This window comes from Hymenobacter sp. PAMC 26628 (assembly GCF_001562275.1).
Taxonomy (GTDB): Bacteria; Bacteroidota; Bacteroidia; order Cytophagales; family Hymenobacteraceae; genus Hymenobacter.
In genome coordinates this window covers 1,650,830-1,707,685 of the sequence record NZ_CP014304.1, presented here as the reverse complement: position 1 = coordinate 1,707,685, position 56,856 = coordinate 1,650,830, and the positions used below count along the sequence as shown (strand labels likewise).

Here is a 56,856-nt window from a genome sequence, read left to right as displayed (position 1 = left end):
AGCAGGTAAGCCCCCAGTACCAGGAGGACTGCCCCGGCCGCTTTGGTTAGCGAAAAGCTGCTGCGGTGCAGGTTCAGGAAGCCCAGCTGGTCGTAGAGCAGCGCGGTGAGCAGCTGCCCGGCCACCACCAAAGCAAACAGGCTGGCCGCCCCCACCCGCTGCAACGAAAAGGCGATGGCCATCACGTACACCACGCCCAGCAAGCCGCCGGTCCAGTAGTACCACGGCAGGCTGCCCAGGGCGGCGAGGGCCGGCACGGGGGCGCGGGCGGCCAGCAACAGGGCCCCCGCCACCACGGTGCCGCCCGCGTACGAAACGAGCACGGCCCACAGCACGCTGTGCAACGCGCCCCGGAGCTGGCTGTTGACGGCCGATTGGGTAGCGAAGGCCGCCCCGGCCAGCACCAGCAACACGAAGGGCAAGTATTTCATGGGAATGCGGGAAGCGGCCAGGGAGCCAAGGGGCCCATTAGCGCGGATGGGTGCGTGAAGTTAGCCGGCGGCCGGCCGCGGCACCGGGGGCCCCGGCCCGCTACCGGCCCGCCCCGCCGAACGCCGCCCCACCCGCTGCTGTTGCCAGGGCCCCGGCCGTACCTTGCCGGTCCTTTCCAGCTGCCTTTCCGATGCCCGCCGCCGCGCCCGCCGCCCTGCCCTCCTTCGCCCCGCCCGACCACGCGCCCACGTTCCTGGCCGGCACGGCCCGCCACCTGCTGGAGCGCTACGGCGCGGGCCCCGACGACGAGCTCTCGGAGCTGGTGGTGGTGGTGCCCACGCGCCGCGCCGTGGTGTACTTAAAGAACGAGCTGGCCCTGGCCCTGCCGCCCGGCCAGGCCCTGTGGGCCCCGCGCGTGGCGGCCATGGAAGACTACATGGTGGAGCTGGCCGGCGTGCAGGTGGAGGAGCCCATTGCCCTACAGCTGCTGCTCTACGACATCCTCAAGGGCTACGACACGGGCCTGAACTTCGACCGGTTCGTGGGCTGGTCGGGCCTGCTGCTCAACGACTTCTCCAACCTCGACCAGAACCTGGCCCAGCCGCGCAAGGTGTTCGAGTACCTCAGCCAGGCCAAGGCCCTGGAGCGCTGGAACCTGGAAGCCCTGCCCGCGCGCAGCCGCCTGGCGGGCCGCGCGTTCAGCTTCTGGGACCAGCTCGAAAAGGTGTACCGCGAGCTGAAGCGCCGCATGCTGGCCCAGCACCTCGCCTACCCCGGCCTGGCCTACCGCTTGGCCGTGAAGAAGTTGCAAAAGCGCCTGGAAGCCCTGGACGCCGACCCGGGGGCCCCGGCCGTGGCCCGGCACGCGTTCGTGGGCCTGGGCAACTTGTCGAAGGCCGAGGAGAAGCTCATCCGCCTGCTCTACCGCGCCGGGCGCGCCGAGCTGCGCTTCGACGGCGACCCGTTTTACCTGGCCCCCGACTCGCCCAACCGCGCTGGCCAGCACCTGCGCCAGTACGCCAAGCGCTGGGACCTGCCGCTGGGGGCCCTGGGCGGCGGTACCGAGTGGCTGCGCGGCCAGGCCCACCACGTGCGCCTGCTGGGCGTGGCCAACCCCAGCATGCAGGGCAAGCTGGCCGGCCAGCTGCTGGCCGAGGCCCGGCGCGACTACCCCACCGCCACCGTGGCCGTGGTGCTGCCCGACGAAACCCTGCTGCTACCGGTGCTGCACGGCCTGCCGCCCGACGCCGTGCCCGCCTACAACGTGACGATGGGCCTGAGCTTCCAGGCCACGCCGCTGTTTAATTTGGTCGATTTGCTGTTCGAGGTGCACCTCACCGGCATTCGCGAGGGCAGCGCCGAAACCGGCTACGGCGTGCCCCGCTACCACCACCTGGCGGTGAGCAAGCTGCTGGCCCACCCGTTTTTGCGCCGCTACCAGCTCTGGCTCAACCAGCAGCCCGACGAGCAGTACCACGGCATCTTGGACCACGTGTGCCGCGAAATTGTGCGCCTGAACGCCGTGCTGCTGCCCGCCACGGATTTGCTGGCCCTGGGCAAGCACCAGCCGCTGCTGGAGGCCCTGTTCCAAACCTGGAACAACTGCGACGACATCCTCAAGGCCTGCTACGCGCTGATTGACTTGCTGCACCAAGTGTACGCGGCCGAAAAGCCCAGCCCCGACCACGAGCCGGCCCTCGGCGCGGAGTACCTGTACCTGTTTTACACGCTCGTCAAGCAGCTCGATTCGGCCTTCGATTGCCGCGAGCAGCGGCTGTCGGTGGCCTCGTTCCGGCGGTTTTTGTACGAGCAGATGGGCCGCACGCGCCTGCCCTTCGCCGGCGAGCCGCTGGCCGACGTGCAGGTGATGGGCCTGCTCGAAACCAGGGCCCTGGACTTCGACCACGTCATCATCCTGAGTTGCAACGAGGGCGTGCTGCCCGCGCCCAAGCGCCAGCAGTCGCTGTTTCCCCACGACGTGCTCCAGGAATTTGGCCTGCCCACTAATGTGGACGCCGAGGCCGGCACGGCCTATAACTTCTGGCGCCTGCTCCAGCGCGCCCAGCGCGTGGACCTGGTGCACGTGCTGCCCGGCGCCGAGGGTACCAAAAGCGGTGAGCGCAGCCGCTTCCTATTGCAGCTCGAAAACGACCTGCGCCCCCAAAACCCGCTGCTGACCGTGGACGACCTGACCGTGGCCGTGGCCGACACCGCCGAAGCCACCGCCAGCTACGCCGGCGACTTCGTACTGGAGAAGGACGAGGAGCTGCTGGGGGCCCTGCGCGGCGTGCTGGAGCGCAACATCTCGCCCTCGCGCCTGAACGACTTTCTGGCCTGCTCGCTGCGGTTTTACTTCTCGAAGGTGGCCCGCTTCCACGAGAACGAGGCCGTGGAGGAAACGCTGGAAGCCAGCAGCTTCGGCACGATGGTGCACGCGGCGCTGGAGAACCTGCTGCGGCCCTTCGAGCAGGACGCCCGCCCCCTCACCGAAGCCGACCTGCCCGCCCTGCTGGCCCAGGTGCCCGCCGAAGTAACCCGGGCCCTGCGCCAGGACGACACCGAGCGCTACGCCCGCCCCGACGAGGGCCTCAACCACGTGTACGGCCAGGTGGCCACCCGCCTCGTGGCGCGCTACCTCCAGGGCCTGCCCACCCGCGAGGGCCTGCCGCTGCGCCTCTTCAGCCTCGAAAAGCCGCTGGCCGCCACCGTGTTCGTGGACGTGCCCGGCGCGGGGCCCCTGGCCGTGCGCCTCTTCGGCATGGCCGACCGCGTGGACCAGCTGCCCGACGGCCGCCTGCGGGTGGTGGACTACAAAACCGGCCTAGTTGATGCCAACGAGCTAAACCTGAGCGGCTACCGCAACCGCTACTCGCCCGCCGAAGCCACCGAGCGCCTGCTCACCGAAGCCAGCAGCAGCGCCGACAAGGTGCGCCAGCTCTGGCTCTACCGCTTCATGCTGGCCAGCACCGAAAAGCGCGAAACCGCCAACACCGCCATCGCGTCGATGCGCAACCTCGACGCCGGCCTGCTCTCCGCCGATTTGTCGTTCCTGACCAGCGAGGGACAGGATTTCGTAAAAACGTCCGAGAAATTAATCGCAAAAATCGTCCTCAAAATCCTTGACCCCGCCGAGCCCATCCGTAAGACCGACGACTTTGCCAAGTGCGAGTTTTGCGATTATCGGGGCATTTGCGCCCGATGATTTATTTCGCGCAGTGTTGCGCGGTGTTAAACCGCGGTGTTTCGCCGTGCCGTTCAACGAAAACACCCCGCAACACTGCGTTCTAACACCGCGCAACACTGCGCGAAAGCTCAATCCCAAAAACTATGGACGAATTCATGCAAGCCGCCATCGACGAAGCCCGGATGGGGCGCGCGCAGGGCGGCATTCCCATTGGCTCGGTGCTGGTGCGCGACGGCCAGCTCGTGAGCCGCGGCCGCAACAAGCGCGTGCAGGAAAACAACGCCATCAAGCACGGCGAGATGGACGCCCTGATGAACGCCGGCCGCCAGCGCACCTACCGCGACACCGTGCTGTATACCACCCTGATGCCCTGCTACATGTGCGCCGGCACCATCGTGCAGTTCAAGATTCCGAAGATCGTGGTGGGCGAGTCGCGCACGTTCGGCGAGTCGAAGGAATTCCTCGAAAGCCACGGCGTAGAGGTTGTCATCCTCGACTTGCAGGAGTGCGTGGACCTGATGAACGAGTTCATTGCGGCCGAGCCCACGCTCTGGAACGAGGACATTATGGAGCTGTAGGCAGCCCGGCTGACGCACAAAACGTTGGGGCCCCGGCGGCCCGGCATACCGTGCCGGGCCGCCGGGGCCCCAACGTTTTGTGCGTCAGCCGGGCTGCTTCGAAAAGGCTGAATCAAGTAAGCTCCTCCGGAACCTACCGGCGGCGGAACCAGTATGACAAACATCATTCATCCTAGATTATATTACATGAAACGGGTATTATTAGCGGTAATCGTGGCTTTTTCGCTAGGCGCCACGGCCTGCGCCCCCACCGTGAACGTGGAGCAGCGCGCCAACGTCGATTTTAGCAAGTACCGCACCTTCGACTTTGCCGACATGAAGGTAAAGACCAACGGCGACGACAACCCGCTGCTGCACAGCCCCATCGCGCAGGACAAAATCAAGCAAGCCATTGCCGACGAGCTGATCAAGCGCGGCCTGCGCCAAGCCGACAACCGGCCCAACTTGCTCGTCACCACCCATACCTACGTGGAGCAGGCCGAGCGCACCGTGTACAACACCCAGCCCGGCTACGGCTACGCCTACCCTTACGCGGTATCGTACCGCGGTGGTTTCCTGCCCATTAACTACGGTTATTGGTACACCCCCAGGTACTACCAAACGGCTCACACCGAGCAGTACAACGAGGGCACGCTGATCATCGACTTCATCGACGCCCGCACCAATAACCTAGTCTGGCGCGGCTCCATCGCCGACCCCGTCAGCGACCCCGCCCGCCTGGGCAGCGAGTTCAGCCGCGTGGCCAAGGACATTTTGGAGAAATTCCCGGTCGCGGAAAAGAAGTCGTAGCCCGCCGTAGTGCCGCGCGGCGGGGCCCTCCCCGTGGCTGGCTTCGCGGCTGATTTTCTAAACCGCGGGGCCGTGGCCGTCCGTCGCGGGCGCGTGACTTGCGTATAGCCGGGACACGTTTCCTACCCGTTCGCCCATGCCCGAACTGCCCGTCCCGTCCCTTCCTTCCGCCCCGAGCCGTGTTGACGGCCGCCTGAAAGTGACCGGCCAGGCCCGCTACGCCGCCGAGCACCGCGTGGTGGGCTGCACCTACGGCGTGCTGGCCACCAGCGCCATTGCCCGGGGCCGCATCAAAAGCATCGACACGAAGGCGGCCGAGCGGGCCCCCGGCGTGCTGGCCGTGCTCACGTACCTGAACGCACCCAAGGTGCCGGCCTATGCCAGCGCTACGGCCAACCACAACGAACGGGTGGAGGGCCAGGAAATCAAGGTATTCTACGACGACCAAATCCACTTCAGCAACCAGCCGGTGGCGCTGGCCGTGGCCGAAACCCTAGAACAGGCCCAGTACGCCGCCGCCCTGGTGCGGGTAGCATACGAAGCCACCGCGCCCCAAACCGACCTGGGGGCCAACCTCGCCACCGGCCAAACGGCCAAGGACGAACCCGACTACCTGCGCGGCCAGGCAGGGGCCTACGCCGGGGCCCCGGTGCACATTTTCCAGGAATACCGCACGCCCATCCAGGTGCACAACCCGATGGAAACCCACGCCACGGTGGCCCTGTGGGAGGGCGAGCGGCTGACGGTGTACAACAAAACGCAGGCCCCCAAGCTGGCCCAGCAGGACTTGATGCGCATGTTCGGGCTGCCCGAGAGCCAGGTGCGGGTGCACTCGCCGTTCGTGGGCGGGGCCTTCGGGGGGGCGTCGCGCATTTGGCCGCCCGAGGTGGCGGTCATTCTGGGGGCCAAAAAGGTGGGCCGCCCGGTGCAGGTAATGCTGGGGCGCGAACAGGAGTTTAACATGGTGGGCTACCGGCCGCGCTCGGTGCAGCAGGTGGGCCTGGGGGCCCAGCACGACGGTACGCTGGTGGGCATCACGCACCTGGGCCACGGCAGCAGCTCGCGCTACGAGCTGTTCGTCGAGCGCATGCTGCACCCCACCAAGGCGGCCTACGCCTGCCCCAGCCTCGACGCGCGCTACCGCGTGGTACCCCTCGACCTGAGCACGCCCGCCTGGACGCGGGGCCCCGGCGAGGCCAGCGGCTCGTTCGCCATCGAGTCGGCAATGGACGAGCTGGCCTACGCCCTGAACATGGACCCGCTGGCCCTGCGCCTCAAGAACTTTGCCCCCGCCGACCCCGAGAAAAACATCCCGTGGAGCAGCAACCGCCTGCGCGAATGCTACGCGCAAGGCGCCGAGCGCTTCGGCTGGCAGCAGCGGCCGGCCGCCCCGCGCTCGATGCGCCAGGGGCCCTACCTGGTGGGCTGGGGCATGGCCATGGGCATTTACAAGGCCGAGCGTGCCCCCGCCACCGCCCGCGCCCAGCTGCGCGCCGACGGCACCCTGCTGGTGCAGAGCGGCACCGCCGACGTGGGCCCCGGCACCGCCACCGCCATGACGCAGGTGGCCGCCGCGGCCCTGGGAATTGCGCCGGGCCAAATTCAGTTCGAGCTGGGCGATTCGGCCTTGCCGCCCTCGGCGGGCCAGTTTGGCTCGCACACCACGGCCTCGGTGGGCACGGCGGTGCACACGGCCTGCACGGCGTTGCAGCAGCAACTTAGGGCCCTGGCGGTGCAGACGGGCCGCTCGCAATTTGGCCCGGTCAAGGCGGAAGAGTTGGTGGTGGAAAACGGGGCCCTGTACCTAGCCCGCGACCCGGGCCGCCGCGTGTCCTTCGCCGACGTGCTGCGCCTGCACGGCCTGCCGGGCCTGGAGGTGACGCAGGAAGCCAAGCCGGGCCCCGAGGCCAAGGAGAACTCGGGCAAGTCGTTCGGGGCCCACTTCGTGGAGGTGCTGGTGCACGCCCGCACCGGCGAGGTGCGCGTGGCGCGGGTGGTGTCGGCCATCGACGCGGGCCGGGTCATCAGCCCCAAAACCGCCCGCAGCCAAGTGCTGGGGGCCGTCACCTGGGGCATCAGCATGGCCCTGATGGAGCACGCCGTGCTCGACCACCGCTACGGCCGCTTCGTGAACCACAACCTGGCCGAGTACCACATGGCCACCCACGCCGACGTGCCCGACATCGACGTCATCCTCCTCGACGAGCCCGACCCGGTCCTCAACCCCATCGGGGCCAAAGGCTTGGGCGAAATCGGCCTCATCGGCTTCACCGCCGCCGTGGCCAACGCCGTGTTCCACGCCACCGGCAAGCGCATCCGCGAGCTACCGATAACGCCCGATAAACTGCTGGGCGGCGGCGTGAGCTAGTACGATATAAAACCCTGGGGGCCCTAAAAGATGCGAAAAAAGATGCGAAATACCGCGTCTTTTAGGGCCCTCAGGGTTTTGGGGAAATTATTAATCGAGTGGCTTTATGCGGCAAAAAAGGTCGTCATGCAGAGCGCAGCGAAGCATCTTTATAGCGTAACTAATCATGATTACTGCTGCGGAAAAGATGCTTCGCTGCGCTCTGCATGACGACCTTTTTTTACCATGTGTTAATCAGTTAATCAGCATTTTAAGTCGTTCCATGGCCCCGCCCTACTGCCCCCCGTTGCGCGGGTCGGGTTTGGGCTGCATCTCGTAGTCGTGCGGGGGCGTGGCGCCGGCCAGGTTCTGCACGAAATAGTCCCAGCGGCGGCGCATCATGTAGGGCGAGAGGGCCCCGTAGCCGTGGGCGGCGTTGGGGAACACCACCAAGTCGAAGCTCTTGTTGGCCTTGATTAAGGCTTCGGCCACCAGCATGGTGTTGGAGGACGGCACGTTGTCGTCCATCAGGCCGTGGGCCAGCATCAGCTTGCCCTTGAGGTTCTTGGCCAGGGGCGCGTTGGCTTGCGCGTCGTAGTTCGAGGTGCCGTCGGGGTTGGTGGTGAGCAGGCCGATGTAGCGTTCGCCCCAGTCGTCCTCGTAGTTGCGGTTCTCGTGGTTGCCCGATTCGGAGATGCCGACCTTGAAGAAATCGGGGTAGCGGAACATGGCCGCCGCCGTGGCGTAGCCGCCGCCCGAGTGCCCCCAGATGCCGGCCCGCTCCAGGTCAATGTACGGATATTTCTGCGCCAGCTGCCGCATGCCGGTCACTTGGTCAGCGAGGGTGTTGGCCTCCATGTGGCCGTAGCAGGCGTCGTGGAAACGCTTGGAGCGCAGGGGGTTGCAGCTGCCTTCGATGACGACGACCACGAAGCCCAGCTCGGCCAGCGCCTGGTTGTCGTTGCGCGCCGCGCTGAACGACCAGTTGCCCACGCCGCCGCCCTGGGGCCCCGGGTAGATGTAGTTGATGATGGGGTATTTCTTGGCCGGGTCCAGCGCGGTGGGCACGAACATCAGGCCGTAGAGGTCGTCGCGTCCGTCCTGGTCCTTCACGGTGATGGGCGTGGGCGCCTTCCAGCCGGTGGCCGTGAGGCGGGAAATGTCGGTTTTTTCCAGCGCCGCCACGAGCTTGCCGTCCGCGTCGCGCAGCACGGAGGCGCCGGGACGGTCGGGCTGCGAGTAGCTGTCCACGAAGTACCGGCCCGAAGGCGAGAGCTCCACGCGGTGGTTGCCGGCTTCGGGCGTGAGCAGCTTCAGCCCCTTGCCATCCAGCCCGACGCGGTAGAAGTGGCTGAAGTACGGGTTGCCCGGCTCGCGGCCATCGGCCACGAAGTAGAGCTGGCGCTTTTGTTCATCCACGCGCAGCAGCTGCGTCACCACGAAATTACCCTTGGTAATCAGGTTCTTGACCTGGCCGGTGGCGGCGTCGTAGCGGTAGAGGTGGCCCCAGTTGTCGCGCTCCGAGTACCAAATGGCCTCCTTGGTTTTGGGCAGGTAGCGCCAGTTGATGGCGTGCTGGCCCGACTCGAACTGCGTGGCCACGGTTTCCGTGAACACCTCGCGCACGGCGCCGGTCGCGGCGTCGGCCACCCGGAGTTTCTCCTGCTTGTGGTCGCGCGAGGTCGACACGAACGCCAGCTGCGAGCCGTCCGGGGCCCAGTCTACGTCGTCGAAGGTGCCGCTGCTGGAAATGTCGTCGGAGAGCGAGCCGCGGTGCGGGTCGGGCGGCACTTGCAGGCGCACCACTTTGGCCGGGCTCACCTCCACAATTACCCGCTCGATGGTGACGATGTCTTTGTCGCCGGGCAGCGGGTACTTCCACGTTTTCAGGGTCGGCCGGCCCACGTTGGTGGTCACCAGGTACATGTCGCTGGCCTTGCGCTGGTCCTGCTGGAAGGTGGCGATTTTGCGCGAATCGGGCGACCATTGCAGCACCGGCCGGTCGCTGTGGGTCCAGCCGGCGTTGTCGGTGGCGTAGCCATAATTGGGGGCCCCGTCGGTGGTGAGCGGGGTCGCCTGATTGGTTTTCGTGTCGCGCACCCACAGGTTGTTATCCTTGATGTAGGCGGCCAGGCGGCCGTCGGGCGACGTGATTTCGTTGGCCGCGTTGGGGCTGGCGCCGGGGCCCTCCGCGGATGCGGCCGCCGGGCGCACCTGCCCGCTGGCCGCGTCGTACTGCCAGTCTTTACCCTTCACCGAAAAGGAAATCACCTTCTCATCGGGCGAAAACGTGAGGCTGCGAAACGGCAGCCGGGCCCCCTGGTACGGCTGGCCGCTGGCGGCCGACAGCGCAGCGGCCAGCCGGGCGTGGTCGAAGGCTGGGGTGCGGGTTTTGCGGGCCGGGTCTACCAGGACGAACTCGCTGCCCTCGGCCGTCAGCACCCGGTACCAGAACCGGTCGTTGGCCAGCCAGTTGGGGTCGACGGGGCCGCGGTCTACCAGCGGCTGGGTGTTGTAGCTCAGGAAGCGCTCGGCCCGGGCGTAGTCTTGGGCCGTGAGGACGGGCAGCGACTGGGCCGAAGCCGCCGCGGCCACCGAAAAGGCCCCCGCGGTGAGGGCCAGTAAATATTTGTGCATGGAGTTGCCTAAAAGCCAGAATTATTGGGGCCGCAAGGTATTATGGAATATCGCCGCCGCGCCGCATCCACCTCCCCCAACCCAAGAATTACCCGCCATCAGCCGGCCGTTTCGCCGCCGTTGCTTAGGAGAAGAAGCGGATGGCGAGCGGGTACGCCCACACTACGCCGTCGTTGGCCTTCAGGGCCCCGATGATGGGAAACACGAACGCCAGCAGCCCCAGGAGCCCCAGCAGCGGAAAACCCACCAGCACGAAGCAGAGCCCCCCGGCGACCGCGCCGTAAATAAGAGCGCTGATGAGCCAGTTGGCCACCACTTTGCCGTGGGCGTCGATGCCGGGCAGCTCGTCTTTCTTGACTTGCCACAGGATAATGGGCAGGATGAACCCCGCGCCCGGCACCACCAGGCCCGCCAGCAGCGACAAGTGCAGAAACGTGGCCCACTGGCGGGTCTCCAATTCGGAAGGCGGCAAAGTCTGCATGGCGGCGGCGAAAGCAAGCGTTAGAAGATAACTGCGCGCGGCAAGTAAAGCATAAATATTTTGATGTTTATATGATGTAGTTATTCCCAGGCAAATCCCCCCGCTTAACCGTTCGTCGCCAGTACGTTCCATTTGCCGTGCTGCTGCTCGATTTTGGTCACCGAGGCGTAGTCGATGCGCAGCTGGAAGGCGTTGCGCAGCGGCATTTCGAGGCAGTGGCAGAGCAGCGCCCGGATGGTGCCGCCGTGGGTGAAGACCAGCACGGGGCCCTCGTCGGCGCCCGGGGCCCCGGCGGCCAGCTCGGCGAGGAAGGCGGCGGCGCGCCGTTGCAGGGCCCCGAAGGTTTCGCCGGCGGGCGGGGCCAGGGCCACGTAGTCGGCCATCCAGGGCTCGGTTTCGGCGCGCGGCAGGTCGGTCCACAGGCGGTTTTCCCAGGCCCCAAAGTGCATTTCGCGCAGGCGCTCGTCGAGCGCGTAGTTGCTGGTTACGGCATCGGCCAGGGCCCGGCAGCGGGCGGCGGGGCTGCTGAAGGCGCGGTATCCGCCGGCCGGCGCGGGCGGCAGCTTGGCCAGCAGCTGCGCGGCTTCAGCGGCAAAGGTGTCGGCCAGGGGCACGTCGTGGTGGCCGTAGCAGATGCCGGGCGCCTGCACGGCGGTGTGGCGGATGAGGTGGATGATCATACCAAATGGGCGGTCAAGACGAGGTAAATCAGGGCTTCGGCCAGCTGCTGGGTGGCGCCGAGGCAGTCGCCGGTGTAGCCGCCCAGCCACTTTTTGAACCAGCGGCCCAGCACCACTTGCAGCACCGCCAGGGGCCCCAGCACCGCCAGCAGCCCCGGCTGCCGCTGCCAGGCCGCCACCGCCAGCAGCGGCAGCAGCCCCAGCAGTGCAGCCGCGGCCAGCCGGCCAGAGGGCAGGCTTTGGGCGATGGGTTTGGCCTTGCCGTCGGCCAGGTCGGCGCGGGCGTAGGGCAAGGTGCGCACGAGGGTGGCGGCCACCAGCCGGCTCAGCGGGTGTGCCACCAGCAGCAGCACCGGCACCGACAGGGCCCCGGCGCGCGGCCCGGGGGCCCCAGCCAGCGCCGCCACTTTGGTGGCCAGCACCAGGCCCAGGCCTACCACGCCGTAAGTGCCCACGCGGCTGTCCTTCATGATGGTGAGGATGCGCTCCCGCGTCCAGCCCCCGCCGAAGCCGTCGCAGGTGTCGGCCAGCCCGTCTTCGTGAAACGCACCGGTGAGCAGCACGCCCGCGCCCGTGCTCAGCAGCACGGCCAACAGCGGCGGCCAGAGCTGCGCCGCGCCCCAGTACACGCCCGCCGCCACGCCGCCCACCAGCCAGCCGATGAGCGGAAAGTACACCGTGGCCCGGTTGAGCTGGTCGTCGGCGTGCCCCACCCAGCGCGGCACAGGCAGCCGCGTATAGAACATCACGGCCGTCAGCAGCAGGCGCAGCTGGCGGCGCGGCCAGGAATCGGGCATGAGTTAATTAAAGCGGTTTTGGTATTTATTAGAATGTCATGCAGAGCGCAGCGAAGCATCTCTCCTGCGGCAGTAATCATTAATTAGTTACGTGGAAAAGATGCTTCGCTGCGCTCTGCATGACGTTTTGCTTTTTCTAATTCGGAAGTGGATCCATTAATTACTGCCGCAGTAGAGATGCTTCGTTGCGCTCTGCATGACCGTTCTCAACTAAAGCCAGCCTACTGTTACTGAATTTAATCTGCGGCTCACTTGCCCGAATCGTCGCTCACGCCCGCGCTTTCGAACGAGGCCATTTCGTTCAGGAAATTGACGGCGGCCTGCACCAGCGGGTAGGCCAGCGCGCAGCCCGTGCCCTCGCCCAGGCGCAGGCCCAGGCGCAGCAGCGGCCGGCCGCCCAGCTCGGCCAGCAGCAAGCGGTGCCCCTGCTCGTCCGATTCGTGGCAGAACACGCAGTACGCGAGGATTTCCGGGGCCAGCCGTGCCGCTACCAGCAGCGCCGCCGAGGCAATGAAGCCGTCGATGAGCAGCAGCATCCGGTGCTCGGCGGCGCGCAGCAGGGCCCCGGCCATCTGCGCAATCTCGAAGCCGCCGAACGTAGCCAGCACCGCCCGCGGGTCGGCCGCGTTGAGGCCCGGGTGGGCCCCTACGGCTTGCGTGAGCACGGCCAGCTTGCGGGCCAGGCCGGCCGCGTCGAGACCGGTGCCGCGGCCCACGCACGCGGCCAGCGGCCGGCCCGTGAGCAGGTGCATCAACACCGCCGCCGCTGACGTGTTGCCGATGCCCATCTCCCCCACCCCCAGCACGTTGGTGCCGGCGGCGTGCCGCTCGTCGGCCAGGCGGGCGCCGCGGGCCAGGGCATCGGCGCACTGCGCGGCGGTCATGGCGGGGCCCTGGGCGAAGTTATGGGTGCCCTCGGCGATTTTCTCGTCGCGCACGAAATCGCCCAGATTGGCAAAGCTGCCGCGCACGCCGGCGTCCACGATGGTCAGGTCCAGGCCGTTATGGCGGCAGAACACGTTGATGGCCGCCCCGCCGCCGGCGAAGTTGCGCACCATCTGGTGCGTCACCTCGGGCGGGTATTGGCTCACGCCGGCCTGGGCAATGCCGTGGTCGGCGGCAAACACCAGCACGTGCGCCTGGCGCAGCTGCGGCGCCAGGGTTTGCTGCACCAGCGCTACCTGCCGGGCCAGGGCTTCGAGCTGCCCCAGGGCCCCCAGGGGCTTAGTTTTGGTGTCGATTTTGTGGGCGATGGCGGCGGCCAGGGCCCCATCGGGCGCGGTGACGTTCCAGGTCATTCGGCGGCGGGCGCTTCGGGTGTGGCAGGCGCGGCGCTGCTGCCAAAGCGCTTGTAAAGAAACAATTGCCACTTCTCTTCGGCCACGCCGGCCTTGTCCATCTCGGCACGGGCCAGGGTGAAGAACAGGTCCGATAGGCGGTTGATGTAGGCCGGGATGGCGGGGTGCACGGCGTCAGTGGCCATCAGGCTGACGAGGCGGCGCTCGCCGCGGCGCATCTGGGTGCGCACCACGTGGCAGAGGGCCGAAATCTCGTTGCCGCCCGGCAGCAAAAAGTAGTCGGAGGGCGAGGTCATCGCGCCTTCCAGCGCGTCAATCCACGCCTCGCACTCCCGGGCCCCTTCGGTGGGCAGCGGGTTGCTGTTGGCCTTTTTGGTATCGGACGGCCGCGCCAGGTGCGACATCATGTCCATCAAATCCTTCTGGATTTTGTGGAGGCTGGGTTGCCATTCGTGGTCGGGCCCCAGCTTCACGCGCAGCAGGCCCAGAGTCGAGTTGGCCTCATCGAGGTCGCCCATGCACTCCACGCGTACGTCGTCCTTCGGCACCCGCGAGCCGCCGAAAAGGCCGGTGGTGCCGGCGTCACCTTTTTTAGTGTAGATTTTCATCGGTTTGTTTGGTTTTCGTTCGTAATACGTGTGTACCGCCAAGCTATGCTTGGCCTTGCCCCAGGGGCCCCAGGGCAGCATAGGCAAGGCCAAGCACAGCTTGGCGGTACACATTTACTTTACCACCAGCGGCAGGCCCGACACCATAAAAATGGCGCGGTCGGCGCGCTGGGCAATGTGCTGGTTCAGCCAGCCTTGCAGGTCGGCGAACTTGCGACCGGCTTCGGTGGGCGCGTGCAGGCCCATCCCGATTTCGTTGGAGATGATAATCAAATTGCAATCTTGTTGCATTATTTTATCAAACTCTGTCTTTGCCTCGTGCAACGTTGTTTCAACATCATATTTCGCGTCGGTGAAGAAGTTGGTGAGCCAAAGCGTGACGCAATCTAGCACCACGGTGCGGCCCACCAAATCGAGGCGGCTCACGTACTTTTCTTCCTCCAGCGTCGTCCAGCGGGCGTCGCGGTCGGCCACGTGCCGGGCAATGCGCTGGCGGTGGTCGTCGTCCCAGGCCCGCGAGGTAGCGAGGTACACGGGGTTGGGGCTCAGCGTCAGGGCCAGCTCCTGGGCGTAGCGGCTCTTGCCCGAGCGCTGCCCGCCGGAAATATAGGTCAGCACGGGGCCCTAAAATGCAATGGTGTAGCGCCCGGCGAAGTTGCGGCCGGGCAGGTTGTAGCCACGCTTCTCGTAGTAGTTTTCATTGGTCAGGTTGTTCACCAGCAGCGAGAAGGTGTGGTGCTTGGCCACGGTGTAGCCGGCTGAAAAGTCAACGGTCATGTACTCGGGGTACTGCACTTGCGGCGAGGCCAAGTCAGTGAAATCGGTGTCTTTGCGGCGGCCCACGTAGTGGCCGGTGAGGCGGGCGGTGATGCCCTGGTAGCTATCGAAGGCCACGCCCAGGTTGCCGTTCAGCTTGGCCACGTTGAAGACGTCACGCACGGTGCGGGTGCCGCTCGCGTTGTTGGTCACGTCCTGGGCCTTGAAGATGCTGGTGCCGCCGGCGAACACGCGCAGCAGGTAACGGCCCCCAGTGATGGTGCCGAAGTCGTAGCCAGCCTCGGCCTCCAGGCCCCTGATTTGGCTGTCGTTGGCGTTCACGTAAGTGGTGCGCGAGCGCACGGTGTAGCCCTCGGCGGTGGTTTCGCCCACGGGGTTAGCGGTGCGCGTGGTGATGCGGTTCGTCACCCGGGTCGAGAAGAAGGTAGCATCGGCCGAGAAGCCCGACGTGGCCTTGCCGAAGCGCAGGCCGGCGTCGTAGGTCACGCTGCTCTCGTTTTTCAGGTCGGCGTTGCCCTGCGTGATGGCTACCTGGCGGGCGGCGTTGGGGGCGGTTTGCGAGAAGCCGGCCACGTTGTAGGCGTCGGGCGTCACGTAGCCGCGGCCCACGGTGGCGTGCACCCGCAGGCCATCGGTGAGGGCAAACTGGGCCCCCAGGCTGGGGCTGAAGAACGGGTTGGTTTTCTTGCCCGGCGTGAAGGTGGTGAGCAGGTCGGTCTGCTTCACGTTGTAGGTAATGAAGTCGTAGCGTACGCCCGGCGTCACAATTAGCTTGTCAGCCAGCAAGTTAATTTGGCCCTGGGCGTAAATGCCGGTCGTGTTCAGCTCGTAGTTGGGGCTGTAGGGCGTGCCATTGGAGCCGTTGGGGTTGAATACCTGCGCGTTGCTGGTGGCCTCGTTGTGGTCGATGCCCACCGTAATGCGCTGGCGGCCCAGCGTAATGACGTCCTTGGCCTGCAAGCCCTTCCAGAGGTACTGGCTCTGGTAGGAGCGGTAGGCGGGCACGGGGTTATCGTTGAAGTCGCTGAGCGTGTTGTTGTTATTGGTTTCCTTCGAGGTGTAGCCGCGCACAAACAGCTGGTGGTTGGCGTAGTTGCCGGTGGCGCTCAGGTCGAGATTGCCGCGCTCAATGTCCTTGCTCGACGGGCTGAGGCTGCCGTAGAAAATGTCGTTCGGCGACTGCACAGTGGGGGCCCTAAACAGCTCGCCGCGCACGTCCACGCGCCATTTTTCGCTCAACTGGTAGCCCAGCCGCAGGGCCCCGGAGTAATATTTCAGCTTGGTGAAGTCGCGGCGCTGGTTGTCGCCGCGGGTGTCGTCCACGGTTTTGGTGGTGCCGTCGGCAAAATACTGAGTGGCGCTGCCAGCATCCAGGGCGCGGCGCAAAATACCGTTGCCGCCCAGCTTGTAGTCCTGGTCGCGGTTAAAAAAGCCAGCCGACAGGTCAAAATCGAGCTTTTTAGTGAGGTTGCCGCCCGTAGTGCCGCCAAACTTAGCCGTGCGGTAGCTGCCGTACTCGGCGAAAATCGAGCTGCGGATGGCCCCGCGCGACTGCCGGGTAATCACGTTCACGACGCCGCCCATGGCCTGGGGGCCGTACAGGGCCGAGGCGGGGCCCTTGAGCACTTCCACGCGCTCCACGCCGCCCAGGTCGAGGGTGGCGAGGTTGCTGGTGCCGGCCGGGCGGCCGTCCACCAGCAGCAGGGTCCGCAGGTTGAGGCCGCCGGTTTGGGGACGGAAGCCGCGGATGCCCACGCCCGACAGCAGCCCGGGGTACTGCACGATGTCCACCGAGGCGTTCTTCTTCAGCACGTCGGTGAATTCCGTGGCCGGCGTCTGCTGAATGTCTTTCCGGCTGATGACCTGGATTTGCTGCGGCACCTGGCTGCGCGGCGTGGCCGCGCGCGAGGCCGTCACCACCACTTCGTTGAGGTCCTGGCGCTTAAGGCTGTCAGTCAGCGCCTGGGCCTGGGCCCCGCGCACCGTGCCGGCCAGCAGCACCGTGCCCAGCACCAGCCGGATTTCAATGCGCGACGGTCGGCTTTGGGAGGGTAAAAAACGTTTTTTCATGGGTAAGCGAAAGGGATTGTTATGAATTGAAAACCGGGTTTTCAGTGGCCGACCAGCTGGCCAACCACTTGATGGCTACTTACTTGGCGCAGCGCCAGCAGTAGCGCTTCGATGGTGGCATGGGACTGGACGGCCTGGCCGGCGGCCTGGGTCAGCCAGGGCCCCGGGCCGGGGCCGGCGGGGGCCGTCACGCGCAGGGCGGCGGGGCCCGCGGTGGGCACGAAGCCCGCGCGCTCCAGGGCGCGGCGCGTCCAGAACGCGGCGGCCCCCTCCCCCACCAACTGCACCGGGGGCCCCGTGGGCGCGTGCAGGGCAAACGTGCCGGTGGCCGCGTCGAAGGCCAGCCCCTCCCGCGCAAACGCCGCCGCGAAGGCCCCGCTCAGCACCAACTCTTCGGGCGTGCCGGTGCGCAGGGCCCCGTCGGCGGGCAGCAGCCACACGCGGTCGGCGGCTTGCAGGGCCAGGTCCAGCTCGTGGGTCGAGAGCAGGATGGCCTTGCCCGTGGTGCGGGCCAGCTGGTGCAGCAAGCGCATGAGGGCCACGCGGTTGGGCAGGTCGAGGTGGGCCGTGGGCTCGTCGAGCAGCACCACCGGCGTGTCCTGGGCCAGGGCCCGGGCCAGCAGTACTTTCTGCCGCTCGCCGTCGCTCAACTCGCTCACCGGGCGGTCGGCAAACGCTTCGGTACCAGTGGCTTCCAGGGCGGCTTGCACCTGGGCTTCGTCGTGGGCCGAGAGGCTGCCCAGCCAGCCGGTGTGCGGGTGGCGGCCCAGGCGCACCAGCTCGCGCACGGCCAGGTTGCCGGCGTCCACGCGGTCGGTGAGCACGATGCTGAGCTGACGGGCGCGCTCGGGGGCCCCCAGCGCCGCCAGCGGCCGCCCACCTAGTTCAAGCCGCCCGCCGAACGGCGGCTGCAAACCGGCCAGCGTGCGCAGCAGCGTGCTTTTGCCCGCGCCGTTGGGCCCCAGCAGGCAGACCAGCTCGCCGGGCCACAGGGCCAGGCGCAGGGGCCCGGCCACCGGGCGGGGCGTCTTTTTGTTGAGCAAATAGCCCACCGCCAGGTCCTCAGCGGTCAGCAGCGGCGCAGGGTTGGGCATGGGGGTTTCAGTTGTTGGGTATTAGTTGTCGGTTGTCAGAAGACAGGCTGCATCTCGGCGGATCGGGAAGCGGCAGAAGGATCGTTGTGGCAGAAAAGGCGGTCATGCAGAGCGCAGTGAAGCATCTTTACTGCGGCAGTAATTCATGATTAGTGAGCGGGAAAGATGCTTCGCTGCGCTCTGCATGACGGTCAATTAGTTTTCAGCTTTTCAGGAAAACGACGAGCGAATGTTGTTGCGACGCAGCACCACCCACAGCACCACCGGGGCCCCCAGCAGGGCCGTGACGATGCTCAGCGGGAGGGCGGTTTGGCTGCCGGGCAGCTGGGCCAGGCAGTCGCAGCCCAGCGTAAGGGCCGCCCCCACCAGGCAGGCACCGGGCAGCAGCACGCGGTGGTCGGCGGTGCGCAGCAGGCCCCGGGTGAGGTGCGGCACGGCGATGCCCACGAAGCCAATCGGCCCGCAAAACGCCGTGATGGCCCCCGCCAGTAAGCTCGTGCTGAGAATAATGAGCGTGCGCGCCCGGCCCACGGCCAGGCCCATGCTGCGGGCGTAGTTTTCGCCCAGCAGCAAGGTATTCAGCGGCTTGGCCGAGGCGAAGGCCAGCCCCAGGCCCACCGCCACCACGGCCGCCAGCACCGCCAGGTGGGGCCCCACCACGCCGCCCAGCGAGCCGAACGTCCAGAGCAGGTACTCCTGGATTTGCTCGGGGGCGCTGAAGTACTGCCACAGGCCCACGATGGCGCTCGTGACGCTCGCAATCATGAGGCCCACAATGAGGATCACCACGTTGTCGCGCACCCGGGCCGAGAGGGCCAGCACCGAGGCCATCACCAGGGCGGCGCCGGCGGTGGCGGCCAGCACCAGGCCCCAGCTGCCGCCCACGCCCAGCGCCCGGATGGCCAGGCCGCCCGCCGCGCCGCTGCCGCCGGCCAGCATCACGGCGGCCACGCCCAGCCCCGCCCCCGCCGTGAGGCCCAGCACCGAGGGCCCCGCCAGCGGGTTGCGGAACAGCGTTTGCATCTGCAAGCCGCTCACGGCCAGGCCGCTGCCCACGGCCAGGGCCGTGAGGGCCTTGGGCAGGCGAATCTCCCGCACGATGAACGCCCAGGCCGGATTGTCGGCCGCCCGGCCCAGCAAAATCTTCACCACCGCCGCCAGCGGGATGCGCACGGGGCCCAGGGCAATGTCGAGCACGAAGCCCACGGCCACCAGCCCCGCCAGGGCCAGCAGCCAAGCCGCGCGCCGCCGCCCGGCCGCGGCCAGCGACGGCGGCGCGGCCGCGAGTTGGGCCGTGCTCACTTCAGCCACTGGTAGTAGTAGAGCTGCCACGCGGGCAGTAGCTCGGGGTGCAGGATTTTGATCAAATCCGACAGCACGAGGTCGGGCCGCACCGCCCCCGATTCCCAGTAGTCGTTGGAGCCCTGGGCGTTGGTGCGGCGGTTGTTGTTGTACACTTGGCCGGTTTTGAAGGGCGCGAAGGCGGCGTAGCGCGCGTCCTGGGCCACGATGTCGGCCTTGGCCATGGCTGTGCCGGTTTGCAGCCAGTAGTCGGCGGCGAGGGCCACGGGGGCCACGGTTTCGAACGACAGCGCCAGGCTGCCGCTGGGGGCCCGGGTTTGGTCCCAGGCGTAGGTGCAGCCCGCGTCGCGCAGGAACTGCGTGAGGTAGCTATCGGCATCGGGCACGTACCACACGTCCTTAAACGGCAGGCCCACAACCACTTTGGGCCGCTGGGTAGCGTGGTGGCCGAGGGCCGCCAGGCGGTGGTAGGAACGGGCCACCTGGCCGAATTTCTGGTTCACCAGGTCCTCCTTGTTCAGCAGCGCGGCCAGCACCTTCACCCACTCGGCACGGGCCAGGGGCGTGGTCTCCACCCACTCCGAGTTAATCATGACGGGCACGCCGGCGGCTTCCAGCGTCTGGAAGCGCGCCAGGCTTTCGCCGGGCCAGCCGGTGGCCATCACCAGGTCGGGGTGCTGGGCCACAAGCTGCTCGTTGTTAAGCTCTTTGCCCTGGCCCACCTCGTAAATTTTGCCGGCGGCAATGCGCTGCCGCACCGGCACGGCCGAGGCGTACTTGAAGCTGCCCAAGCCCACCACCAGGTCGGCGGCTCCCAGGAAATCGGCCAGCGCCACGTGCATCGACGAGAGGGCCACGAGGCTGCGCAGCGGCGTTTCGATGACGTGGGCGTCGGCGTAGCCGGCCGGGCGCGCCGCGCCGCGGGGCACCAGCAGGTAGCGCGTGGCCGTAGTTTTCTGCTCGAACGGACTCAAGATGGTGACCAGCTTGCCTCCCGCCACGTAGCTGATGGTGAAGCCCTTGGCGTACTGCACCGTGGTGCGCCCGCGCGGGGCCCCAGCGGCAGGTTTGGGCGCGGCTGTGGCGGCGGGCGCCTGGGCCCAGCCGAGCTGGGGCCCCGCCAGCAGCAAAGCCAACAGCGCAAAACTGCGCCAAACAGAAAAAAACGGGGGTGCCGCGCCGGCACGGCCGGCGGGATGCGGGGGGTGGGGCATGGTACGACGAGCCTTTCTACCGAAAGCTGTGACTGTATGAAGCAAGCGGCAGGTCTTCTGACTTCCCCCGTCGGCCGATGGCCTTCCCATCCCGCAAAGGACAGTGGCGCCAAGTATCGGCCGGTTGGTGAGGGGGTTACAGCAGCGGAGACTGTCCCGGAATTACACCGGCTTCCCTTTTCAAATCGCCCCGCACCGCGGAAACGATTACCATTTGCTGGCGCAAAGGTAGGCCGAATTATTGGCCACCGGTCCCCGGGGCCCCACTGCCGGCTAGAGTCCGGCCGCCGCCCGCACGAAGGCCACCCGCGCCGCCACCGGGGTTTTGGGCAATTCCAGTACCGCAAAACCCAACCGCTGGTAGATGCGCCGCAGGACCCCGTGCAGCGCCGTGGCCTCGGCAAACGTCTGCCAGCGCTCGGCGTCATTCACGTAAATCTCGGCCCACGGCGGCGCCAGAAACACCAGCGGCTGGTACGGGTGTGCGTCCACCGCAGCGTAGCACGCGGCTGGCACGGGCAGCCCCGCCACTTCCAGGTAAGCCACAATATCGGGCAGGCCACGGTCGAAAAACGTGACGCCGCCGCGCTGCACCGCGGCCTCGTAATCGGCCACCATGCGGGCCAGCGCCAGCTCGGCAAAGCCGGCCAAGTCGCGCCACGGCACCCGGCTGCTGCCCAGCGCCACCTGCTCCTGGATGAGCTGGCGCGATACTTCATCGGCCCCCGCGAAGCCGGCGGCCCGCAGGGCCCCCAGCAGCGTAGTTTTGCCAGCCCCGGGGCCCCCGGAAATGATATAAAGGGGCATTTTTATTATTGCGCTCAATTACAAAGGCTCAATCATACAGTTAGATAACCATTACAATGAATGCAGAGCAATTTGTAGAAGCTATTAAACAATACGTAGCAGAGTCAGCGATAAAAGGCACATCGGAAGTACTATCGGTTCCGCCCGGCAGGAACCCGGCTGCGCAACTTATCGAAAGCTCGCAGTGGTATAATTCGCTTAACAGCCAAGGCCAGGAACAAGTGATGCTTATCGCAGCCGATGCTGTCCACGCCGCTATTTTTTCATTTCTCTGCGTGCTCGACGGAGCCAAGGTAATTGACGCCCAACATTTAGAATATCATCTATTCAGCGTAAACCCCCAGAATGGTTCTTCAACCCAACTAAGCGGTTCGGAAGACAACGATAGTTTACACGAGCTATACAGAGCTTTATACTAAAACAGGACTTACGCAAAGGTGCTACTTTGAGGTAAACCCATGAGCCATGCTGACCCAAGCAAAGCACATTGATTATCTGCTCAGTACACCCCGCAACTACACGTGCACGCACCTGGCGGCGCATCTGCCGGGCGTGAGCCACGACGAGGTGAACCGATTTTTGCGCAACAGCGCCTTTTCCGCCAACCAGTTGCGGGCCCTGGTGCTGCCACTGCTGCGTGATTCGCCAGAGGCTTTTTTGCTGGTCGACGACAGCGTCCAGGACAAGCGCTACAGTCGCTTCATCGAAGTGGCCAAGCGGCAGTACTCCGGCACCGTGCACGGCCCGGTCACGGGCATCGGCTTGGTCAAGCTGGTACACAGCAGCGGCGAAAGCGGCGACTTTTTGCCCTTGGATTTCCGCGTCTACGCCCCGGACGCCGACGGGCTGACCAAGAACGAGCACTTCCAAGCCATGTTTGCGCAGGTCGTGGCCGAGGACAAGCTGCTGGCGCGCACGGTCTTATTCGACTCCTGGTATGCGGCCAGCGCGAATTTGAAGCAGATTCACCGGGCCGGTTGGACGTTTTTCACTACTCTGAAAAGCAACCGCTTGGTGAGCCTGAGCAAAGAAAGCGGCTACCAGGGCCTGGACACGCTCGAACCGCCGGCCAGCGGCTGGAGCCAGGGCGTGGAAGTGCGGCTGCAACAAGTGCCCTTTGCGGTAAAACTCTTCAAGCTGGTTGCCACGGACGGCAGCATTGCATGGGTTGTTACCAACCACTTGGCCGCCCACCTGAGCCGCGAAATGGTCATTGAAGCCGTGCAGCGGCGCTGGCAGGCGGAGGAATTCCACCGCAGCTTCAAACAGCTCACCGGCTCCGAAAAATGCCAGTGCCGCAAGGCCAGCGCCCAGCGCAACCACCTCACTTGCTGCTACCTGGCCTGGGTGTCGCTGCGCCAGCACGCCCGTGCCATCGGCCAAACCATTTACCAAGCCCATCAGCAGCCCTGGTCGGCGTTTCTGCGCCAACAGCTCCAAAATCCTCCTTTCCCTGTAATACTGCCCCTTCCTGCGTAAGCCCTATTCTAAAAAGACGGTGAAATTTTCGCCGCCGCCAGAGGCTTTGGGCACAAAGGCGGGCATGTCGTCCGTGGTCGAGGCAGACGGGGTCAGGTCGCGGGTGCGGTTGGTGTTGGGAATGCCGACCACAATCATTTCCGGGCATACAGAATTCGGGAATCCGCTCAGCTTTTGGATGACGCCCGTCGTGGTCGTAAACCACGCATCACCGTCGAGCAGGTACACCACCGGGTAGCGCTGCGGGGCATAAACCGAGGCAGCGGCACCGTCCGGCACGTACACCCAGAGCTTGCGCTTTTCTTTGAGCACGTCCGACATGAGGCTGTCGACGCGACCGATGACGATGGCGTTGTTTTTAACCGTTTGGGCCTGAGCTAGCGCGGAGCCGACCATTAAGCACAGCAGGAGGAGAAGTAACTTCATGAGGAAAAGGATGGATTTAATCGCCTAAATGTATAAGAATATCCCGGATTATGCATGCTTCGCTCGGTAATAGCCGACGGTCAATTGAACGTTTCTTTTCCTAAACAGCAGAAATTAATCGATACCTGGTGCCCAGGTGCTCACTACGGTGCGATAGGAGTTTAAGAAACCCGTCCACGATTCAACGTTTGCGAAATAGCTTAAAGAGATGAGTTTCGTAAACGCCCAAAATGGAGCCTAGTCCCTCGCCAAAGTACCACGCTCAAGCAGCAGGGCGGTGGGGAAGAAAATCGCCACTTTTCCAAGATATATCCGCGAAGTAATCTGCTGTTAAGCGTTCTTAAAAAATTGCTGATTATCAAATTATTATAAGGAATAACTTTGGCCGTTCAATTTAAAATTAGTCAGCCAATTTATCATCTATCTGCAGCGCTGCTACTATCCTTAACTTCCAGCAGCCGCTCGATAAACGCCGAATCCTCGCCCCAGTACAGGTGCACGTAGGAGGCACACACGTTGCCCTGGCGGTAGAGCTGCGCCGGTACGGGCGCGCCCTTGGCGCTGGTGATGCGGGCGGGCTCGTGTCTCAGGCCGTGGTCATTTAAAACGGAGTAGTGGAACTCGTGGCCTTTGATGGTCAGGCTGTTCCACTCAACGGCGCGGTAGCCCAGGGTCATTTTGGCGTTTTCCATTGAGGTAGCGCAGGGCAGGGCCCCCACCATCGCAAAGGCCTGGCCCGCGGCAGCGGTGATGCGCTGGCCCAGGTACATGAGGCCGCCGCACTCGGCATAGGCCGCGCCGCCGCCGGCGCAGTAGGCTGCGATGCTGGCGCGCATGGCGGCGTTGGCGTGCAGGGCCCCGGCGAATAGCTCGGGGTAGCCGCCGGGCAGGTACAGAAAATCGGTGCCGGCGGGCAGGGCCCCATCGGCCAGCGGACTGAAATAGTTGACGTCGCCGAGTTGCTCCAGCGCCGCCAGATTCTGGTGGTAAGTGAAGGTGAAGGCCGCGTCGCGGGCCACGGCGATGCGGCGCCGTTCGGGGGCCCTAATGCCGGGTGGGGTGGGGGCCCCGGGCGCCGGCGCGGCGGTGCGCGTCAGGGCCAGCAGGCGGTCCACGTCCACGGTGGCGGGGAGGGCGTCGGCCAGGGCTTCCACGATGGCTTCGTGCTGAATTTCGGCGTCGATGGACAGGCCCAGGTGGCGCGAGGGGATGGCAAAGGCGGGGTTCTGGGGCAGGTAGCCCAGGGCTTCCACGCCCACGTCGGCGCAGGCTTCGCGCAGGAATTGGTAGTGCGAGGCGGTGTTCACGAAGTTGAACAGGGCCCCCACCAGCCGGATGCCGGGGTAGAAGTTCTTGAAGCCGAACAGCAGCGGCGCCACCGAGTAAGCCATGGCGCGCGCATCAACCACCAGAATAACCGGAATATTCAGCAGCTCGGCCACCGCGGCGGCGCTGCCCGCCATGCGGTCGGCCCCGTCGAAGAGGCCCATCACGCCCTCCACCACGGCCGCGTCGGCGGGGGCTAGGTAGCGGGCGTAGGTGGCCTGCGCGTGCGCCGCCGAGGCCATGAACAAGTCGAGGTTGAGGCTGGGGCGGCCGGCGGCTTGGGTGTGGTGGTGAGTATCGAGGTAGTCGGGCCCGCACTTGAAGGGCTGGACGGCCCAGCCGCGCCGGGCCAGCACCCGCAGCAGGCCCAGCGTGAGGGTGGTTTTGCCGCTGCCGCTGCTGGGCGCGGCAATCAGGAACTGCGGTTTTTCGGAGGCGGCGAAATCGGGCACGGTGGGTACTTTTGGCGGGATAATGCTGTTTGGAAACGTCGCCGAATAAATTATCAAGTGGAATTTACTAGCCGATGCGGGTCTGTATGATTTGAATTTTATAGGGCTTACGCAGGAAGGGGCAGTATTACAGGGAAAGGAGGATTTTGGAGCTGTTGGCGCAGAAACGCCGACCAGGGCTGCTGATGGGCTTGGTAAATGGTTTGGCCGATGGCACGGGCGTGCTGGCGCAGCGACACCCAGGCCAGGTAGCAGCAAGTGAGGTGGTTGCGCTGGGCGCTGGCCTTGCGGCACTGGCATTTTTCGGAGCCGGTGAGCTGTTTGAAGCTGCGGTGGAATTCCTCCGCCTGCCAGCGCCGCTGCACGGCTTCAATGACCATTTCGCGGCTCAGGTGGGCGGCCAAGTGGTTGGTAACAACCCATGCAATGCTGCCGTCCGTGGCAACCAGCTTGAAGAGTTTTACCGCAAAGGGCACTTGTTGCAGCCGCACTTCCACGCCCTGGCTCCAGCCGCTGGCCGGCGGTTCGAGCGTGTCCAGGCCCTGGTAGCCGCTTTCTTTGCTCAGGCTCACCAAGCGGTTGCTTTTCAGAGTAGTGAAAAACGTCCAACCGGCCCGGTGAATCTGCTTCAAATTCGCGCTGGCCGCATACCAGGAGTCGAATAAGACCGTGCGCGCCAGCAGCTTGTCCTCGGCCACGACCTGCGCAAACATGGCTTGGAAGTGCTCGTTCTTGGTCAGCCCGTCGGCGTCCGGGGCGTAGACGCGGAAATCCAAGGGCAAAAAGTCGCCGCTTTCGCCGCTGCTGTGTACCAGCTTGACCAAGCCGATGCCCGTGACCGGGCCGTGCACGGTGCCGGAGTACTGCCGCTTGGCCACTTCGATGAAGCGACTGTAGCGCTTGTCCTGGACGCTGTCGTCGACCAGCAAAAAAGCCTCTGGCGAATCACGCAGCAGTGGCAGCACCAGGGCCCGCAACTGGTTGGCGGAAAAGGCGCTGTTGCGCAAAAATCGGTTCACCTCGTCGTGGCTCACGCCCGGCAGATGCGCCGCCAGGTGCGTGCACGTGTAGTTGCGGGGTGTACTGAGCAGATAATCAATGTGCTTTGCTTGGGTCAGCATGGCTCATGGGTTTACCTCAAAGTAGCACCTTTGCGTAAGTCCTGTAGAAAAAGAGCTGATTCCTTACATCGATGCGCACTACCCCACCACTCCCCACCGCACGCTTATCGGGCATTCGTTTGGCGGGCTGCTGGTGATGAATACGCTGGTCCATCATCCCAGCCTGTTCGACAACTACGTAGCCATCGACCCCAGCATGTTTTGGGACCAGGAAAAGCTGCTCAAGCAAGCCCACGAGGCGCTGGCCCAGCCCCAATTTGCTGGCCGGTCATTGTTCGTGGCCTCGGCCAACTCCACCGGCCAGGATTCCCTGCAGGTGCTCAAGAATACATCGAGCGGCGGCGCTTTTACCCGCTCTAAGTGGAAGCTGCGCGACGAGCTGGCCCGCAACCGCAGCAACGGGCTCCGCTCGGCGTACCGATACTACCCCGCCGACACGCACAACACCGTGCCGCTGCCGGCCACCTACGACGCGCTGCACTTCTTGTTTCCGGGCTACGCGCTTTCGCCAGCGCTCACCAACGACCTGTCGGACACGGCCTCTAAGGTCGACCAGGCGGCCCTCTTGGAGGCGCATTACCGGCAGATATCAGCCCAGACTGGCTATCCGGTGCTGCCGCCGGAAGTTACGGTCAATGGCATGGCCTACTACATGATGCTCAAGGGGCAAGCCGCGCGGTCCCTGGCCCTGTTTCAACTCAATGCACGCAACTACCCCACCAGCTTTAACGTCCACGACAGCCTCGGCGACTACTACTAGGCTCAGGGCAAGCCGGCCCTGGCCATGGCCGCCTACACAAAGGCCTTGAAGCTGAAGGAATATCCGGAAACCCGCCAGAAGCTGACGAAGCTTCAGGCGAAAAAGTAGCGGCCAACCGGGGAGGCATGGGAGGTATACGAAGCTCCGCGGGTTCAGCCAGACGGTGATTTAAGTTTGGTGATAAGTCTTGTACGTACTGCAAACGGTGAATTACAGAACTCAAAAAAATAGCCAAGCAGAAATGCCGCTTTAGGGTCCTCTACCTACTGCCAAAGCCTACTCCCTACCTCGCCACCCCCACAGCCAGCCCACGATGCCCGCCACTACGGCGGCGCACACGGCGTGGTTGAGGCGGGCGACGCGGTTGATTTCGTGGGGCCCGATGGGGCGCGGGTTCTCGCCGATGTAAGGCTTGGGCACGAGCTGGCCGTGGTAGTAGTTGGGGCCCCCGAAGCGGCAGTTCAGCACGCCGGCCAGGGCGGCTTCGGGGTAGCCGGCGTTGGGGCTTTTGTGGCGGTGGCCGTATTGGAAGATGAACCGGAAGCTGCGCCGGCTGCCACCCAGGGCCCCCAGCAGCGCGGCCGTGAGGCGGGCGGGCACGAGGTTGGCCGCGTCGTCGAGGCGGGCGGCAAACTTACCAAACTGCTCGTAGCGCGGGCTGCGGTAGCCCACCATCGAGTCGAGGGTGTTCACCATTTTGTAGGCCATCAGGCCGGGCACGCCGGCCAGGGCGTAGGCCAGCAGCGGGGCCACCACGCCGTCGCTCAGGTTTTCGGCCAGGCTTTCGAGCACCGCGGTGCGGATTTGCTGGGCGTCGAGCCGGGCCGTGTCGCGCCCCACAATGCGCGCCAGCTGGCGGCGGCCGGCTTCCAGGCCGTCCCGCTCCAGCACCTCAAACACCGCCCGGCCCTCGCGTACCAGGCCCGTATTGGCCAGGCCGTAGAACACCCAAGCGCTGTTAGCCGCCAGGCCCACGGCGGGCGGCAGGCGCTGCAACGCCTTGTCCAGCAGCCAAAACGCGCCAAACGTGCCCCCCACTAGTCCGCCGGCCAGCGCCGCACCCTTGGCGAAGCGCTGGGGCCCCTGGTTCAGGCGGCGTTCGCCGGCGGCGATGAGGGCCCCGTAGGTGCGCACGGGGTGGGGCCAGCCCTCGGGGTCGGCCAGCAGCAGGTCGAGGGCGTAGCCGGCGAGCAGCGGCGCGGCTAGGCGCGGGAAGCGGTCCATTCGGCGAGGGCGTTGACGAGCAGCTGGTTATCGGCCGGGCGGCGGGTGCACAGCCGGAAGTGGGCCGGCGTGAGGCCCCGGAAATTGGCCGCGTCGCGGATGAGCAGGCCGTGCCGCTCCAGCAGCCCGCGCTTCAGGGCGGCGGCGGTGCCGTGGCGCAGGGCCCCCAGGAAATAGTGCGTGTGGCTGGGGAAGATTTCCAGGCCCGGGTTTTCGGCCAGCTGGGCGGCGAAGGCGGCGCGGTCGGCCAGCAGCCGGGCGGTGGGCGGCTGCACGTCGGCGAAGTGCTCGAAGATGAAGTGGCCGGCGGCGGCGGCCAGCGCGTTCACCGTCCAGGGGGCCCTGGCCCGGGTGAGCCGGGCAATGAGGGGCGCCGACGCCACCACGTAGCCCAGGCGCAGCCCGGGAATGGCGTAGGCCTTGGTCATCGAGCGCATAATCAGCAGGTTATCAAACCGCGCCAGCAACGGCACCGCCGTTTCGGCGCTGGCAGTGAACTCAATAAACGCCTCGTCGAGCGCGAACACCGTGCGCGGGTTATTGGCCAGCAGGGTTTCCAGCACGTGGGGCCCCAGCACGCTGCCGGTGGGATTATTGGGGCTGCACACAAACACCAAATCGCTGTTTATCAGCGTATCCGCGCGCAGGTCGTCCCAGGCCAGGAAGTCCTGCTGGTGGTCGTGCAGCCGGCCGGCGTCTTCGTACTCGGCAAAGGCGGGCGTGACGACCGTGCTGCGCCGCCGGGCCCAGGCCTGCGCCACGAGGTAGATGGTTTCGGTAGTGCCGCTGCTCATCAGCACCTGGCCCGGGGCCACGCCGTGGTGCGCCGCGGCCCGCGCGGCCAGGCTCTCAGCCAGCACCTCGGGGTAGCGGTTCACGCGGGGCCACTGGCTGAACACGTACTCCTTCAGGCCCGCCGGCTCGCCGCCGTACCATATGTTGGAGCTGAAATCCGCTACGATGTCGGAAGTTTGACGGTAGCCGTCGTCGCCGTGGCCGTGCAGCATGAGGATGAAGAGTTTATGAATATCTGTGGTATATCAGAACGTCATGCTAAGCGCAACGAAGTGGAGCCGAAGCATCCCTACTACTCCACTAATCATGGTTTACTGCCGTGGTAGAGATGCTTCGGCTGCGCGGACGCCAGATGAGCATGACGTTCTTTTCTGGTCGTTGGGCAAACCCGTTGCGGGCTTACATCTGCAACGCTTGGTAAATCTGCGCCATGTCTACGTTTTCGCGGATGAGGGCGGCCAGGCGGTCGTACTGCTGATTCTTAAAAGCCGCAAAATCGATGGGCGCGGGGGCGGCTTCGACGGTGTGGGGCCCCAGCAGCGCGTCGATGACGGCCGGGTTGTCGAGGATGCCGTGCAGGTAGGTGCCCCAGCAGCGCGGGCCGGCGTAGTAACCGTCGGGCGTGCCGTCGGCCAGGGTGGCCACGGGCTGCGGGGGCCCCTCGGCCACGGTGCGGCCCATGTGGATTTCGTAGCCCTGGCAGTCGGCTGCGCCGCCTTCCAAAAACGCAAACCGGCGCTGCTGGGTGGTTTTTTCGCCTTCCAGCACGGTGCGCATGGGCAGCAGGCCCAGGCCGGCGGTGGCGGCCACGCGGCTCTCCACGCCGGCGGGGTCTTCCACCGAGCGGCCCAGCATCTGGTAGCCGCCGCAGATGCCGACCACGGTTTTGCCGGCGCGGTGGGCCTGCACGATGGCGGCGGCCAGGCCGTTGTTTTTCAGGGCGATGAGGTCGTCAATCGTGTTTTTGCTGCCGGGCAAAATGATAACGTCGGCGGCCAGGATTTCGGCCGCGTCGTGGGTGTAGAACAGGTGCGCCCGCGGGTCGTGGCCCAGGGCGTCGAAGTCGGTGAAGTTCGACATGCGGCCCAGCAGCACCACGGCCACCTGCACCCGGCCGGGGGCCCCGGGGCCCCGCTGCTTGCGGGCCAGCGCCACAGAGTCTTCCTCCTCCACAAAAATATCGCGGAAGTACGGCAGCACGCCCACCACCGGTACGCCGGTCAGGTCTTGCAGCTGCCGGCGTCCGTCTTCAAACAGCCGCGCATCGCCCCGGAACTTGTTGATGATAATGCCCTTAATGCACGCCTTCTCCTCCGGCTCCAGCAAAGCCAGCGTGCCGTACACGCTCCCAAATACGCCGCCCTTGTCGATGTCGGCAATCAGGTACGTGGCGGCGCCGGCGTGCCGGGCCATGCGCAGGTTGGTGATGTCGCGGGCCTTCAGGTTCAGCTCCGAAATGCTGCCGGCCCCTTCCAGCACCACCGGCGCGTGGCGGGCGGCCAGCCGGTCGTAGGCCGCGGTGGCGGCCTCAAACAGGGCGTGGCGGTCGGTGGTGCGGAAATACTCGTGGGCCGACTGCGTGCCAACGGGCCGGCCGTTGACTACTACCTGCGCGGCCTGGTCGGAGGTAGGCTTGAGCAGCACGGGGTTCATGTCGACGTGGCACGGGATGCCGGCGGCCTCGGCCTGCACGGCCTGGGCCCGGCCAATTTCGAGGCCCTCGGGCGTGGCGTAGCTGTTCAGGCTCATATTCTGAGCCTTGAACGGGGCGGGGCGGTGGCCGTCTTGCAAAAAGATGCGGCAAAAACCGGCGGTGATAACGCTCTTGCCCACGTCGGACGCGGTGCCGACGAACATGATGGAACGGAGCATGGGGCAGCAAAAAAGAAGGACGGGGGCCCAAAAGTATTCCCAGATTGCCGGCAAATGCCAGCAACACCCCGCCCGAATCTGCGTTGGTAATTATGAGCTTCCGCTTAGCGGCCCCAAATTTGCGCCGCCGTCGCGCCACCAACCCCGCCGCCATGCCGACCCTGACCGTCCACCGCCTGCTGCGCCCGCTGCTGGTGTGGCGGGCCCGTCACATCAGCGAGCGGATGTACATGCTCATCCTCAGCGTGTTGGTGGGCGCGGGCGCGGGCCTGGCGGCGGTGCTCCTCAAAACCAGCGTGCGCACCGTGGCCCGGCTGCTGCAAGACGCCGTGGCCGAGCCGCAGCGGGTGTTTGCGCTGTCGCTCTACCCCATCATCGGCATCACGCTCACGGCCTTGGTTACCAAGTACTTGCTGCACGGCAACCTGGGCCGCGGCATTGCGCCCATCATCTACAACACGGCCCGCGAGGGCAGCGTGGTGCCGCGCTCCAAGCTGTACTCGCAGTTGATTACGGCCTTTCTCACGGTGAGCTTTGGGGGCTCGGCGGGCACGGAGGCCCCGATTACCGTCACGGGTTCGGCCCTGGGCTCGAACGCCGGCCGGGTGCTGCACCTGGACCGGCGGCGGCGGCGCTTGCTGACGGGGTGCGGGGCGGCGGCGGGCCTGGCGGCCATCTTCAACTCGCCCATCGCGGGGGTGCTGTTCGCGGTCGAAACCATTCTGCTGGAGCTGCCGGCGCAGTACTTCATCCCGCTGCTCATTTCCTCGGCCACGGCCACGGTGGTGTCGAAGGCGCTGTACGCGGGCCAGCCGTTCGTGCTCATCACCACGAGCTGGCCCGTGAACGCGGTGCCGTTTTACGTGCTGCTGGGCCTGTTCACGGCGTTTTTTTCGGTCTATATGATCCGGACCTACTACTGGTTCGACCGCTTGTTTGCCCGCTGGCCCGGCCTCGACTGGCGCAAGGTGCTGCTGGGCGGCACGGCGCTGGGGGCCCTCGTGTTCCTGTTTCCGACGCTCTACGGCGAGGGCTACAACACGGTGGAGCTGCTGCTGGCCGGCAAGTCGAGCCACCTCACCGACGGCAGTATTTTCTCGGTGTACCAGGACCAAAACCCCTGGCTGCTGCTGGTGCTGGTGGTGTTCAGCATGCTGCTAAAGGTGGTGGCCACGAGCATCACGGTGGGCGCGGGCGGCAACGGCGGCATGTTCGGCTCGTCGCTGTTCTCGGGGGCCCTGGCGGGGTTTTTCTTTGCTAGGTTGCTGAACATGAGCGGCTTGGTGCAGATTCCGGAAGTGCACTTTATTGTGCTGGGCATGGCCGGCACGCTGGCGGGCGTGGTGCACGCGCCGCTGACGGCTATTTTCCTCATCGCCGAAATCACGGGCGGCTACGCACTGTTTGTGCCGCTGATGGTGGTGAGCAGCTCGTCGTACCTGATTACCAAATATTTCGAGCCGTACTCGGTGTACACCAAAAAGCTCATCTACCAGGGCGTGGACGTGTACGCCAACCGCGACCAGGGCCTGCTGGCCCAGCTCGACCCGCGCAAGCTGCTCGAAACCGACTTCGTGCCGGTGCGCCCCACCACCACGCTGGGCGAGCTGGTGGACATTTTCCGGCACGCCTCGCGCAACTTGTTTCCGGTGGTGGCGGCGGGCGGGCGGCTGCTGGGCGTTATCAGCCTCGATGCGGTGCGCGACGCGCTGTTCGACGACGAACACTACGCCACCATTCTGGCCCGCGACCTGATGACCCCGCCCCTGGCCGTGGTGGGCCCCGCCGACGACTTGGAGCACACCCTGGCCCTGCTCGACCGCCACGGCGCCTATGCCCTGCCCGTGTGCGAGGAGGACGGCCGCTACCTAGGCTTCATCCTCAAATCGGCCATCCTGGCCCGCTACCGCCACCAACTCATCCACGACAGCCAAGTGTAGCGTGGACTCGCAGAGTCCGCGATGCTCGCTTCGTCCTGCCGATAATTGCCAAACGATTATTGGGCAACGCGCGGACTTGCAGCGTCCACGCTACAGTTACACCTCCCCTTCCAGCGGCACGCCTTTGGGCACGAGTTGTAGGCCCACCATCATCAGCACGCCGGTGAGGAGGATGACGAGGAACATGAGGGTTTCGCTGACTTCGCCGATGAGCAGCGGGGCCGGGATGCTGTAGAACAACAGCACCGAAATCAGGCCCTTAGGAGCGATAAACAGCTCGGGCACCAGGTCGGTGCCGGCCACGAAGCGCAGGTACAGGTAGCGAACAAAGGTGAGCACGGCCACCACCAGCAGGCCCTGCCACAGCAAGTGCCCGTTGAGCAGATTGGAGAGGTTGATGGAAAACCCGAAGGCGAGGAAGAAGAACGTGCGCACCAAAAACGCCGACTCGGCGGTGAGGCTCTTGAGCTGGCCCAGCTCGGACACCAGCTCGTTGGGGTGCAACCAGCTTTGCAGGCGGCGGCCCCGCAAGAACAGGTCGGCGTTGTTGACGGCCAGCCCGAACACCAGCACCAGCACCAACGAGGAGAGGTGCAGCTGTTTGGCCAAGCTATACATGAGCACCAAAAACGCGAACAGCAGGAAAAATTTGATGTGCCCGCGCAGCCGCGCCAGCAGAAATGCCAGCGCCGCGGTGCTCAGCACGGCCACCGCCAGCACGGCCAGAATATCGGCCCCGAACGTGACCAGCGACACGCCCTGCGCGAAGTTGTCTTGCAGGGCAAAGTTGAACAGCATGATGCCCAGGATGTCGGAAAACGTGCTTTCGTAGATAATGAACTCCTTTTTTTCAGCCGTGAGGCCGGCCACGCTGGGGATGGCCACCGCGCTGCTCACCACGGAGAGGGCCACGGCGTTGGCCAGGCAGCTCTGCCAGCCGGCGCCGGTGTAGAAGTGCAATAGCGCGGCAATGGCCGTAGAGGCCGCCACCAGAATGGCCGCCGCCGCCAGAAACGAGCGCCGCACCACGGGGCCCTTGTCGCGGGTCAGGCGCAGGTCGAGCGAGCCTTCGAGCACGATGAGGATCAGGCCCACAATGCCCAAAATCTAGAGCAGCACCGGCGGGAAGTGCACCGGCCAGTGCCAGTAGGCCGTGGCCTGCCCGAAGGCAATGCCGGCCAGCAGCAGCAGCACCGACGGCACTTTGGTGGCCTTGGCGGCGAGGTCGAACAGGTACGACAGCACCACGGCCAGGCTCAGGCCGATGAGGATGGTATAAGGACTCATGGCCGGACTTAACGGGCGGCCGCGGACGGAGGTTGGGGCCCCGGGGCGGGGCAGGCCGTAATTTTGGGCCTGGTTTCCTAAGGTTCTGGCCGTAATGGGTAGTGATGATTCTTCGTTTGTGGCCGTGGTAGGCGGCGGCCCGGCCGGCCTGCTGGCCGCCCAGCGCCTGGCCGAGGCCGGCCACCGGGTGCGCGTGTTCGAGGCCCAGGCCACGGTGGGGCGCAAGTTTCTGGTGGCCGGGCACGGCGGCTTCAACCTGAGCAATGCCGAGGCCGACGCGGTTCGCTTCGCCGCCCAGTACGGGCCCGCGGCTGGGCACTTTGGGGCCCTGCTGGCCCACTTCGGGCCCACCGAATTGCGCGCCTGGGCCGCCGACTTGGGCATCGCAACCTTCGTGGGCACCAGCGGGCGCATCTTCCCCGTGCCCGCCCACAAGCCCGCCGACGTGCTGCGCGCCTGGCTGGCCCGCCTGGGGGCCCTGGGCGTGGCGCTGCACACCCGCCACCGCTGGCTCGGCTTTGCGGGGCCCCGCGGCCTGCGCCTGCGCCGCGAGGCCACCGGCGAGGAGTTCACCGCCGAGCCCGCCGCTACGGTGCTGGCCCTGGGCGGCGCCAGCTGGGCCAAAACCGGCTCCGACGGCACCTGGGCCCCACTGCTGCGCGCCATTGGCGTGGAAGTTTTGCCCTTCGCCCCGGCCAACTGCGGGGCCGAAGTGGCATGGTCGGCTTTTTTCCGGGAGAAGGTGGGCCGCCAGCCGCTCAAAAACATTGCCCTGCGCGTGAACGAGGGCCCCGAAGTGCGCGGCGAACTGATGCTGACCGACTACGGCCTGGAGGGCACGCCCGTGTACGCCCTCACGCCGCAGGTGCGGGCGGCGCTGGCCGCCGGGGGCCCCGCCGTGCTGCACCTCCACCTGAAGCCCGACCTGCCCGCCCCCGCCCTGCTCCGCAAGCTGGGGGCCCCGCGCGGCAAGGCCTCGTGGGCCGATTTCCTCAAGAAAACCCTGCACCTGGGGCCCCCCGTCCCCACCCTGCTGCGCGAGGTGCAACCCGACGCGGCCGCGCTTGCGCCCGACGCTTTGGCGCAGCTGCTCAGCCACTTGCCGCTGCCCGTGGCCGGCCTGCGCCCGCTCGACGAGGCCATCTCCACGGCCGGCGGCGTGGCTTGGGCCGAACTCGATGAGCACCTGATGCTGCGCCGCCGCCCGGGCACCTACCTGGCCGGCGAAATGCTGGACTGGGAGGCCCCCACCGGCGGCTACCTGCTGCAAGGCTGCCTGGCCAGCGGGGCCGGCGCGGCGGCAGGCGTGCTAGGGGCCCTGGGCAGCGGCGGGTCGTGAGCTTTCCCATCGGGTTTTCAACCGAAGTACCCGAACCCGTATCACCGGTTGGGCCTTGGAGAAGGTTCGGCCTGGTTTTTACGAGTTGTGAACGGTGGTTTGCAGCTCGTAAAATCTCCAATTAGGTTATTGCTAATTAGTTACGGAGTGTGGCTTGTTCATTTCCTCATGCGCTCTATTCACCTTGTCTAAGTAGCTCTCTAACGGTTCCATCCCAATCATAGCCCGACGCTTGTTCACAGTAGTTGGGTCGCGTAGTGATTTGGGAACTGCCTTCCCAATACCAGTTCCCTCATAATTGACTTGCGTGCCATATTCTTGAGGCTGACCAGCATTTTCTGCTACTCGGTCGGTGAGATAGGCGTAGTTGATGGGGTTGATATTTTTGAGGGCTACCTGCATCAGCATCATGTGCAGCACTTGACGCTGAAATTCCGGATAGGCATCCGCATGTTGCACTAACAGCCAAAAATTAGTGGCGCTTTGCTCGCCAACCTGCTGGACGCCCGGATAGCAGTAGCGACAGAGAATTGCTTCTAAAACAGGCTGATGTCGGGCGAAAGTAGCTTTTTCCTCGGCTACCAACCGCTGCATCGTACTATCCGGCATTTGGCCCCGGCGCATCATCTCTTGCATCGGGCGTTGGTCGGCAGAGGCCAAGCTGTCCAGCGTTTTACTTAAGCCAGGGTAACACACCGACTGAGTTTGAGCGGTCGCTATCTGCGCGCTGGTAACCGCTAGCAATAGAAAGAAAAGCTGCTTCATGGTTTTAAGGAGAATACGAAAACGATAGGAATGTTAGAAGATACTTAAAGCTTGACTAACAGTGCAGTTATACGCAAAAATAAGGTAGCCCAGGCGAACCAGTGAGAGGCTGGGCATTATTGTAAGTTCAGCAAGTCTCATTAATGGAAAAGTACCACGCGGGCCGTAGCAACAAGATGGCACCGAAAACGGCACTGATTCCAAGATGGCGCTTATAAGCCTTTTTATGTTAAGCGCACTTGGTCAGCAGTGCGGGGATCATCTCCTTGCATCACCGCTCTGAACTCCACTGAATAAGGGCCTTGCCGCATTGGTTTACAACTGAATGCTCGAACAAACATGGCCAGCTTCCGCACTTGTTTTCTTGCCGGACTATCCTTTCGTCAACGCGGCGCAGGCCGTGCAGCGCACTCCCCTGCCCTACTCCTCTTTCACCACCTTCTTGGCCTGTTCGGCGTCGCGCAAAATCAGGCGTGCGTCGGCCAGCAGGCGGCGGCCGGGGTCGAGTTGCTCGCGCAGGATGAGGGCGGTGAGCAAAAAGAACGAGGCCAGCGGCAGCACCCAGCCCAGCGCAAACCAGAGCCAGAACGAGCGCCCGTAGTTATAAGCGCAGTAGCCGGTGAGGATGGGAATGAACGAAATGGCCACCACCATCACGAAGAGCATGTCGACGAAGAGCATAGGCGCGGGGATGGGGGTGGGAATGGGTCGTCGTAACCGGGGCCCTCGGGTACCCCGAAGATACGAAAAGTCCTCGGCTTTGGGCACGCCCTGGCAGTTATTTTGTCCGGCTTGCCACCGTTGACCTTTGTTTTCCGTACGCCAACGCAGCGCCGAAGCCGCCACTGCCCCGGCCCCCTTTTCTGCCCATGTGGGAACACCAAAGTTTATTCCGGGTTTCGGCCCAGTTGTTTGCCGAAGGCGTTTTTAACCTGTTGGACCGCAACCTGCGGCCGGAGGTTTTTTTGCTGGGCCTGGCCTCGGCCCGCGAGGCTGACGAACCGGCCGGCGTTGTGCTCGAACCCCAGAGCGTCCGCTATGGGGCCCACAGCTTTGCCGGTATCAAGGCCCGCGCCGCCGCCCTGGAGGCCGACGCGGGGCCCCGCGACGTGGTGTACCACCTGCACCCCAACGACCACGACCGCTACGAAAAGCAGCGCTGGTACGAACTGGTGTGCCAGGCCACCGAAAGCACCCTGCGCGCCCTCACGGCCGAGCGCAAGGAAAACCGCCACTCGTTCTGCTCGGTGCCCGTGAACTTGCAAGGCTACCTCGTGACGGTAGTACTGCAAGTGGCCGACGACTGCTACGGCAGCTACTACGCCATTCCCAAGTCGGGCGGACAGCGGCCGGCCAACTTGCTGCACGCCGCAGTGCTGGAGTTTTTGCACGACTGCACCCGGGCCCTGCGCGAGGCCGACACCGCCGACAACGAGCAGCCCGCCCTCGACCGCGACTACAACGAAGTGCTGCGCAGCGCCGGCCGCCGCCTGATGCTGCGCGCCGGCCCCGCCGGCACCCAGGGCCTGTACGACGCCTGCAACGGCGTGGCCGCCCTGCGCCACGAGGGCAGCGAGGGCGTGGGCACGCTGCTGGTGGCCCGCCGCCAGCACCCGGCCATCGTGCCGGTGCTCACCCTCGAAACGCCCGTGACCCTGCGCGACCACCGCTCCATCCGCAAGCTGCTGGAGCTGAGCGAAGACGCCACGGCCCTGGTGTCGGACGCCTCGCACGTGTTCGGGCTGGGGCAGCTGGTGAGCGAGAACGACCCGCGCTACGAGGCCCTGGTCACCGTCAATTTTACCCACCACTACAGCTGGGAAATGAGCCACGCCGGCCACGTGCTCATGCGCGTAGTGAGCAACACGCCGCGCCTGCCCCAGGGCCGCGTGGCGGCCGACAACTTCGGCCGCACGGTGCGCCGCGTGTTTCCGTCGCTCGACGCTGACAGCGTGGATTACCTCTGGGCCCTAACGGCCAGCGCCAGTACCCAGCCCACGGGTACCATCCTGGTGTTCAGCGCCGGCGCCGCCCAGGAAGCACAGCGCCTGAGCCGCCAGAGCTTCCGGGTGGCCCCGCGCATCATCACGCCCACGGTGCTGCGCTTAGTCACCAACATCGACGGGGCTGTGTTCATCGAGCCCACCGGCGTGTGCCACTCCATCGGGGCCATCCTCGACGGCCTGGCCACCGAAAAAGGCGACTCTTCGCGCGGCTCGCGCTACAACTCGGCCGTGCGCTACGTCAACAGCAGCCAGTACCCGTGCCTGGCCGTCGTCGTCAGCGAAGACGGCTGGATTGACCTACTGCCCACGCAGTAAAATCTCTGATGTGAAAATGTGCGGGATGTGGCGATGTGAGGATTAATAATTATTCCATTCTCACATCACCACATCCCGCACATTTTCACATTAATCAGCCGTTTACCGAGCCCATCATGGCCGTGGGGTAGCGGCTGCCGGCGGCCACGCCCTTGGGGGCAATTTCGTCGAGCTGGGCCAGTTCGCCCTTGGAGAGGCTGATTGCCAGGGCCCCCAGGTTTTCTTCGAGGTAGGCCACGCGCTTGGTGCCGGGGATAGGCACCACGTCGTCGCCCTGGGCCAGCACCCAAGCCAGGGCCAACTGGCCGGGCGTACAGTTTTTTTGCTTGGCCAGGTCGTTGATGCGGGCCACGAGGTCGAGGTTTTTCTGGAAATTTTCGCCTTGGAAGCGCGGCGTAAAGCGGCGGTAATCGTCGGCCGCCAGGTCCTCAAACTGCTGGATTTGGCCCGTCAGGAAGCCCCGGCCCAGCGGCGAGTACGGCACAAAGCCGATGCCCAGCTCGCGGCACGTGGGCAATATTTCATCCTCCGGCTCGCGGCTCCAGAGGCTGTACTCGGTTTGCAGGGCGGCGATGGGGTGCGTGGCCGCGGCCCGGCGCAGGGTGGCGGGGGCGGCCTCGCTCAGGCCCAGGTAGCGCACCTTGCCTTCTTCCACAAGGCGGCTCATGGCGCCCACGGTTTCCTCAATGGGCGTGCTGGCGTCCACGCGGTGCTGGTAGTAAAGGTCGATGTGGTCGGTGCCGAGGCGCTTGAGGCTGGCTTCACAGGCCGATTTCACGTACTCGGGCCGGCCGTTGATGCCGCGCTTGGTGGGGTCCTCAGGGTCGCGCACGATGCCAAACTTGGTGGCAATCAGCACTTGGTCGCGCTTGCCCTTGAAGGCCTGGGCCAGCAGCTCCTCGTTTTTGAAGGGGCCGTACATGTCGGCCGTGTCGAAGAAGGTGACGCCCAGCTCCACGGCCCGGTGCAGGGTCCGGATGCTTTCGGCGTCGTCTTGCTGGCCATAAAAATCGGACATGCCCATGCAGCCGAGGCCGAGGGCGGAAACCGTGAGGCCGGAGCGGCCGAGGGTGCGGGTTTGCATTGACAAAGGATTAGGTGGTGCGAATTTTAGTAACGGCCGGGGCCCCGTGGGGTTTAGCGGCGGCCCCGGCTGCCTGGTAACCGCTGCCCGGCGGCCCAAGGGCCCGTTTGAATTCTTCCAGCACCCTAAGCGGCACAGATAGTAGACATAGCGGGAGTCGTGCTAGGAATCGTCATTGGCTCATAGCGTTGCATAGTAGCGGCAAGCCAAAAGCTGTGCGTTACTAACTTGGACGCCGCTCCCAATGTAACGGAGCTAACAATATCTTTAGAACTTCATTTGCTTAAATGAACACGTATAAAGCAATAATTTTTGATTTAGGAAAAGTTGTTTTTGACCTTTCCTTTGACAAGGTTTTTCAGTTTTGGGCAAATGCATCGAGCGGACAGTATGCTGAAATAAAAAGCAAATTTCGATTCGACGATATTTTCGTCAAATTTGAAAAAGATGAAATCACACCAAAAGAATTCCGAGTTAAAATCTCAAAAAGATTAGGATTGACGCTTACAGACCAAGTGTTTGACGAAGGTTGGTGTGACTTGTACCTTGATACGTACCGTGGAATTGACGCCTTGCTTGCCAAGTTGAAACAGCATTACCAACTTGTTGCCTTGACGAATACAAATAGTATTCATAGCGGTGTGTGGAAAATAAAATATGCTGACACTTTACGTTACTTTCAAAAAGTATTCAGTTCCCACGAATTGAAAGAAAGGAAGCCAGATGCGGAAGCCTACCAAATCGTTCTTGACTACTTGCAAGTGAACCCCCAGCAAGTCGTTTTTCTTGATGACAACATTGACAATATAAAAGGGGCCGATCAACTCGGAATAAAGACTATTCTGGTGACGTCGTATGAGCAAATGACCGCTGAGCTGCGAACAATTGGATTATTAAATTGACAGCGTAAGATTGCAGGGGATGGCCCGGGCCGGGCCGCAGTGGTCACGCCGCAGACCGGTACCTTTGCGGCATGAAGGCATTTGTTCCCAAAACCCTACTCGGGGCCCTGGCGGCCGCCGCCGGCCTGGCCGCCTGCTCGCCCACCACCACCGCCGATTCGCCGGCCGCCGCGGCCCGCACCGCCGAAGATTTGCTCATGGACCGCCACGACTCGGTGATGGCCCAGGCCGGCCGCCTGTTTGAGCTGCGCCAGCAAATTGCTACGGCCAAGCCCGCCAACGCGGGGCCCTACGTGCGCGGCCTGCAAGCCGCCGACAACGCCATGATGGCCTGGATGCACGGCTACCACGCCCCCGACACCGCCACCACGCCCGCCCCGGCCCGCCTGGCCTACATCCAGCAGCAGCAAGCCAAGCTGCAAGCCGTGGAAAAGCAAATGCGCGGCACCATCGATTCGGCCGCCGCGTTGTTGAAGCAAGCGCCGGGCACCCCCGCCCCCGCTACCAAGTAAGCTATGTCGATTCGCTTTTGGCTGGCCCCCGCGCTGGCCGCCGCCCTGCTCACGGCCTGCTCGGGCCCCGCCGCCGACCAGGCCGCCCGCCTGCCCATTTTGGGTGAGCGCGACGTGCGCCCCAACCCCAACGGGGGCCCCGCCGACACCATTTTTGCCACCGCCCCCGCCTTTAAAGCCGTGGACCAGGCCGGCCAGCCGGTCACGAACCAGACCTTCGCCGGCCGGGCCTACATCACCGATTTCTTTTTCGCCACCTGCCCCGGCATCTGCCCGAAGATGAACGGGGCCCTGCTCACGGTGTTCAAGCCCTACGCCACCGACCCGCGCGTGGCCTTCGTGTCGTTCACTATCGACCCGGCCCACGACTCGCTGCCCGTGCTGAACGACTACGCCCAGCGCCTGGGCGTAACGGACGCCGCGCGCTGGCACTTTGTGACGACCGGCCACTCGGCCACCGCCCGCGACACGGTGTACGGCCTGGCCAAAGGCTTTTTCACCGCCGCCCAGCCCGACAAGGAGGCCCCCGGCGGCTTCGCTCACAACGGCACCTTTGCCCTGGTGGACGACCAAGGCCACGTCCGCGGCCTCTACGACAGCTTGGACGCCAACGAGGTAGCCCGCCTGCAAAAGGAGCTGCCCGTGCTGCTGGCCGAAATCGCGGAGCGCCACCCCCAAGCCACCGCCGCCAAATGATTAGGCGCTGCCTCGGGCTTGGGGCCCTGGGCGTGGTGGCCTGCCTGTCGCTACCCGGCTGCTTTTCCAACAACCGCCACCAGGGGGCCCGCCTCTACGCCGAGGCCTGCGCCGGCTGCCACGGCGACGCCGGCCAGGGCCTGGGCCGCCTCATTCCGCCGCTGGCCGGGGCCGATTACCTGGCCCTGCACCGCGCCGAGCTGCCCTGCCTGTTGCGCCGCGGGGCCCACGGCCCCATGACGGTGAACGGCGTGCTCTACAACCAGGTGATGCCCGCCGCCCGCGTCGACGACAAGCAGCTCAGCCCCGCCCGCCTTACCAACCTGCTGAACTACATCGAGAACAACTGGGGCAACCACGCCGCGCCCCGCACCATCCAGGAGGTCGAGCGCCAGCTTACTGCCTGCCCCACCGCCGGCGAGTAAGCGCCGGCTAATTAATCTGGGTGAATTGACAGAAGAAAAAAGTCCGTCATGCTGAGCTTGTCGACGCATCTCTAGCGCGCAAGTAATCATTTACTGCTGCGGTAGAGATGCTTCGACAAGCTCAGCATGACGGTCAGATTGAATTTTCAGCGAGGTTATCTTTCCTCCTTTTCCCGTCCGGGCCGTACTTTGCGGCCCATTCCACTGCTCTTTTTCTTTGCCCCATGGGTCTGCTTGACTTTCTAAAAAATAAGCCCGAGAACAATCCTGCCGCCGCGCCGGCTTCGGCCCCTACCACGCCCAGCGCGCCGGCACCGGCCGGGGCCCCAGTTGCGGCCAGGCCCGCGGGGCCCCGCTACCAAGGCTCCAACTTCAAAACGCCGGCCCCCGAGCCAGCACCGGTATCGGCCACGCCGCTGCCCTTCCCGGCCCCCGAGCCGCTGCCGTTCCCCTTCGAGCCCGAAAATGTGCTGGAACAGCTGTTGCTGATGGCCGCCACCGAGGAGCAGGCCCGCCCGGCCTTCTACCAGGCCCTGATGCAGGAGGAAATCCTGATGATTCTGGCCCCCGAAGAAGGCGTGGGCCCCGGCGACGTGGTGCCCGCCGAAGGCGCGCAAATCCAGCTCCAGATGCTCACCGACGGCAAATTGCCCATCTTCACCTCGCCCAGCCGCCTCACCGACGGCGGCCAGGACGCCAGCGAGGTCAGCTACGTGCGCATCCCCGGCCACGCGTTTTTTAGCATGGTGCAGGGCCAGGACTGCGTGCTGAACCCGTTCTCGCCCGCCGGCAAATTGCTGCCCAAGGAAGAGATTGAGGCCTTGCTTAACGGCCAGCTCACCGGCCCCACCTCACCCGCCGGCGGCGACGCCGAGGTGCTGCTGAGCCAGCCCGAAGCCTACCCCACCGCCGTGGCCGACGCCGTGGTGGCCTGGGCCGCCACCCAGCCGCACCTGCGCACCGCCTACCTGGCCCAGATGCAGCTCGCCAACGCCCCCGAAACGCCCCGCTTGCTGCTGGCCTTCGAGAGCGACGCCGCCGGCCCCGAATTCATGCAGGAGCTAGGCCCCGTGCTGGAAGGCAAAACCGACGCTTACCAGTTCGTGGACCTGATGCTGCTGGATCTGGAATCGGCGGAAGGAGTGAACCCTTACTTCCGCCAAGTGGAGCCCATCTACCAGCGCGCCTAGCCCCGTTAGGGCCCCAGCAGCGTTTTAGCCGTTGGCAACGAGGCGCTTTAAATTAACTTCAAGGCTTCAGAAACGACGAAACGACGCCCCCTTGCGTCTCCCGCCGGCCCGAAATCGGGCAGCGGTTGAAACGTAAAGGGGCGTCGTTTCGTCGTTTCTGAAGCCCTAAAAAACCCAAGTAATTGACCCAACGGAGCTTTCCCATTGGGCCGGGGCCGGGCGGCGGGGGCCCTGGTGGCGGGCCGCGGCTACAGCGCGCCCGCCACCAGGGCCCCCACCAGCGTATTGAGCAGGTTGACGGTATTATTGCTGACGAGCTGCCGCCGCTCCAGCGTAGCCCCCAGCACCGAATCCGCGAGGTTGCCGGCCGTGCCGGCCACGAGCAGCCACCCGACGCTCGGGCCCCAGCCGAAGCACAGGCCGTACAGGCCGGCCACCAGCGCACTGCCGGCCAAGCCCAGGAGCGTGCCCTCCAGGCTGACGACCCCGTTCTCGCCCCGCACGTCGGGCCGCCAGGTCAGGACGTTGTAGTAGCGGCGGCCGTAGACGTTGCCCAGCTCCGAGGCCAGCGTGTCGGCCGTGGCCGCAGCAAAGCTTCCGGCCAGCATCAGCCGGGCCAGCGGCGCCTGCGCGGGGTAGCACGCGGCCACCGCCCCGAGCAGCCCCGCCACGCCCGCATTGGCCAGCACCTGCCCCGCGGTGCGCCGGCCTTTGTTGGCTTCGGCCAGCCCGAGCCGGCGCTTCGTGGGGCCCTGCCACGCCGAGGCGGCCGAACCTAACCCAAAAAAGAGGGCCAGCAGGCCAAGCCCCCCAAAGCCCGCGCCCCCGTAGATGAGCAGGCCCAGCAGGCCCCCCGTGCCGGCAGCGGCGCGGGTCAGCTTGCCGGTGCGGGTGCTGTAGGCCATGCCGGCCCCGAGCAGCAAAGCAACCAGCCCGAAAGAGTACATGGCCGTCATGCAGGCAAAACTACGCGGCGGCGCCCGCGCAGCCCAGGCCACGCCCGGGAGAGCCTGGCACCTGAAACGGGAGCTTTGCCCCGCGCTACGAACCAGAAGCACTGGGAGCCGCCCACGCGGCCGGGGCCAGTAGTCGGGGCCGAAGGAGCGGCGGCTGGGCCCCTTCGGCACTATTCGGGCATTGCCTTGCACAAACCTGGCTGGCAATGCGTAGCTTTACTTGAAACCGACTAGCAGCGCTTTTTATAGCAATAACTGGTCATCAGGCTCCGTTCCTTAAGGGCGACGAGTGGTGTTTCTCTTCCGGGGCACCAGCTTACCTGTCTGCCCACTTACCTGCTCCTTTATGCCCGCAGCGCTACCGTATTCTACCCTATCCATTACCCGAATTCTCACCTCGCTTGTTGCCAAGCCCCGCCGGGCGGCGGGCGGGCTGCTGGCGCTGATTCTGCTGCTGAGCGGCACGGCCACCACGGCCCTGGCGCAAACGGCTCCCCCGGAGTGCAGCCAGGACCAGAAGTTTGCCAATACCTGGTATTTCGGCTACAAAGCGGGGCTCGACTTCAACGCTGCCACCGATTCCATTCCGCCCAAGGTGCTGACCGATGGCCAGATGACGGCCCCCGCCGGTGCGGGGGTGATGTCGGACGGCAACGGCAAGATTCTCTTTTACAGCAACGGCGACACCATCTGGAACGGCAACCATACCGTCATGACCAACGGCACGGGCATGGGCGGCAACCGGCTTGTCACCGATGGTCCCCTGCCCATCCGGATGCCCGGCAGTCCGCCCGTAGGGATGCCGGGGGCGGAAACGCACTACCTCATCTTCACGCAGGACGCTAAGGGCGGCCCCAAGGGCCTGAGCTACTCGGAGATTATTATCCCCGCTGGCGGGGGCCCTGGCACAGTAACGCCCGCCACCAAGAACACGCCACTTACCCAGGGCACCACCGAGAAAATGACGGCCGTGTTTCACAAGAACGGCTGCGACATCTGGATTATCGTTCACGGCTGGGGCAATGCTAAAGCTGGCACCGCCAACCGCGGCGATTCGTTTCTGGCTTACCGCGTGCGCACGACCGGCGTCGACCCGACGCCGATTATCTCCGTGGTAGGCTCGCTGCACGCGGCGAGCGTGGCCCCAATGGGCTACCGCGGGCAGATGAAAGTGACGCCCGACGGCCAGCAGCTGGCCGTGGCCCGCTTCAGCGAGGCCGTGGGCGACAGCAGCAGCAGCGTGGAACTGTTTAGTTTCGATGCCGGGACGGGCATGGTCAGCAACCCGAAAATCCTGGACGCCAAGGAAGGTGGCTACTACGGCGTCGAATTTTCGCCGGGCCGCAGTAAGCTCTACGCCACCGTGCTGGGCGCGCCGCCCCGGCTGCCGCAGCTGCTGCAATTCGACATCAGCAACCCCGGCGGCATGGCCGGCAAGCAGGTTATTCCGCTTAAGCAAACCACACCGGTGAACCTGGGCTCGCTGCAGGCCGCGCCCGATGGCAAGATTTACGTGGCCCGCGAAAACCAGCCCGCGCTGGGCTTCATCACCTTCCCCGACTCGCTGGGGCCCAAGGCCCGCTACGCCGACGACAGCCTAACGCTGCGGCTAAGCGGCCGCCGCAGCGGCCTGGGCCTGGTCAACTTCAACCAAAGCTCGCTGCTGCGGGTGGGCTTTGGGTACCGGTCCACGGCTTGCCTGGAAATCACTTTTCAGGCCCCGCCCATCGATTTCGACGGAAAGACATATGCCTGGGATTTTGGCGACGGCACCAAATCTGCGGAGGAGAACCCGAAGCATACTTACCCCGCCCCCGGCGACTACGCGGTGACCTTGCGCATCACGACTAATTGCTTTTGCCGTGAATCTCAAGGCCTGATTCGAGTGCCTGGGGCCCCCACGCCGGGTAGCATTGGGGCCGCCCAAGCCCTGTGCGGCGGGGCTACGCCGGCGCCGCTCACCAGCACGGCCGGTGCTGGCGCCGGCACCGGGCAGTTCAGCTACCAGTGGCAATCATCGCCCGACAACACCACCTGGGCCGACATCAACGGTGCCAACGCCCCGAATTTTGCGCCGGGGGCCCTGACCGCCACGACCTATTTCCGGCGCTTGGTCACGTCGGGTTTCTGCGCCCCGCGCACACCTACGACATCCGTCGCCATCACCGTGCTGCCGGTGTTGGCGGCCGGCACCATCGCCGCCGACCAAACCGTGTGCGCCGGCAGCGCCGCCGCGCCACTCACGAGCACCGCAGCGGCCACGGGCGGCACCGGCACGTTTGCTTACCAGTGGGAATCTTCGCCGGACAACATCACCTGGACGGCCGTTGCCGGCGCTACGAACGAAACCTTTGCGCCCGGGGCCCTGGCCGCTACCACCTACTTCCGCCGCCGGGTGGCGTCGGGGCCCTGCGGCGCGGTATCCAACGCCGTGACGCTGACCGTGCTGCCCGCCCTGGCGGCCGGTACCATTGCGGCCAACCAAGCCATCTGTGCCGGCGCGGCACCGGCTCCCCTCACCAGCGAAGCACCGGCTACGGGCGGCCCGGGGCCCATCGCTTACCAGTGGGAATTCTCGCCGGACAACGCAACCTGGAACACCATTAACGGGGCTACCGGGCTGGCTTATGCGCCGGGCTCGCTCGGCTCCACCGCTTACTTCCGCCGCCGGGCGAGTTCGCCCGGCACCTGCGCCCCGGTTTTCTCCAACGTCGTGGCCATCACGGTGGCCCCGGCGCTGGCGGCCGGCACCGTCGGCGCTAGCCAGGCGCTGTGCCCGGGCGCTGCCCCCGCGCCCTTCACCAGCACGGCGGGGGCCAGCGGCGGCACAGGCACGTTTGCTTATCAGTGGGAAGTTTCGGCTGATAATTCAAACTGGACGGCCATTGCCGGCGCCACTAGCGCCGATTATGCGCCCGGCACCCCCACCGCCACCACTTATTACCGCCGCCGGGTGACGTCGGGGCTCTGCGGCCCAGCGTACTCGCCCTCCGTTGCCCTGACGCTGTTGTCGCCACTGAATGCGGGCAGCATTTCGGCCAACCAGACCATCTGCACGGGCGCTACGCCGTCTTCGCTCTCCAGCACCACCGAGGCCAGCGGTGGCGCAGGCACGTTTGCTTACCAGTGGGAATTTTCGACGGATAATGTGTATTGGAATCCCGTCACGGGCGCGACCAGCCTGACTTATGCGCCCGGCCCACTTACGGCCACCACCTACTACCGGCGCCGGGCAACGTCGGGCACGGGCACCTGCTCCACGGCGGTTTCCAACGTGCTGACGATACTGGTGCAGCCCTTCGTGACGCCCAGCGTGAGCCTAGCGACGCCGCCCGCGCAGTGCCCCGGCACGGCCTTTACCTTTACGGCCGTGGCTACGAACGTGGGCCCCGCACCTGCTTTCCAGTGGTTCGTCAACAACGTGGCCGTGGCCAACGGGCCCACGTTCACCAGCAGCACGCTGGTGTCCGGCGACCAAGTGCGGGTGGAGGTGACGCCCACGGCGGGGCTGTGCGTCACGACGAACCTGGTCGCGGCCACGGTTACCGTGACGCGCACACCGACGCCTGCGCCCACCCTCGCCATTGCCGTGCAGCCGGGCGGGCCCGTGTGCCTGGGCGCGCCGCTCACGTTCAGCATTGCCAGCGTGACGGAAGCCGGCCCGGCCCCCGCCTACCAATGGCAGGTGAACGGCAACGACGTGGCCGGGGCCACGGGCTCCAGCTTCACCAGCACGGCGCTGCGCGACGGCCAGCTTGTGACGCTGCGCCTGCGCACGACCAACGCCTGCGGGCAGCCCGTAGCGGTGGTTTCCAACGGGGTGGGCGTGCACATTCAACCGCCGGTGGTAGTGAATGCGGGCCCCGACAAGGAAATTCTGCTGGGTACCTCCGTGGTGCTGGAAGGCACGGCCGACGGCAACTACCCCGTGACGTGGACGCCGGCCGCGGGGCTGACCATTCCGGCCAACGACCCGCTGCACCCCGTGGCCGCGCCCACGGCCACCACCACCTACACCCTCTCGGCCGGGGCCGGTGGCTGCGCCAGCTCTGACCAGGTGACCGTGACCGTGCGCCCGCCCATCCGCATTCCCAACGCCTTCACGCCCAACGGCGACGGCCGCGACGACACCTGGCAGATTGAGTTCATCGAGCAGTTTCCCGACAACACCGTGAACGTGTTCAACCGCTGGGGCAATAAGATTTTCTCCACCGATAACTACAGCCGGGCCAACGAGTGGCGCGGCGACATCAACGGCCAGCCCGCGCCGGTTGGCACCTATTACTACGTCGTCGTGACGAAGGGGCCCCTGGGCCGGTCCTACGCCGGGTCGATTACGGTTCTGTATTAACAAAGCGTCCGGCGGCGCATGCTGCGGCCGGGCCCCTTCTTCTTAGCATTAATCCTGAGGCACTTACTGTTATGAAAAGAGCTTTATACCTACTGCTGCTGCCGTTGCTGCTGCTGGCCGCCGCGCCGGCCCGGGCCCAGCAGCAGGCGCAGTACAGCCAGTACATGAACAACAACTACCTCCTGAACCCGGGCGCGACGGGCGTGGAGGACTACATCGACGTCAAGGCGAGCTACCGCACCCAGTGGACGGGCCTGGAAGGGGCCCCAAAAACCTACTACGCCAGCGCCAGCTCCTCGCTGGGCAAGTGGCGCAGCACCAGCAAGCGCACCATCCGTGACCGCGTGCGGCCGTTCCACGCCATCGGCGGCCTGCTTTACAACGACGTGACAGGCCCCACAAGCCGGACGGGCGCCTACGTCTCCTACGCCTACAACCTGGTGCTGACGCCCAAAATCCGGCTGGCGCTAGGCGTGTCAGCGGGCATGCAGCAGTTTTCCGTCGATGGCGAGCAGCTGCACTTCTTCGACCCCACCACCCGCGCCGCCAGCGCCGCCTCGCGCGTGCTCGACGGCTCGGTGGGCGTGTGGTTGTACAGCCCCGATTTCTACTTCGGGGCCTCCAGCGCGCAGATTCTGGGCAACCGGCTCAACTTCTCCTACGGCCCCAACTCGGTGGACGCGGGCGCGCCCGGCAACTCGCTGCGCCGCCACTACTTCGCCACGGCCGGGGTGCGGCTGCCCATCGACGACGACTGGTCACTGGTGCCGTCGGTGCTGGTCAAGGCCGTCAACCCCGCCCCGCTCTCGGTCGACCTCAACGCCAAGATTAAGTACCGGGATTTGCTGTGGTTCGGCGCGTCGTGGCGCGCCTTCGACTCGGTGGTCGGCATGGTGGGCCTCAGCTACGAGCAGCTCACGGTGGGCTACTCCTACGACGCCGGCATCTCCGGCCTCACTGGCTACCACGGCGGCAGCCACGAAATACTGGTGGGCCTGCGCCTCAAGAAAAAAGCCCAGGTGGTGTGCACCAACAAGTTCTGGTAAGGCTGGCTCACTGCTGGCGCTGATTATTGAGAAAGCTCGGGGCCCCAAACCCCGGGCTTTTTTTGTGTTTAACCCCTACTCCGTATGTTTACCGCCGTATGAAAGCAACTCTCCTCCTGGCTTTGCTGCCGCTGGCCGCCGCGGCCCAAATGGCCCCCGCTCCTTCCTCACTGTTGCCCAAGGCCGACCCGGCCATTGCAAAGCTGGTGAACGAGATTTCGGCCAAGAACCTGCAAACCGACATCGAGAAGCTCGTCAGCTTCGGCACCCGCCACACCCTCAGCGACACCCAGAGCCCGACGCGCGGCATCGGGGCGGCCCGCAAGTGGGTGCAGGGCGAGTTTGAAAAGTATAGCCAAGCCAGCGGCGGCCGCCTGAAAGTAGAAATGGACACCTTCACCGTCAAACCCGACGGCCGCCGCATCAACAAGCCGGTGCTGATGGCCAACGTGCTGGCCACGCTGCCCGGCACCGACCCCACCGATACGCGCGTCATCCTCGTGAGCGGCCACATCGACTCGCGGGTGAGCGACGTGATGAACGCCACCGCCGACGCGCCGGGGGCCAACGACGACGGCTCGGGCACGGTGCTGGTGATGGAGCTGGCCCGCGTGCTGGCCGGCCAGAAATTCCCGTGCACCCTGAAATTTGTGGTCGTGCAGGGCGAAGAGCAAGGCCTCTACGGCTCCAGCCACCTGGCCGAGCGGGCAAAAAAAGAAGGCTGGAACCTGGTGGCCATGCTCAACAACGACATCGTGGGCAACTCGCACGGCCACGACCCCGACCTGAGCGACGCCACCAAGCTGCGCGTGTTCAGCGAAGGCGTGCCGGCCACCGAAACGCCCGAGCAGGCCAAGCAGCGCCGCCAGCTCAGCTCCGAAAATGACGCGCCCAGCCGCCAACTCGCCCGCGCCGCCCAGCGCGCCGCCCAGCTCTACGCCAAGGGCCAGGAGCTGGTGCTCATCAACCGGCCCGACCGCTTCCTGCGCGGCGGCGACCACACGCCGTTCAACCAGCAAGGCTTTGCCGCCGTGCGCTTTACGGAAATGAACGAGGACTACAGCCACCAGCACCAGGACCTGCGCACCGAAAAAGGCCGCGCCTACGGCGACGTCATCGCGGGCATGGACTTCGCCTACCTGCGCCGCAATGCCGGCATCAACCTTGCCACCATGGCCAGCCTGGCCCTGGCCCCCGGGGCCCCCGCCAAAGTCGAAGTCCTCACCGCCGACCTCACCAACCGCACCGCGTTGCGCTGGCAGGCGCCCACCGGGGGCCCCAAGCCGGCCGCCTACGCTGTGCTCGTGCGCGCCAGCGACGCGCCGCAGTGGCAGCAGCGCTACCTCGTGACCGATACCAAGGCCGACCTGCCCATCAGCAAAGACAACTTCACCTTCGGCATCGCCAGCGTCGACGCCGCTGGGCACGAGAGCCCCGCCGTGCTGCCCGTGGTAGGGCGGTAATAATTGTATACTTATTTATTTTTTTAATAAATCCCGGAATGACAAATCTAAAGCTGACTTATCAGGAAATAAAAAGCCGATTAACTGGTTTTAGCCTCCCTTTTTTCGGAGTTTCTTGGCAACCCGACGAATCAGAAATTAAGGTTGCTAGAAGGATAATTGCTTTTCTTGAGGACAGGAGAGTTTTATATTCTCCCCATGAATTGGAAGTACCAAGACACTGCATTGACTCAATTCAAGAAATCAGAAAGTACTTAACCGAGGAAATTGGCAAAATTGCTCAGAGGAGTGAATTGTATGATGACTTACAATTTCTAAGGTCATCGTGCAGGAAATTTTTAGACAACATTCATAGTGTGCGACATGACATAGCAAATTCTCAAGATTTTTCCTCATTCAGTGGGTGGGTATTCTTGACAGCATTGGGAGAGCTTCGAGGAGTATTTGGCATTGGCATTTCCAAAATTGCTACTGCATATGGATTAGACGTTGCAGGGGATTTAGGGAAGATTATACCGATTGGAAATGAACCTGCTACTAGCGCAAATTTGACGCACCGTAACTCGTGATTGTTAACCAAAGTTGCCCCTTACATAAGTCAGTCTAGCCTAAAGGTTAACCTGTTAATACAACAGTAGAAGCAATGCCAGCATCTTACAATCATGTCTAGCTTAAACCGATTCATCGATGCCCAAGAAATGGCTTACCCGCAGGCCTTGGCAGAAGTGCAAAACGGCCGCAAGCGCAGCCACTGGATATGGTACATTTTTCCCCAAATTCAGGGCCTGGGATTCAGTGAGATTTCTAAGCACTACGCCATTGAAAACCTTTCCGAAGCGGAGGAATACGCCAAACACCCCGTGCTGGGGCCCCGGCTGGTGGAGATTTGCACAGCCTTGCTGGGGCTGGCCAGCAGCGACGCCGGCCGGATATTCGGCAGCCCCGACGATTTGAAGCTGAAATCGTCGATGACGTTGTTTGCCGCTTTGCCGGGCGCTGACCCGGTATTTGAAGCGGTTTTGGCGAAGTTTTTCAAGGGCGTGCACGATGCCAAAACGCTGCAAACTATTGGCCAGCGGCCGTAACGCCGGCCGGCTGTAATGCCCGGGGCCCCGCAGCGATACATCACCTAAACTCATCAATCCTCTTTTGGCCATGTCGCTGCTCATACTGCTGCTCGTCGTTCTCATTCTCCTGGCGCTCAGCCTGCGCATTGCGCAGGAATACCAGCGGGCCGTCGTGTTCCGGCTGGGGCGCTACACGGGCACCCGGGGCCCCGGGCTGTACTGGCTCATCCCGTTTATGGAGCGCCAGCAAACCATTGACATGCGCACCAAAACGGTGGAGCTGGAGCAGCAGGAAACCATCACCAAGGACAGCGTGACCATCAAGGTAAACGCCGTGCTGTGGTTCAAGGTCCTCAACCCGGCCGACGCCGTAATTAAGGTGGCCGACTACAACAAGGCGGTGTACCAGTTGGCCGTCACGGCGCTGCGCAACATCATCGGCCAGAACCAGCTCGACGAGGTGCTGCGCGAACGCGCCCACATCAACGGGGCGCTGCTGCAAATCGTGGACGCCGCCACCGAGGCCTGGGGCGTGAAGATTGAGCTGGTCGAAATCAAAGACGTGGAAATTCCGGAGTCCATGCAGCGGGCGATGGCGCGCGAGGCCGAGGCCATCCGCGAGAAGCGCGCCCGCATCATCAAGGCCGAAGCCGAGTTGGAAGCCTCGCTAAAACTCACGCAGGGGGCCCTGGAAATGGAAAAAAGCCCCATTGCCCTGGAGCTGCGCCGCATGCAAATGCTGTCGGAAATTGGCATTGACAACAACACGACCACCGTGGTGCTCATCCCCTCAGAATTCACCAACGCGGCCAAAAGCTTCTCGCAAATGGTGAACCAACAAGGCGTTACGCCGGCTTCGTAACATCAAGCGTAAATCAAATAAAAAAGGCTTCGTGCGTAATGCGCGAAGCCTTTTTTATTTGAAACGATTTTGCTCCTCTGGTATCCGCCCAGCCGAAGCATCCCTCCCGCTTCGTTGCTTCGATTGAGTTGCTTGCGCAGGAAAATTGCTTCCCTACGGTCAGCACAACCGTGTTTTTCCTTGTTCACCAGTAGCAATTCGGTTGATTACCGCCCTTACTTCTTCCCGCTGGCCTCGGCCAGCACGCCTTGGTTGAGGCGGGTGTATTCGGCCCGAGAAATTTCGTTTTTATCGGTTTTGACTAGCTCCAGCGACTTGTTGGCGGCAGCAATGGCTTCCTGCTTTTTGCCTTGTTTCAGCAGCAGCTTGGCCCGCCAGTAATAGCCGTAGAAAGCGTCGTCGGGGTTGGTTTTGATGAACTCGTCGAACCAGCCGAGGGCGGGCGTGAGGTCGGGTTGGTTGGAGTCGTAGTAGTACTGCGCGGCCGCGACGTAGGGCTTTTTCGTGCCCTTCATGGCCTCCCTGATCTGGGCCAGCACAATCGGGTCGGGGTTGGCGGTGAGGGGCACGCGCACGACGGCGCGGTCCCAGGCCAGCACAAGGTCGGCGGCGGCGGGACGCAGGTTTTCGAGGCTGAGCGACAGGGTTTCCTGCGGGGCCGCCAGTTGGGCGGCTTTGGCCGATACGCGCAGCACGTCAAGGCTCTGCTTGTAATCGTAGGCCCCCCACTGCGCGGTGTCGCGGTTGAGGATGATCATCCAGTCCGTTTTGCCGGGGATGGCCAGCAGGGCGTAGGTGCCGGCCGGCACGGCCTGGCCCGCCACTTTTACTTCCTCGCCGAAGTGGATGGTGGTGACGGCGTTGGCGCCCGCGCGCCACACCTGGCCGTAGGGCACGAGCCCCCCGAAGGCCACGCGCCCGCGCAGCGAGGGCCGCGCGTAATGCAGCTCGACGAACGAAGTGGAAAACGCCTGCCGAACGCGCACCGCCGGGCTGGCCTGCGGGATGGTGAGCGTGGTTTGGGCGTGGGCGGCGGGGGCGAGCAGCCCGGCCAGGGCGGCGCAAAAGTAAGCGGGTTTCATGGGCACGAAAGTAAGTTTTTTCGGGGGCCCAGCGCAGCCAAACAACCGCGGGTGAATTACGTTCTTAATTAGTGCCGCCACGGGGCCCGGGCGCATCCCCATTTTCCTGCTTTGTCCATGAAAATCCTGCTCACCGGAGCCACCGGCTACATTGGCCAGCGCCTGCTGCCCGGGTTGGCCGAGGCCGGCCACGAGGTGGTGTGCCTCGTGCGCGACGCCCGCCGCTTCGCCCTGCCCGACACGCTGCCCGAGGACCGGCGCTCGCAAGTAAGCGCCGTGCAGGGCGACTTGCTGAAGCCCGAAACGCTGGCCGACCTGCCCCTGGACATCGACGCGGCCTACTACCTAGTGCACTCGATGAGCGGGGGCGACAAGGATTTTTTCCAGCTGGAGCAAGACTCGGCCCGCAATTTCACGCAGTACCTCGACCGCACCGGGGCCCGGCAGGTCATCTACCTCTCCGGCATCGCCAACGACCACGACCTGAGCGTGCACCTGCGCTCGCGCAGCGCCGTGGAAGACGTGCTGGCCGGGGCCCAAAAGGCGCAGCTCACGGTGCTGCGGGCCAGCATCATCATCGGGTCGGGGTCGGCCTCGTTCGAGATTATCCGCGACATTGTGGAAAAGCTACCGGTGATGGTGACGCCGCGCTGGCTGAACTCGCGCTGCCAGCCGCTGGGCATCCGCGACGTGATGTTTTACCTCGTGGCGGTGCTCGACAACCCCGCCTGCTTGGGCCAAAGCTTCGACCTTGGGGGCCCCGACGTACTGACCTATAAGGAGATGCTGCTCGGGCTGGCTGCCCAGCGCGGCTACCGGCGCTGGATTATGACGGTGCCCGTGCTCACGCCGCGGCTCTCGTCGTGGTGGCTGTACCTGGTCACCAGCACCTCGTTTTCGCTGGCCCAAAGCCTGGTGGAGAGCCTCAAGAACGACACCGTGGCCGACCCGGCCCGCAGCATTGCCCGCGCCGTGCCGCACCCGTGCATGAGCTACCGCGAGGCCCTGGCCCTGGCCTTCCAGCGCATCGAGCAGAACGAGGTGGTGAGCAGCTGGAGCGACGCCATGAGCAGCGGCAACCTGCGCCAGAACTACATGGACGCCATCCAAATTCCCAAAAACGGGATGTTTTTTGACCGGCAGCTGCGGCTGTTTACGCGGCCCGTGGCCGAGGTGCTCGACAACATCTGGCGCATCGGCGGCGAGCGGGGCTGGTACAAAACCGACTGGCTGTGGCGCATCAGGGGCCTGATGGACAAGCTGGTGGGCGGCGTGGGCCTGCGCCGGGGCCGCCGCTCGCCCAGCCGCCTGCGCGCCGGCGACCCGCTCGATTTCTGGCGCGTGCTGGTGGCCGACCGCGCCGCCAAGCGCCTACTGCTCTATGCCGAGATGCGCCTGCCCGGCGAGGCCTGGCTCCAGTTCCGCATCGTGGACAACGAGGACGGCACCCACGCCCTGGAGCAACTGGCCGCCTACCGCCCCCAGGGTCTGGCCGGGCGCTTGTACTGGTACTCGGTGCTGCCCTTCCACGGCATCATTTTCAAAGGGATGGTGAAGAACTTGGTAGAGTTTGGGGCCCTGGACGCGGAAAAGTAGTCCGTTGCCGGGCTGGGCAAAAGTCTAATATTTTTTGTTTTAATAATTATTGGTCAATAACTTACGTCGCCCAAACCGGGCAGTGGCGGGTCTGACAGCTGTGTTTTTTGGGTAGTATTTGCGCAGGGTGGACCGCTACCTTTCGGGCCGTCCTCCCTCTCCCCCACCGCGCGGCCCATGCCCCTTTATACGTTCGAACTGCCCGCCGTTTTTCGGCCTGGCCATTACACCGCCTGCTACCTGCTGGCCGTGGCCACCTATCAACTATTGCTGCTGCTGGAAGGCCGGCGGCGCGGCTTCTCCCTGCGCCCCTGGCTGCTGATGCAGGCCGCCACGCTGCTGGCCTTCGTGGTGGGCTGCAAGCTGGTGGTGCTCCCGCCGGCCGACTGGCCGGCGCTGTGGCAGGGCGGGGCCGACCTGGGGGCCTACCCGGTGCGCTCGGCGCTGGGCGGCATCGCGGCCAGCAGCCTGGTGCTGTTGGCGTTGCGGCGGTGGCTGGGCCTGGGCTGGTCGGCATTCGATGCCTTTGTGGGGCCCCTGGCGGTGGGGCTGGCCGTGCAGTGTCTGGGCTGCCTGGCAGCCGGCTGCTGCTGGGGCGAGCTGGCCAGCAGCGGTCTGGGGCTGTGCTTCGGACCCGGCACGGGGCCCTACGCTGCCCAGGTGGCGCGGGGCCTGTTGCCCGCCGGGGCCCCGCACGCGCTGCCCGTGGTGCCCACGCAGCTGTACGGGTTGCTGCTGTGCGTGGCGCTGGCCGGGGCCACGTGGGCCACGCGCCGCCGCGCCTGGCCGGCCGGCACGCGCTACCTGTTGGGCACGGGGGCCCTGTTGCTGGCCTGGGGCGGGCTGTGCGCGTGGCGCGACCCGGCCAGCCAAACCCTGGGGGCCCAGCCGCTGGCGCTGGGCGGCGTGCGACTGCTGGCCATTCAGTGGGGCGTACTGGGAGTAGGGCTGCTGCACTTGGCCGGCGCAGCGTTGCTGTTGTGGTGGGGCACGGTGTTCCCGGTGGCCCGGGCGGCCGCGCCCGGCGCGCCGCAGCCGGCGCGGCAGCTGGCCGGGGCCGCCGCCCTGCTGGCCCTAACGGCCGCGCTGGCCCCGCACGCCCTCACCGGGGCCGAGTTTCGGGTGCTGCAAGTGATGCTGGGGGCCCTGCTGCTGGCCGAAGCGGTGGCCTGGTGGCCGGCGCTGGCCGCCGCCGGGTGGCGCGGGCAGCCCCGGCTGGCCTTCGCCGGGGCCCTGGCCTTACTCGTGCTGATGAGCCAGGCTCCGGCCCCACGTCAGGATTCGGTACGGTCCATTGATTTTTCGGTAGGCGCGTCTCAGGGGACTTTCGACCAAGACTTTGACTACAACGCCACTACCAGCGGCGGGGGCTGCGGCGGGGGAGGCAGCTACCCGGTGGCCCCCTCGCGCGATGGCTACCTG

At 65.0% G+C, this 56,856-nt stretch carries 49 protein-coding genes and 1 riboswitch (2 of these 50 only partly in view); of the genes, 23 read left to right on the top strand and 26 right to left on the bottom strand.

The window, feature by feature from the left end; translation table 11 throughout:
* On the bottom strand, positions 1–431 hold the 5' portion of the coding sequence (locus AXW84_RS07575; protein ID WP_068230880.1) for a DMT family transporter. 13 nt of this gene lie to the left of the window's left edge; the window shows 431 of its 444 coding nt (coding positions 1–431); the start codon lies at positions 429–431; its stop codon lies beyond the left edge, outside the window.
* 191 nt (positions 432–622) lie between these two features.
* On the opposite strand from AXW84_RS07575, the gene AXW84_RS07570 reads away from it, so the two are divergent.
* From AXW84_RS07570 to AXW84_RS07555, 4 genes are all read left to right on the top strand, one after another.
* On the top strand, positions 623–3,634 hold the full coding sequence (locus AXW84_RS07570) for a PD-(D/E)XK nuclease family protein (RefSeq protein WP_068230878.1): 3,012 nt from the start codon (positions 623–625) through the stop codon (positions 3,632–3,634).
* 125 nt (positions 3,635–3,759) lie between these two features.
* Positions 3,760–4,194: a nucleoside deaminase gene (locus AXW84_RS07565; RefSeq protein WP_068230875.1), complete on the top strand. Its 435-nt coding sequence runs from the start codon at positions 3,760–3,762 to the stop codon at positions 4,192–4,194.
* A 186-nt stretch (positions 4,195–4,380) separates the two neighbouring features.
* On the top strand, positions 4,381–4,983 hold the full coding sequence (locus AXW84_RS07560; protein ID WP_068230872.1) for a DUF4136 domain-containing protein: 603 nt from the start codon (positions 4,381–4,383) through the stop codon (positions 4,981–4,983).
* Positions 4,984–5,119: 136 nt separating this feature from the next.
* Entirely contained in the window at positions 5,120–7,351 is a 2,232-nt protein-coding gene (locus AXW84_RS07555; protein ID WP_068230869.1) for a xanthine dehydrogenase family protein molybdopterin-binding subunit, read from the top strand.
* A 273-nt stretch (positions 7,352–7,624) separates the two neighbouring features.
* On the opposite strand, the gene AXW84_RS07550 is transcribed toward AXW84_RS07555, so the two are convergent.
* The 12 genes from AXW84_RS07550 to AXW84_RS07495 form a co-directional block, all read right to left on the bottom strand.
* The gene (locus AXW84_RS07550) at positions 7,625–9,967 is read right to left on the bottom strand and encodes a S9 family peptidase (RefSeq protein ID WP_068230866.1); all 2,343 of its coding nucleotides are present in this window, start codon (positions 9,965–9,967) and stop codon (positions 7,625–7,627) included.
* Positions 9,968–10,091: 124 nt separating this feature from the next.
* The gene (locus AXW84_RS07545; RefSeq protein ID WP_068230863.1) at positions 10,092–10,448 is read right to left on the bottom strand and encodes a DUF4870 domain-containing protein; all 357 of its coding nucleotides are present in this window, start codon (positions 10,446–10,448) and stop codon (positions 10,092–10,094) included.
* Positions 10,449–10,552: 104 nt separating this feature from the next.
* A complete protein-coding gene (gene cobC, locus AXW84_RS07540) occupies positions 10,553–11,128 on the bottom strand; it encodes an alpha-ribazole phosphatase family protein (protein ID WP_068230861.1) in 576 nt (191 codons plus the stop codon).
* On the bottom strand, positions 11,125–11,925 hold the full coding sequence (locus AXW84_RS07535) for an adenosylcobinamide-GDP ribazoletransferase (RefSeq protein ID WP_068230858.1): 801 nt from the start codon (positions 11,923–11,925) through the stop codon (positions 11,125–11,127). The genes cobC and AXW84_RS07535 overlap by 4 nt, the downstream gene beginning before the upstream one ends.
* 248 nt (positions 11,926–12,173) lie before the next feature.
* Positions 12,174–13,223: a nicotinate-nucleotide--dimethylbenzimidazole phosphoribosyltransferase gene (gene cobT / locus AXW84_RS07530; protein ID WP_068230855.1), complete on the bottom strand. Its 1,050-nt coding sequence runs from the start codon at positions 13,221–13,223 to the stop codon at positions 12,174–12,176.
* Positions 13,220–13,831, bottom strand: coding sequence for a cob(I)yrinic acid a,c-diamide adenosyltransferase (locus AXW84_RS07525; protein ID WP_068239046.1), 612 nt, complete (start codon positions 13,829–13,831; stop codon positions 13,220–13,222). The genes cobT and AXW84_RS07525 overlap by 4 nt, the downstream gene beginning before the upstream one ends.
* Before the next feature lie 114 nt (positions 13,832–13,945).
* The gene (locus tag AXW84_RS07520) at positions 13,946–14,449 is read right to left on the bottom strand and encodes a bifunctional adenosylcobinamide kinase/adenosylcobinamide-phosphate guanylyltransferase (protein ID WP_068230852.1); all 504 of its coding nucleotides are present in this window, start codon (positions 14,447–14,449) and stop codon (positions 13,946–13,948) included.
* Positions 14,450–14,455: 6 nt separating this feature from the next.
* Entirely contained in the window at positions 14,456–16,678 is a 2,223-nt protein-coding gene (locus AXW84_RS07515; protein WP_068230848.1) for a TonB-dependent receptor, read from the bottom strand.
* A 41-nt stretch (positions 16,679–16,719) separates the two neighbouring features.
* Entirely contained in the window at positions 16,720–17,772 is a 1,053-nt protein-coding gene (locus AXW84_RS07510) for an ABC transporter ATP-binding protein (RefSeq protein ID WP_068230845.1), read from the bottom strand.
* A gap of 210 nt (positions 17,773–17,982) precedes the next feature.
* Complete coding sequence (locus AXW84_RS07505) at positions 17,983–19,104, bottom strand: iron ABC transporter permease (protein ID WP_236943274.1); 1,122 nt, start codon at positions 19,102–19,104, stop codon at positions 17,983–17,985.
* Positions 19,071–20,210, bottom strand: a complete 1,140-nt coding sequence (locus AXW84_RS07500) for an ABC transporter substrate-binding protein (protein WP_068230842.1) — start codon at positions 20,208–20,210, stop codon at positions 19,071–19,073. Before AXW84_RS07500 ends, AXW84_RS07505 begins: the two co-directional genes overlap by 34 nt.
* Positions 20,211–20,318: 108 nt before the next feature.
* A riboswitch (cobalamin riboswitch) is annotated at positions 20,319–20,518 on the bottom strand.
* A gap of 43 nt (positions 20,519–20,561) precedes the next feature.
* Complete coding sequence (locus tag AXW84_RS07495; protein WP_068230839.1) at positions 20,562–21,095, bottom strand: AAA family ATPase; 534 nt, start codon at positions 21,093–21,095, stop codon at positions 20,562–20,564.
* Positions 21,096–21,151: 56 nt separating this feature from the next.
* On the opposite strand from AXW84_RS07495, the gene AXW84_RS24640 reads away from it, so the two are divergent.
* Positions 21,152–21,514 carry a hypothetical protein gene (locus AXW84_RS24640; RefSeq protein WP_157886877.1) on the top strand — a complete coding sequence of 121 codons (363 nt, stop codon included), beginning with the start codon at positions 21,152–21,154 and terminating at the stop codon, positions 21,512–21,514.
* A 46-nt stretch (positions 21,515–21,560) separates the two neighbouring features.
* Positions 21,561–22,574: an IS701 family transposase gene (locus AXW84_RS07490; RefSeq protein WP_068230834.1), complete on the top strand. Its 1,014-nt coding sequence runs from the start codon at positions 21,561–21,563 to the stop codon at positions 22,572–22,574.
* Between the two features lie 3 nt (positions 22,575–22,577).
* Here the strand turns inward: AXW84_RS07490 and AXW84_RS07485 are convergent, their stop codons facing one another.
* From AXW84_RS07485 to AXW84_RS07475, 3 genes are all read right to left on the bottom strand, one after another.
* Entirely contained in the window at positions 22,578–23,000 is a 423-nt protein-coding gene (locus AXW84_RS07485) for an alpha/beta hydrolase-fold protein (protein ID WP_157886876.1), read from the bottom strand.
* 416 nt (positions 23,001–23,416) lie between these two features.
* Positions 23,417–24,778, bottom strand: coding sequence for a cobyrinate a,c-diamide synthase (locus AXW84_RS07480; RefSeq protein ID WP_068239039.1), 1,362 nt, complete (start codon positions 24,776–24,778; stop codon positions 23,417–23,419).
* A gap of 107 nt (positions 24,779–24,885) precedes the next feature.
* Entirely contained in the window at positions 24,886–25,899 is a 1,014-nt protein-coding gene (locus AXW84_RS07475) for an IS701 family transposase (protein WP_068230834.1), read from the bottom strand.
* A gap of 55 nt (positions 25,900–25,954) precedes the next feature.
* On the opposite strand from AXW84_RS07475, the gene AXW84_RS07470 reads away from it, so the two are divergent.
* Positions 25,955–26,659 carry an alpha/beta hydrolase gene (locus tag AXW84_RS07470; RefSeq protein ID WP_082773760.1) on the top strand — a complete coding sequence of 235 codons (705 nt, stop codon included), beginning with the start codon at positions 25,955–25,957 and terminating at the stop codon, positions 26,657–26,659.
* 276 nt (positions 26,660–26,935) lie between these two features.
* Here the strand turns inward: AXW84_RS07470 and cbiB are convergent, their stop codons facing one another.
* The 3 genes from cbiB to AXW84_RS07455 all read right to left on the bottom strand — a co-directional run bounded on the left by cbiB (position 26,936) and on the right by AXW84_RS07455 (position 30,550).
* Complete coding sequence (gene cbiB / locus AXW84_RS07465; RefSeq protein WP_068230829.1) at positions 26,936–27,883, bottom strand: adenosylcobinamide-phosphate synthase CbiB; 948 nt, start codon at positions 27,881–27,883, stop codon at positions 26,936–26,938.
* Positions 27,862–28,890 (bottom strand): pyridoxal phosphate-dependent aminotransferase, encoded by a 1,029-nt coding sequence (locus AXW84_RS07460; protein WP_068230826.1) that lies wholly within the window; start codon positions 28,888–28,890, stop codon positions 27,862–27,864. The genes cbiB and AXW84_RS07460 overlap by 22 nt, the downstream gene beginning before the upstream one ends.
* A 187-nt stretch (positions 28,891–29,077) precedes the next feature.
* Positions 29,078–30,550, bottom strand: a complete 1,473-nt coding sequence (locus tag AXW84_RS07455; protein ID WP_068230821.1) for a cobyric acid synthase — start codon at positions 30,548–30,550, stop codon at positions 29,078–29,080.
* A 152-nt stretch (positions 30,551–30,702) separates the two neighbouring features.
* Here AXW84_RS07455 and AXW84_RS07450 point away from each other — a divergent pair, with 152 nt between their 5' ends.
* Positions 30,703–32,490, top strand: coding sequence for a chloride channel protein (locus tag AXW84_RS07450; RefSeq protein WP_068230817.1), 1,788 nt, complete (start codon positions 30,703–30,705; stop codon positions 32,488–32,490).
* A 96-nt stretch (positions 32,491–32,586) separates the two neighbouring features.
* Here AXW84_RS07450 and AXW84_RS07445 read toward each other — a convergent pair whose 3' ends face one another.
* Positions 32,587–33,585: a cation:proton antiporter domain-containing protein gene (locus AXW84_RS07445; RefSeq protein ID WP_157886875.1), complete on the bottom strand. Its 999-nt coding sequence runs from the start codon at positions 33,583–33,585 to the stop codon at positions 32,587–32,589.
* A 12-nt stretch (positions 33,586–33,597) separates the two neighbouring features.
* Positions 33,598–33,777, bottom strand: coding sequence for a hypothetical protein (locus tag AXW84_RS23925; protein ID WP_068230810.1), 180 nt, complete (start codon positions 33,775–33,777; stop codon positions 33,598–33,600).
* A 94-nt stretch (positions 33,778–33,871) separates the two neighbouring features.
* On the opposite strand from AXW84_RS23925, the gene AXW84_RS07435 reads away from it, so the two are divergent.
* Complete coding sequence (locus AXW84_RS07435; protein WP_068230807.1) at positions 33,872–35,116, top strand: NAD(P)/FAD-dependent oxidoreductase; 1,245 nt, start codon at positions 33,872–33,874, stop codon at positions 35,114–35,116.
* Positions 35,117–35,248: 132 nt separating this feature from the next.
* Here the strand turns inward: AXW84_RS07435 and AXW84_RS07430 are convergent, their stop codons facing one another.
* Positions 35,249–35,881, bottom strand: a complete 633-nt coding sequence (locus AXW84_RS07430; protein ID WP_068230804.1) for a DUF6624 domain-containing protein — start codon at positions 35,879–35,881, stop codon at positions 35,249–35,251.
* A gap of 420 nt (positions 35,882–36,301) precedes the next feature.
* Complete coding sequence (locus tag AXW84_RS07425) at positions 36,302–36,562, bottom strand: hypothetical protein (RefSeq protein ID WP_068230801.1); 261 nt, start codon at positions 36,560–36,562, stop codon at positions 36,302–36,304.
* Between the two features lie 188 nt (positions 36,563–36,750).
* Here AXW84_RS07425 and AXW84_RS07420 point away from each other — a divergent pair, with 188 nt between their 5' ends.
* A complete protein-coding gene (locus AXW84_RS07420; RefSeq protein WP_068230798.1) occupies positions 36,751–38,202 on the top strand; it encodes a diadenylate cyclase in 1,452 nt (483 codons plus the stop codon).
* 94 nt (positions 38,203–38,296) lie between these two features.
* Here AXW84_RS07420 and AXW84_RS07415 read toward each other — a convergent pair whose 3' ends face one another.
* Positions 38,297–39,286, bottom strand: coding sequence for an aldo/keto reductase (locus AXW84_RS07415; protein ID WP_068230795.1), 990 nt, complete (start codon positions 39,284–39,286; stop codon positions 38,297–38,299).
* Between the two features lie 287 nt (positions 39,287–39,573).
* Between AXW84_RS07415 and AXW84_RS07410 the strand changes: the two genes are divergently transcribed.
* From AXW84_RS07410 to AXW84_RS07390, 5 genes are all read left to right on the top strand, one after another.
* Positions 39,574–40,188, top strand: a complete 615-nt coding sequence (locus AXW84_RS07410; RefSeq protein WP_068230792.1) for an HAD family hydrolase — start codon at positions 39,574–39,576, stop codon at positions 40,186–40,188.
* A 71-nt stretch (positions 40,189–40,259) separates the two neighbouring features.
* The gene (locus tag AXW84_RS07405) at positions 40,260–40,700 is read left to right on the top strand and encodes a hypothetical protein (protein WP_068230789.1); all 441 of its coding nucleotides are present in this window, start codon (positions 40,260–40,262) and stop codon (positions 40,698–40,700) included.
* Between the two features lie 3 nt (positions 40,701–40,703).
* A complete protein-coding gene (locus AXW84_RS07400) occupies positions 40,704–41,396 on the top strand; it encodes an SCO family protein (protein WP_068230785.1) in 693 nt (230 codons plus the stop codon).
* Positions 41,393–41,821, top strand: a complete 429-nt coding sequence (locus tag AXW84_RS07395) for a c-type cytochrome (protein WP_068230782.1) — start codon at positions 41,393–41,395, stop codon at positions 41,819–41,821. Before AXW84_RS07400 ends, AXW84_RS07395 begins: the two co-directional genes overlap by 4 nt.
* A gap of 224 nt (positions 41,822–42,045) precedes the next feature.
* Positions 42,046–43,011: an enhanced serine sensitivity protein SseB C-terminal domain-containing protein gene (locus AXW84_RS07390; protein WP_068230778.1), complete on the top strand. Its 966-nt coding sequence runs from the start codon at positions 42,046–42,048 to the stop codon at positions 43,009–43,011.
* Between the two features lie 248 nt (positions 43,012–43,259).
* Here the strand turns inward: AXW84_RS07390 and AXW84_RS07385 are convergent, their stop codons facing one another.
* Positions 43,260–43,967: a DUF92 domain-containing protein gene (locus AXW84_RS07385; RefSeq protein WP_071891097.1), complete on the bottom strand. Its 708-nt coding sequence runs from the start codon at positions 43,965–43,967 to the stop codon at positions 43,260–43,262.
* A gap of 346 nt (positions 43,968–44,313) precedes the next feature.
* Between AXW84_RS07385 and AXW84_RS07380 the strand changes: the two genes are divergently transcribed.
* From AXW84_RS07380 to AXW84_RS07360, 6 genes are all read left to right on the top strand, one after another.
* Positions 44,314–48,318, top strand: coding sequence for a gliding motility-associated C-terminal domain-containing protein (locus tag AXW84_RS07380; protein ID WP_068230774.1), 4,005 nt, complete (start codon positions 44,314–44,316; stop codon positions 48,316–48,318).
* A 71-nt stretch (positions 48,319–48,389) separates the two neighbouring features.
* On the top strand, positions 48,390–49,364 hold the full coding sequence (locus AXW84_RS07375; protein WP_068230772.1) for a PorP/SprF family type IX secretion system membrane protein: 975 nt from the start codon (positions 48,390–48,392) through the stop codon (positions 49,362–49,364).
* A 98-nt stretch (positions 49,365–49,462) separates the two neighbouring features.
* A complete protein-coding gene (locus tag AXW84_RS07370; protein WP_068230770.1) occupies positions 49,463–50,827 on the top strand; it encodes a M20/M25/M40 family metallo-hydrolase in 1,365 nt (454 codons plus the stop codon).
* A 38-nt stretch (positions 50,828–50,865) separates the two neighbouring features.
* On the top strand, positions 50,866–51,396 hold the full coding sequence (locus AXW84_RS23120; RefSeq protein WP_071891094.1) for a DUF6650 family protein: 531 nt from the start codon (positions 50,866–50,868) through the stop codon (positions 51,394–51,396).
* Positions 51,397–51,489: 93 nt separating this feature from the next.
* Positions 51,490–51,912: a DUF1810 domain-containing protein gene (locus AXW84_RS07365; RefSeq protein ID WP_068230767.1), complete on the top strand. Its 423-nt coding sequence runs from the start codon at positions 51,490–51,492 to the stop codon at positions 51,910–51,912.
* A 70-nt stretch (positions 51,913–51,982) separates the two neighbouring features.
* Positions 51,983–52,756, top strand: a complete 774-nt coding sequence (locus AXW84_RS07360; RefSeq protein ID WP_082773756.1) for a slipin family protein — start codon at positions 51,983–51,985, stop codon at positions 52,754–52,756.
* 215 nt (positions 52,757–52,971) lie between these two features.
* Here the strand turns inward: AXW84_RS07360 and AXW84_RS07355 are convergent, their stop codons facing one another.
* Positions 52,972–53,838 carry a DUF2911 domain-containing protein gene (locus tag AXW84_RS07355; protein WP_068230760.1) on the bottom strand — a complete coding sequence of 289 codons (867 nt, stop codon included), beginning with the start codon at positions 53,836–53,838 and terminating at the stop codon, positions 52,972–52,974.
* Between the two features lie 117 nt (positions 53,839–53,955).
* On the opposite strand from AXW84_RS07355, the gene AXW84_RS07350 reads away from it, so the two are divergent.
* Positions 53,956–55,434: an SDR family oxidoreductase gene (locus AXW84_RS07350; RefSeq protein ID WP_068230756.1), complete on the top strand. Its 1,479-nt coding sequence runs from the start codon at positions 53,956–53,958 to the stop codon at positions 55,432–55,434.
* 177 nt (positions 55,435–55,611) lie between these two features.
* Positions 55,612–56,856, top strand: partial view of a prolipoprotein diacylglyceryl transferase family protein gene (locus AXW84_RS07345; protein ID WP_068230753.1) — the 5' portion only. 684 nt of this gene lie beyond the right edge of the window; only the first 1,245 of its 1,929 coding nucleotides appear in the window; it begins with the start codon at positions 55,612–55,614; its stop codon lies off the right edge, out of view.

Bases quoted from the DNA above. Each gene is read 5' to 3' on its own strand.
- AXW84_RS07405 (WP_068230789.1), top strand. From the start codon at position 40,260: ATGAAGGCATTTGTTCCCAAAACCCTACTCGGGGCCCTGGCGGCCGCC.
- cbiB (WP_068230829.1), bottom strand. From the start codon at position 27,883: ATGGACCGCTTCCCGCGCCTAGCCGCGCCGCTGCTCGCCGGCTACGCC.
- AXW84_RS07455 (WP_068230821.1), bottom strand. From the start codon at position 30,550: ATGCTCCGTTCCATCATGTTCGTCGGCACCGCGTCCGACGTGGGCAAG.
- AXW84_RS07430 (WP_068230804.1), bottom strand. From the start codon at position 35,881: ATGAAGCAGCTTTTCTTTCTATTGCTAGCGGTTACCAGCGCGCAGATA.
- AXW84_RS07420 (WP_068230798.1), top strand. From the start codon at position 36,751: ATGTGGGAACACCAAAGTTTATTCCGGGTTTCGGCCCAGTTGTTTGCC.
- AXW84_RS07410 (WP_068230792.1), top strand. From the start codon at position 39,574: ATGAACACGTATAAAGCAATAATTTTTGATTTAGGAAAAGTTGTTTTT.
- AXW84_RS07425 (WP_068230801.1), bottom strand. From the start codon at position 36,562: ATGCTCTTCGTCGACATGCTCTTCGTGATGGTGGTGGCCATTTCGTTC.
- AXW84_RS07515 (WP_068230848.1), bottom strand. From the start codon at position 16,678: ATGAAAAAACGTTTTTTACCCTCCCAAAGCCGACCGTCGCGCATTGAA.
- AXW84_RS07390 (WP_068230778.1), top strand. From the start codon at position 42,046: ATGGGTCTGCTTGACTTTCTAAAAAATAAGCCCGAGAACAATCCTGCC.
- AXW84_RS07355 (WP_068230760.1), bottom strand. From the start codon at position 53,838: ATGAAACCCGCTTACTTTTGCGCCGCCCTGGCCGGGCTGCTCGCCCCC.
- AXW84_RS07395 (WP_068230782.1), top strand. From the start codon at position 41,393: ATGATTAGGCGCTGCCTCGGGCTTGGGGCCCTGGGCGTGGTGGCCTGC.
- AXW84_RS07370 (WP_068230770.1), top strand. From the start codon at position 49,463: ATGAAAGCAACTCTCCTCCTGGCTTTGCTGCCGCTGGCCGCCGCGGCC.
- AXW84_RS07560 (WP_068230872.1), top strand. From the start codon at position 4,381: ATGAAACGGGTATTATTAGCGGTAATCGTGGCTTTTTCGCTAGGCGCC.
- AXW84_RS07400 (WP_068230785.1), top strand. From the start codon at position 40,704: ATGTCGATTCGCTTTTGGCTGGCCCCCGCGCTGGCCGCCGCCCTGCTC.
- AXW84_RS07570 (WP_068230878.1), top strand. From the start codon at position 623: ATGCCCGCCGCCGCGCCCGCCGCCCTGCCCTCCTTCGCCCCGCCCGAC.
- cobT (WP_068230855.1), bottom strand. From the start codon at position 13,223: ATGACCTGGAACGTCACCGCGCCCGATGGGGCCCTGGCCGCCGCCATC.
- AXW84_RS07495 (WP_068230839.1), bottom strand. From the start codon at position 21,095: ATGCCCCTTTATATCATTTCCGGGGGCCCCGGGGCTGGCAAAACTACG.
- AXW84_RS07415 (WP_068230795.1), bottom strand. From the start codon at position 39,286: ATGCAAACCCGCACCCTCGGCCGCTCCGGCCTCACGGTTTCCGCCCTC.
- AXW84_RS07350 (WP_068230756.1), top strand. From the start codon at position 53,956: ATGAAAATCCTGCTCACCGGAGCCACCGGCTACATTGGCCAGCGCCTG.
- AXW84_RS07365 (WP_068230767.1), top strand. From the start codon at position 51,490: ATGTCTAGCTTAAACCGATTCATCGATGCCCAAGAAATGGCTTACCCG.
- AXW84_RS07475 (WP_068230834.1), bottom strand. From the start codon at position 25,899: ATGCTGACCCAAGCAAAGCACATTGATTATCTGCTCAGTACACCCCGC.
- AXW84_RS07460 (WP_068230826.1), bottom strand. From the start codon at position 28,890: ATGCTGCACGGCCACGGCGACGACGGCTACCGTCAAACTTCCGACATC.
- AXW84_RS07525 (WP_068239046.1), bottom strand. From the start codon at position 13,831: ATGAAAATCTACACTAAAAAAGGTGACGCCGGCACCACCGGCCTTTTC.
- AXW84_RS07375 (WP_068230772.1), top strand. From the start codon at position 48,390: ATGAAAAGAGCTTTATACCTACTGCTGCTGCCGTTGCTGCTGCTGGCC.
- AXW84_RS07490 (WP_068230834.1), top strand. From the start codon at position 21,561: ATGCTGACCCAAGCAAAGCACATTGATTATCTGCTCAGTACACCCCGC.
- AXW84_RS07535 (WP_068230858.1), bottom strand. From the start codon at position 11,925: ATGCCCGATTCCTGGCCGCGCCGCCAGCTGCGCCTGCTGCTGACGGCC.
- AXW84_RS23925 (WP_068230810.1), bottom strand. From the start codon at position 33,777: ATGAGTCCTTATACCATCCTCATCGGCCTGAGCCTGGCCGTGGTGCTG.
- AXW84_RS07450 (WP_068230817.1), top strand. From the start codon at position 30,703: ATGCCGACCCTGACCGTCCACCGCCTGCTGCGCCCGCTGCTGGTGTGG.
- AXW84_RS07435 (WP_068230807.1), top strand. From the start codon at position 33,872: ATGGGTAGTGATGATTCTTCGTTTGTGGCCGTGGTAGGCGGCGGCCCG.
- AXW84_RS23120 (WP_071891094.1), top strand. From the start codon at position 50,866: ATGACAAATCTAAAGCTGACTTATCAGGAAATAAAAAGCCGATTAACT.
- AXW84_RS07545 (WP_068230863.1), bottom strand. From the start codon at position 10,448: ATGCAGACTTTGCCGCCTTCCGAATTGGAGACCCGCCAGTGGGCCACG.
- AXW84_RS07385 (WP_071891097.1), bottom strand. From the start codon at position 43,967: ATGACGGCCATGTACTCTTTCGGGCTGGTTGCTTTGCTGCTCGGGGCC.
- AXW84_RS24640 (WP_157886877.1), top strand. From the start codon at position 21,152: ATGAATGCAGAGCAATTTGTAGAAGCTATTAAACAATACGTAGCAGAG.
- AXW84_RS07360 (WP_082773756.1), top strand. From the start codon at position 51,983: ATGTCGCTGCTCATACTGCTGCTCGTCGTTCTCATTCTCCTGGCGCTC.
- cobC (WP_068230861.1), bottom strand. From the start codon at position 11,128: ATGATCATCCACCTCATCCGCCACACCGCCGTGCAGGCGCCCGGCATC.
- AXW84_RS07485 (WP_157886876.1), bottom strand. From the start codon at position 23,000: ATGAAGTTACTTCTCCTCCTGCTGTGCTTAATGGTCGGCTCCGCGCTA.
- AXW84_RS07565 (WP_068230875.1), top strand. From the start codon at position 3,760: ATGGACGAATTCATGCAAGCCGCCATCGACGAAGCCCGGATGGGGCGC.
- AXW84_RS07380 (WP_068230774.1), top strand. From the start codon at position 44,314: ATGCCCGCAGCGCTACCGTATTCTACCCTATCCATTACCCGAATTCTC.
- AXW84_RS07550 (WP_068230866.1), bottom strand. From the start codon at position 9,967: ATGCACAAATATTTACTGGCCCTCACCGCGGGGGCCTTTTCGGTGGCC.
- AXW84_RS07510 (WP_068230845.1), bottom strand. From the start codon at position 17,772: ATGCCCAACCCTGCGCCGCTGCTGACCGCTGAGGACCTGGCGGTGGGC.
- AXW84_RS07555 (WP_068230869.1), top strand. From the start codon at position 5,120: ATGCCCGAACTGCCCGTCCCGTCCCTTCCTTCCGCCCCGAGCCGTGTT.